36 protein-coding genes, 1 other RNA gene and 1 pseudogene are annotated in these 49,701 nt (G+C 36.1%); 35 read left to right on the forward strand and 3 right to left on the reverse strand.

The genetic code is table 11. The features are described 5' to 3' along the window. The 14 genes and pseudogenes from HHT355_RS00585 to HHT355_RS00650 all read left to right on the forward strand — a co-directional run. The coding region (locus tag HHT355_RS00585) for a CdaR family protein (protein ID WP_146039157.1) at positions 1–207 on the forward strand (207 nt) is incomplete at its 5' end. Positions 208–442: 235 nt separating this feature from the next. Next, complete coding sequence (locus HHT355_RS00590; protein WP_103201522.1) at positions 443–3,133, forward strand: YfhO family protein; 2,691 nt, start codon at positions 443–445, stop codon at positions 3,131–3,133. A 23-nt stretch (positions 3,134–3,156) separates the two neighbouring features. Then, entirely contained in the window at positions 3,157–4,083 is a 927-nt protein-coding gene (locus HHT355_RS00595) for a glycosyltransferase family 2 protein (RefSeq protein ID WP_103201523.1), read from the forward strand. A gap of 396 nt (positions 4,084–4,479) precedes the next feature. Further along, complete coding sequence (gene leuA / locus HHT355_RS00600) at positions 4,480–6,153, forward strand: 2-isopropylmalate synthase (RefSeq protein WP_103201524.1); 1,674 nt, start codon at positions 4,480–4,482, stop codon at positions 6,151–6,153. A gap of 1,091 nt (positions 6,154–7,244) precedes the next feature. After that, positions 7,245–7,667, forward strand: a complete 423-nt coding sequence (locus HHT355_RS00605; RefSeq protein WP_103201525.1) for a hypothetical protein — start codon at positions 7,245–7,247, stop codon at positions 7,665–7,667. A gap of 126 nt (positions 7,668–7,793) precedes the next feature. Then, positions 7,794–9,008 carry a hypothetical protein gene (locus HHT355_RS00610; RefSeq protein ID WP_103201526.1) on the forward strand — a complete coding sequence of 405 codons (1,215 nt, stop codon included), beginning with the start codon at positions 7,794–7,796 and terminating at the stop codon, positions 9,006–9,008. A 16-nt stretch (positions 9,009–9,024) separates the two neighbouring features. Next, entirely contained in the window at positions 9,025–9,915 is an 891-nt protein-coding gene (locus HHT355_RS00615) for an ATP-binding cassette domain-containing protein (protein ID WP_103201527.1), read from the forward strand. Continuing rightward, positions 9,896–12,280 (forward strand): hypothetical protein, encoded by a 2,385-nt coding sequence (locus HHT355_RS00620; protein ID WP_103201528.1) that lies wholly within the window; start codon positions 9,896–9,898, stop codon positions 12,278–12,280. The genes HHT355_RS00615 and HHT355_RS00620 overlap by 20 nt, the downstream gene beginning before the upstream one ends. Before the next feature lie 350 nt (positions 12,281–12,630). After that, positions 12,631–14,994 (forward strand): bifunctional glycosyltransferase/CDP-glycerol:glycerophosphate glycerophosphotransferase, encoded by a 2,364-nt coding sequence (locus HHT355_RS00625; RefSeq protein ID WP_103201529.1) that lies wholly within the window; start codon positions 12,631–12,633, stop codon positions 14,992–14,994. A 34-nt stretch (positions 14,995–15,028) separates the two neighbouring features. Beyond that, complete coding sequence (locus tag HHT355_RS00630; RefSeq protein WP_242967472.1) at positions 15,029–15,796, forward strand: ABC transporter permease; 768 nt, start codon at positions 15,029–15,031, stop codon at positions 15,794–15,796. Positions 15,797–15,819: 23 nt separating this feature from the next. After that, a pseudogene (locus HHT355_RS00635) lies at positions 15,820–16,560 on the forward strand (ABC transporter ATP-binding protein); the annotation flags it as partial. A gap of 459 nt (positions 16,561–17,019) precedes the next feature. Beyond that, positions 17,020–17,421 (forward strand): glycerol-3-phosphate cytidylyltransferase, encoded by a 402-nt coding sequence (tagD, locus tag HHT355_RS00640; protein ID WP_103201531.1) that lies wholly within the window; start codon positions 17,020–17,022, stop codon positions 17,419–17,421. A gap of 22 nt (positions 17,422–17,443) precedes the next feature. Beyond that, a complete protein-coding gene (locus tag HHT355_RS00645) occupies positions 17,444–18,616 on the forward strand; it encodes a CDP-glycerol glycerophosphotransferase family protein (RefSeq protein WP_103201532.1) in 1,173 nt (390 codons plus the stop codon). 39 nt (positions 18,617–18,655) lie between these two features. Continuing rightward, positions 18,656–19,792: a CDP-glycerol glycerophosphotransferase family protein gene (locus HHT355_RS00650; RefSeq protein ID WP_103201533.1), complete on the forward strand. Its 1,137-nt coding sequence runs from the start codon at positions 18,656–18,658 to the stop codon at positions 19,790–19,792. A 206-nt stretch (positions 19,793–19,998) separates the two neighbouring features. Here the strand turns inward: HHT355_RS00650 and HHT355_RS00655 are convergent, their stop codons facing one another. Next, positions 19,999–21,423, reverse strand: coding sequence for an undecaprenyl-phosphate glucose phosphotransferase (locus tag HHT355_RS00655; protein ID WP_103201534.1), 1,425 nt, complete (start codon positions 21,421–21,423; stop codon positions 19,999–20,001). 176 nt (positions 21,424–21,599) lie between these two features. Here HHT355_RS00655 and HHT355_RS00660 point away from each other — a divergent pair, with 176 nt between their 5' ends. The 18 genes from HHT355_RS00660 to HHT355_RS00745 all read left to right on the forward strand — a co-directional run bounded on the left by HHT355_RS00660 (position 21,600) and on the right by HHT355_RS00745 (position 41,878). Continuing rightward, positions 21,600–22,991 (forward strand): S1C family serine protease, encoded by a 1,392-nt coding sequence (locus HHT355_RS00660; RefSeq protein ID WP_103201535.1) that lies wholly within the window; start codon positions 21,600–21,602, stop codon positions 22,989–22,991. A gap of 207 nt (positions 22,992–23,198) precedes the next feature. Then, positions 23,199–24,626 carry an ATP-dependent Clp protease ATP-binding subunit ClpX gene (gene clpX / locus HHT355_RS00665; protein WP_103201536.1) on the forward strand — a complete coding sequence of 476 codons (1,428 nt, stop codon included), beginning with the start codon at positions 23,199–23,201 and terminating at the stop codon, positions 24,624–24,626. 261 nt (positions 24,627–24,887) lie between these two features. Further along, positions 24,888–25,556, forward strand: a complete 669-nt coding sequence (locus HHT355_RS00670; RefSeq protein WP_103201537.1) for a beta/alpha barrel domain-containing protein — start codon at positions 24,888–24,890, stop codon at positions 25,554–25,556. A 47-nt stretch (positions 25,557–25,603) separates the two neighbouring features. Next, entirely contained in the window at positions 25,604–25,855 is a 252-nt protein-coding gene (locus HHT355_RS00675; protein WP_103201538.1) for a hypothetical protein, read from the forward strand. 201 nt (positions 25,856–26,056) lie between these two features. After that, complete coding sequence (locus HHT355_RS00680) at positions 26,057–27,313, forward strand: ABC transporter substrate-binding protein (RefSeq protein WP_103201539.1); 1,257 nt, start codon at positions 26,057–26,059, stop codon at positions 27,311–27,313. 218 nt (positions 27,314–27,531) lie between these two features. Continuing rightward, positions 27,532–28,413, forward strand: a complete 882-nt coding sequence (locus HHT355_RS00685; RefSeq protein WP_103201540.1) for a branched-chain amino acid ABC transporter permease — start codon at positions 27,532–27,534, stop codon at positions 28,411–28,413. A 9-nt stretch (positions 28,414–28,422) separates the two neighbouring features. Continuing rightward, positions 28,423–29,499, forward strand: coding sequence for a branched-chain amino acid ABC transporter permease (locus HHT355_RS00690; protein ID WP_199179135.1), 1,077 nt, complete (start codon positions 28,423–28,425; stop codon positions 29,497–29,499). Position 29,500: 1 nt separating this feature from the next. Then, entirely contained in the window at positions 29,501–30,259 is a 759-nt protein-coding gene (locus tag HHT355_RS00695) for an ABC transporter ATP-binding protein (protein ID WP_103201542.1), read from the forward strand. Positions 30,260–30,474: 215 nt separating this feature from the next. Further along, positions 30,475–31,179 carry an ABC transporter ATP-binding protein gene (locus HHT355_RS00700; RefSeq protein WP_103201543.1) on the forward strand — a complete coding sequence of 235 codons (705 nt, stop codon included), beginning with the start codon at positions 30,475–30,477 and terminating at the stop codon, positions 31,177–31,179. Between the two features lie 99 nt (positions 31,180–31,278). Continuing rightward, positions 31,279–31,899, forward strand: coding sequence for a cytidylate kinase-like family protein (locus tag HHT355_RS00705; protein WP_103201544.1), 621 nt, complete (start codon positions 31,279–31,281; stop codon positions 31,897–31,899). Between the two features lie 46 nt (positions 31,900–31,945). Then, on the forward strand, positions 31,946–33,142 hold the full coding sequence (locus tag HHT355_RS00710) for a pyridoxal phosphate-dependent aminotransferase (RefSeq protein WP_103201545.1): 1,197 nt from the start codon (positions 31,946–31,948) through the stop codon (positions 33,140–33,142). Positions 33,143–33,153: 11 nt separating this feature from the next. Further along, positions 33,154–34,227 (forward strand): pyridoxal phosphate-dependent aminotransferase, encoded by a 1,074-nt coding sequence (locus HHT355_RS00715; protein WP_103201557.1) that lies wholly within the window; start codon positions 33,154–33,156, stop codon positions 34,225–34,227. Between the two features lie 83 nt (positions 34,228–34,310). After that, positions 34,311–34,970, forward strand: a complete 660-nt coding sequence (locus HHT355_RS00720) for an epoxyqueuosine reductase QueH (protein ID WP_103201546.1) — start codon at positions 34,311–34,313, stop codon at positions 34,968–34,970. A gap of 275 nt (positions 34,971–35,245) precedes the next feature. Then, positions 35,246–36,268 (forward strand): deoxyguanosinetriphosphate triphosphohydrolase, encoded by a 1,023-nt coding sequence (locus tag HHT355_RS00725; protein ID WP_103201547.1) that lies wholly within the window; start codon positions 35,246–35,248, stop codon positions 36,266–36,268. 25 nt (positions 36,269–36,293) lie between these two features. Further along, positions 36,294–38,072 carry a DNA primase gene (gene dnaG / locus HHT355_RS00730; protein ID WP_103201548.1) on the forward strand — a complete coding sequence of 593 codons (1,779 nt, stop codon included), beginning with the start codon at positions 36,294–36,296 and terminating at the stop codon, positions 38,070–38,072. 139 nt (positions 38,073–38,211) lie between these two features. Then, positions 38,212–39,309, forward strand: a complete 1,098-nt coding sequence (gene rpoD, locus HHT355_RS00735) for an RNA polymerase sigma factor RpoD (RefSeq protein ID WP_103201549.1) — start codon at positions 38,212–38,214, stop codon at positions 39,307–39,309. A gap of 179 nt (positions 39,310–39,488) precedes the next feature. Continuing rightward, entirely contained in the window at positions 39,489–40,214 is a 726-nt protein-coding gene (locus HHT355_RS00740) for a tRNA (adenine(22)-N(1))-methyltransferase (RefSeq protein WP_158245846.1), read from the forward strand. After that, on the forward strand, positions 40,211–41,878 hold the full coding sequence (locus HHT355_RS00745; RefSeq protein WP_103201551.1) for a nucleoside kinase: 1,668 nt from the start codon (positions 40,211–40,213) through the stop codon (positions 41,876–41,878). Before HHT355_RS00740 ends, HHT355_RS00745 begins: the two co-directional genes overlap by 4 nt. Positions 41,879–42,007: 129 nt before the next feature. Here HHT355_RS00745 and rnpB read toward each other — a convergent pair. Then, an RNA gene (gene rnpB, locus HHT355_RS00750) (RNase P RNA component class A) lies at positions 42,008–42,373 on the reverse strand. A 68-nt stretch (positions 42,374–42,441) separates the two neighbouring features. Then, on the reverse strand, positions 42,442–43,230 hold the full coding sequence (locus HHT355_RS00755) for a hypothetical protein (protein ID WP_103201552.1): 789 nt from the start codon (positions 43,228–43,230) through the stop codon (positions 42,442–42,444). A gap of 415 nt (positions 43,231–43,645) precedes the next feature. Here HHT355_RS00755 and HHT355_RS00760 point away from each other — a divergent pair, with 415 nt between their 5' ends. The 3 genes from HHT355_RS00760 (at position 43,646) to HHT355_RS00770 (ending at position 49,473) form a co-directional block, all read left to right on the forward strand. Then, complete coding sequence (locus tag HHT355_RS00760; protein ID WP_103201553.1) at positions 43,646–44,506, forward strand: cell wall hydrolase; 861 nt, start codon at positions 43,646–43,648, stop codon at positions 44,504–44,506. Positions 44,507–44,927: 421 nt separating this feature from the next. Continuing rightward, positions 44,928–46,418: a threonine synthase gene (gene thrC / locus HHT355_RS00765; RefSeq protein WP_103201554.1), complete on the forward strand. Its 1,491-nt coding sequence runs from the start codon at positions 44,928–44,930 to the stop codon at positions 46,416–46,418. Positions 46,419–46,845: 427 nt separating this feature from the next. Continuing rightward, a complete protein-coding gene (locus HHT355_RS00770) occupies positions 46,846–49,473 on the forward strand; it encodes an Ig-like domain-containing protein (RefSeq protein WP_103201555.1) in 2,628 nt (875 codons plus the stop codon). Positions 49,474–49,701 lie beyond the last annotated feature (228 nt).

Raw genomic sequence — 49,701 nt, forward strand, 5'->3', positions numbered from 1 at the left:
TATATTACTAAAGGACCGATCAAAGTATATGTCCAGGGGCCTGCCAGTGAAGTCGAATCTATAAACCGGAATAACTTAAAACCCTTTATAAACCTTTTAGGTTATTCCGCAGGTACATATTATCTGGATATTGAAGCTGATATATCAAAAAATATTAAACTTAACGACGAACCGAAAGTGTTACTGAATTTGATACCTGCGACTTAATATAAAAATTAACTTATAAAATACAATATTGTTTGTTCGCTTATTAAATCAAATAAGCAAATGAAATATTAAGTCTTCATATTGTTTATTTGCTTTTTATTATACATAAATTTTTTCATATAATGTGGGTATAATTAAATGTAAAATTATAGAAAATAATTATATAAATAAACAACATGAATTAAATAGGGATATTTAAAGAATATAAAAAATTAATAATTCAGGCAGAGGCATCATGGTTTATATGAATGGCGTAAAAGGCACAAAAAGAACAAATTTGACTAAATTTTATAAGAAATGCATTTGTTTAAGATATTCGGTCCTGTTTATTATATTATCGTTTATCACATTCCTGCCCTTTATTATTGAAGGGAAATCATTTGTATGGCAAATTGACGGTATAAGCCAGCATTATCCTATATTATGTTATTACGGGAAATTGCTTAGAGGTTTAATTTCGGGAAAAGGCTTTCCTATGGTTGATTTTAAACTGGGTCTGGGTTTTGATACAATTATGACCCTGCATTACTATGCGCTTGGAGACCCTGTTTCGCTACTTGCCGTTTTTATGACTCCGCAAAGTTCTGTTTTAATATACGGATTACTTGTGATATTGCGCTTATATCTTGCCGGATTGGCATTTTTGCTTTATGCAAAATTATGGAGCAAAAATGATTTTGCCATAATATCGGGAGCTTTAATTTATACTTTTTGCGGATACTCTTTGTATGCGGGGGTAAGGCATCCCTTCTTTTTAAATCCTATGATTTATTTGCCGTTACTTTTTATCGGTATAGAAAAGCTTTTAACTAAGAAAAAACAGGCAACGTTTATATTGGCTGTATTTTTATCGGCAATAAGTAATTTCTATTTCTTTTACATGCTTTCAATAATCGCAATAATATATTTTATAATCAGGTATTTTAATCTCAATAAGAAGTCAAAGCCTAAACTAATAAAAGGCTTTTTAACAACCGGTTTTTATACGGCAGGTTATTACCTAATCGGACTTGGAATGGCTGCAATTGTATTCTTACCTGTAGTATATGGTTTTTTGCAAAACGGCCGTGCGGAAAGCAGTCCGAAGATGCTGATAAGCATTTTTCATTACACTAAGGGCTATTATATTCGTTTATTGCAGGGGCTGTTTGCGACAGGAGTATCACCCGGTTATTGGGTAAACCTTACGTATTCTACGGTATTGGCAGCAAGCCTGGCAGTGGTGATGGCTTATAAAAAGTACCGTAAAATAAGAACTTTGCTAATTTTCGTATTTTTGGCCCTGTCAATACCTGCCTTTGGATTTATGATGAACGGTTTTGCATATATCACAAACAGGTGGGTTTTTGCCGTCAGTTTAGTAGCAGCTCTTGTTTTTGTGCTAACTTTTGAAGAATTGCTAATCAGAAATAAAAGAGTTACATTCTTTCTGATCATAGGAACAGCCGGCTATGGCCTGCTGGCGTTTGCATTTAGTTCCGGAAGTACGGTAAAATACGAATTTTTTATCTTACTTTTTGTATCGGCTGTGATTCTGCTGCTGCAATCAAATCGGTTGAACATAAGAAATGCAACTCGTGAACTTATACTTGCCTCTTTGGTTGTTTTTACTTTGGCTTTTCACGGACATGCCTATTATTCGCCGAAGTTTCACGGTTACGTAAACGAGTTTTTGACTAAGGATGAGGTATTAATAAATACAACAGAAGGCATGACCAAGTTGATTAATAATATTGAGGACGAGAACTTTTATCGTGTTGAAACTTACGGAGATAAAGTAAGAAACGAGGCCCTATGTGCAAACTTTAATGATGTATCGGCATATTTCAGCATCATGGACAAGAATGTTACAAACTATTATAAACAACTGGAATTATTGGATCAGCGCAATACTTACAGATTTGACAATCATGATAACCGCACCGTACTAAATGCCTTGTCCAATGTCAAATATTTTATTACAAACCAAAAATCAGCAGCTCCTTATGCTTATAAATTAATTACCGAAGAAGAGGGAGAGGACAAGTATTATCTTTTTGAAAATTTATTCTGGATACCCTTCGGATATACTTATGACTATTATATAACCGAAGAAGAGTATGCAGATCTTAATACCCTGGAAAAGCAAAATATAATGTTAAGTGCGGTAGTTCTTGAAAACCCACCGGAAGGGTTTCAGAAAATTGTGCCGGATTCCGGAATGGGGATAAAAAAGTTAAAAACAGAGATTACTTTTGATGAAAATATAGAAACAGATAATAACAAAATTAAAGTAAAAGAACCAGGTGCCGCCATAATTATAGATTTTGAATCAGAACCTAAATCAGAGGTTTACTTAAGGTTAAAAGATTTTAATATTAGCAGGCGGGCTGCAACGATGACAAACTTAAAAGTAAAAGCTGACGGTGATGCAGCAAAGATTGTAAATGTAAGAAGCCCCTATCATAATACTTATTTCAGGGACGATTACCTGATTAACACAGGTTACAGTAAACAAAGCAAAAGCCGAATTACAATCACCTTTTTGCAAAAAGGCACTTTCAGCTTTAACGGCATAGATATATATAATGTGGACATGAATTACTATAAGGAACGGATTAAGGAGTTGGGTAAAGTTACATTAAGCAACATGAAAATGGGAAATAACATTATTGAGGGAAATGTAAATTTAGACAGAGAAAAAATTATGGTTTTCAGCATTCCATACAGCAGAGGCTGGAGAGCATATGTTAACGGTAAAAGGGCTGATATCCTTCGGGCCAATACGATGCACATGGCTCTTATATTGGGTGAAGGGGAAAATCATATTTCTTTAAAATACAGAACACCGTTTTTATTGGAAGGAGCTATAATATCGTTTGCATCAACAGTTATATTTGCTTTCATTTTATTTGTTAACAGAAGAAGAGTAAAATTGCCGGCGTAAAAACGGCAAAAGGAGGATTTTAAATGGAGGTATTGTCTGTCGTAGTACCATGTTTTAATGAAGAAGAAGTTTTGCCTCTTTTTTATGATGAAATAGCAAAAGTGGCCGGAACATTAAATCAGTTACAGTTCGAATTTTTATTTGTCAATGACGGTTCTTCTGACGGCACTTTAGAAGTGATAAAAAAGTTCCGTAAAAAAGACGAAAGAGTTCACTATGTATCATTTTCAAGAAATTTTGGAAAAGAGGCAGCCATATATGCCGGCCTTAAGAAAGCTTCGGGAGATTATGTAGTTATTATGGATGCAGACCTCCAGGATCCGCCTTCTTTGATAGCTGAAATGTATAAAGCAGTAAAATATGAAGGATTTGATTGTGTGGCAACCAAACGCAGTACTAGAGAAGGAGAGCCCCCGGTCCGGTCCTTTTTTGCCAGATGCTTTTACCGCCTATTTAATAAAATATCAAAAATAGAAATAATGGACGGGGCAAGAGATTACAGATTCATGACACGGCAGGTTGTTGATGCCATTTTATCAATGACCGAATATAACCGCTTTTCCAAGGGAATATTCAGTTGGGTGGGTTTTAAGACAAAATGGCTTGAATATAGTAATATCCAGAGGGCGGCTGGAAAGACCAAATGGTCTTTTTGGAAGTTATTCTTATATTCTATAGAAGGTATTACTGCTTTCTCCACGGTCCCTTTGGCATTTGCGTCTGTTTTCGGGATTATATTTTGCTTTCTGGCATTTTTGATGATTATAGTTATAATAATCAAGACAGTAATCTGGGGGGATCCGACTTCCGGATGGCCGTCATTGGTTTGCATTATCTGTATGCTTAGCGGAGTTCAGATGCTGTGCATTGGTATACTGGGACAGTATCTGGCAAAGACGTATCTGGAATCAAAAAACAGGCCTGTGTATATTATAAAAGAAGAAGAATAAATGAATGATTACGCCGATATTTTCTGTCAAAATGTTTTATCAATTATTATTTATACAAAAAATTGTTGCCAAGTAAATTATTAGGTGATATAATTTAGGTCACTATATACAGTGGCCTTTTATATTTATACATAGCATACTTTTGGCCGGAATAACATAAGATAACATAATTAAAGAATAAAAAAGCAACAGAAAGGATTTGGTCATATGGGACTCGAGTAGATAGCAGCACATTGTTTATTGTTAAAATATACAGTGTGGTTTATCGACTCCGTAATTAATATAATTTTTTAATGCATTTTTATGTGACAGGATTGATTATATTATTTTAAACAAAACCCTGTCATAAAAATTGATTTTGCATAGGAAAAATTATATTAATTAGGGGGAATTGCTATGATGAATTATAAAAGATATAAAAAGAATCCGGTTGTTTACTATCCAGAAAGACAATGGCCAAATAATGAAATTAACAAGGCGCCTATATGGTGCAGCGTAGATTTAAGAGACGGAAATCAGGCTTTAATTGAACCGATGGTAGTGGAGGAAAAGATTGAATTTTTTAAATTGCTTGTTAAGCTTGGATTCAAAGAAATAGAAGTCGGTTTTCCGTCAGCATCCCAGATCGAATTTGATTTCTTAAGGCATTTGGTTGAGCGTAGGCTTATACCCGATGACGTAACAGTTCAGGTACTTGTCCAATGCAGAGAGCATTTAATTAAAAGAACTTTTGAAGCTTTGGAAGGTGTCCCAAAGGCTATAGTTCATATATATAATTCCACCTCTGTATTGCAGAGGGACGTTGTATTTAAAATGTCAAAAGAAGAGATAAAGCAGATAGCTATTAACGGTACAAAGCTTGTTAAAGAATATGCCAAGGATTTTGACGGAGAAATAATACTGGAATATTCCCCGGAAAGTTTTACCGGAACGGAGCTTGATTATGCACTGGAAGTGTGCAATGCGGTAATCGATACCTGGGGACCGACTCCGGAAAAGAAAATGATTATAAATCTTCCTGCTACTGTTGAAATGAATACGCCCAACGTTTATGCGGATCAGATTGAATGGATGAACAAGAATCTTAAAAACAGAGAAAGCGTAATACTTAGCATACATCCTCATAATGACCGGGGTACAGGCATTGCGGCTGCCGAACTTGCCCTTCTTGCGGGAGCCGAAAGGGTAGAAGGTACCTTGTTTGGCAACGGAGAAAGAACAGGCAATGTCGACATACTTACCATCGCATATAATATGTTCTCCCAAGGGATTGATCCCGAGTTGGAGTTATCCGATATAAATGAGATAATAGAAGTTTATGAAAGAGTAACTAAGATGAAAGTCCATGAAAGGCATCCTTACGCCGGTAAGCTGGTATTTACGGCATTTTCAGGTTCTCATCAGGATGCTATTAATAAAGGCATGCATGCTTTGATAGAAAGAAACAACCCGCATTGGGAAGTTCCTTATCTTCCTATAGATCCTTCCGATATCGGACGCAAATACGAGCCGATTGTCCGTATCAACAGCCAGTCCGGCAAGGGCGGCGTAGCATTTATTATGGAAACCTATTTCGGATTTAAACTTCCTAAAGGCATGCATAAAGAGTTTGCGGATATAATCCAGGCAATATCCGAAAAACAGGGCGAAGTTGCACCGGAGCAGATTATGGAAGAGTTTAAGAAGAATTATATTGAAAAGAAAGAACCGTTGCACTTTAGGAAATGTAAATTTGACGATCATACTGAAGAAGGATGCACACATGCAGTGGTTCATTACACCGATAATGGTATAGAAAAGTCCTTTGAAGCTACCGGTAACGGTCCGATTGATGCGGTTCAAAACGGTCTGCAGAAAGAACTTAACATCAACGTTAAGATATTGGATTACAGCGAGCATGCTTTAAGCGGTGGATCCGGAGCCCATGCGGCGGCTTATATACATATGCTGGATTTGAATACAGGCAAGGCAACTTATGGTGTCGGTGTAAGCTCCAATATTACCAGGGCTTCAATACGGGCAATATTTAGTGCGTTAAACCGTTTGGGAGTAAGAGACGATAATAAGTAGTACGACGAGGCTAATTTATATAAATACGGAGTACAGAAATAAATAAAGAGAGGTTGTCGCATAATTCTATTAAGGATATAGATATAACTTCACATACCGTTAAAAGAACATCGAACTAATTTTGTAGGCATAATCGGACACGAAAATTTGCCTGAACGCACAAAACGCGCAAATGTTCTTTTAACGGTGTATTACTGTTATATCTATATCCTATTAATTAATTTTTGCGTCAACCTCTTTTTATTTAGGTACTTTTAGCTATTACAGCATGTGATTTTTATGAGCCTGGCATTGGTGAAATCTATCGGATGAAAATCCCGCAGATACTAGGTAGCGGGAAGTTAATGCTGAATAACAATGGTGTCGCTGACAACCGAAAATCTGACAAGAGGTGTAAGATAATTACAAGTTTGTCCGTATTATATATAGGTATGATTTATACAAATATTATTGAAAAATCCACAACAGATGAACATTACAACATAATATGCTTTATATAATTATTAAACTAATCAAGGTGAATAGCGCCTTGGTTAAGCTATACAACCCCATAAATAAATATGGAGTAAGTAAATCTTAAAATGCTTGTTAAAATGATTACTAAAAAATAGAATAATGGGGAACAAATCTCCATATGAAGTTAGGAGGCGTACCGTTCATTGAAGAAAATCTTAAAAGTAATTATTTTATCAACCATATTACCGCTAATAATAATATTGGTTTTATGGTATATGGCAGCCCTGAAAGGGTTAAAACGTAAATTTGAATAACTACAGGAAATATTTTATTTAAAATGGTAGATGTCAAAGATAAAATTAAAGACTGGATTAGTGAATCGGAAAGAAAGATAAAAGAAGTAGATAAATTGATTAAAGGTCGAATCTTACCAATTTAACATTCTCAATGTAAAAAGAATAAAGCAAAATTTTGAATGCTTCTAGCATTGATTCCTTAATGGGAGGTTAGCAAACCAGAAAAAGTAAGATATAAGACCTGTTTGACGAAAATATGTCAAATATAGTATAATATATACATAAAAATACAACTAGTGTAGAAAAATATCATATTTAGGAAGTAAAGGAGGAAACCAAATGAAAAAAATTGCTGCTATTATATTAACTTTAAGCATGTTATGCTCTATTACCGGCTCTGCGAATGCAGGGACAAATACTACATATTCCAGTACAGCAAATGCAGCTGGGAAAGGAACTGTAACTCTTCCATCAGCCACATCCAGAACGGCATCTGCAACAACTTTTGCTTATCCAACAAATTCATATGGTGTAATTAATGGAGTGTTTGTGGAAGTAACCTTAAATTATGCATATGGTAATACATTAGAATCCATATCTGAATATGCAGGCAATGATAGTAATGAAACATCAGCAACAGTAACTGCACCTTATATGTACATTGTTGCTAAATCTGCATCCGGTTACCATGTTTATGGTGCATATAATTTACTAACATATCAAGGTGAATCTGCACAATGGACAAGTTATACAACTCCATAAATAAAGAAATTAATGTGGAGTTCGTAAATCCATATAGGATAAACATTAAAATAATTACATAATAATAAGTTAATATAGCGGGGGAGAAAATCCCCCATTCTTAAAAAGTTAGGGGCGTGTTTTTCATTGAAAAATACACTAAAAGTACTTACATTATTAATTATTTTTATATTAGAAATAATATTAGTTTCATCATGCTCATCAAAAATAATTAATGAGAACCGTTACATAGAGGGACAAGATTACCAGTTCTTTTATTATAGTGATACAAACGTAGGGCCCATGGCTGAAAGTGAAGAAGGTTATTATTTTTTTTGCGGTAACTATCTGTTTTTTGCAGATAAAGCAAGTATGCACCCGATACTAGTATGCAATAAACCGAATTGTCTGCATTATGAAGAAACCGATCCGACAAAGACACTTTATTGTAATGCCTTCTTTGAAAGGCCAAAATCACTGTTTTATTATAATAAATCTTTATACATATTTGTATCACGTATAACTACAGCTCATGAAAGTGAGTTTTTAAAGGTTTCACCAGACGGTACAAGAAGAAAATCTTTGTTTAAAATTGACGGTTCAATCAGCGCAGCCGCTTTGCATAGAGGGGTTGTGTATTATTCTAATCAGGTCTGGGACGCTAACGGACAAACTATTGTAAGTGTTAATTCCACTACATTAAAGGGAAAAAGCAAAGAAATATATAAAGAAAAATTTATCCATGGAAACATAGACGATATAATATGCTATGGAAACTATGTATTCTTTGACTCTTTTGACATTACTGAGAGCGGTATTTATAATAAAATGTTAAAGTATAATATTCAAACTGGAGAAACAGAAGCAATCTCTGACAATCAGAAAATGGTTTCTTTTGATATGCCGTCATTTATAAACAGTAAAATGTATTACAGAATAACAAAACTTAATCCTGATTTATCTCTTGATCATCAGGAAGCATTTATGGCTGATATTGACGGAAGTAACGTTAATAAAACTTTTGATTTAGGATTTCCGGTTGAGGTCAGATCCGATGGGCAGTATTTGTATTCCCGTGATATTGAGTGGAGTCCTTTTAGTAAACCTGCAGATGAGCAGGAACTTATCATATATACTTTTGAGGGTGAAGTTGTAGACAGGGTTCATACGGGTTCTTTCGGGGAGATTCAAAGCTTGATACCTGGCGGTAAAGATCATTTATTTTTGCAACAAGCAGATGGTGATTTTTTGAGAATATATTATGCCGAAAAGAGTAAAATCTCTACAGGGAATATGGAATGGAAGCTGTTGATTGAAACAGAACGTGAAAAAATGTACCCTTTGGTAGTTAGAACATCATAGAAAGTGGAGCTTAATTATGATGATATCGTTTGTTGATTTAACCAAAAAGTATAAAGATACCATAGCTTTAAGCAATTTTAGGGCTGAATTAACAGAGGGCGTATATGGTCTTCTTGGACCAAACGGAGCAGGAAAATCTACTTTAATGAATATTATCTCCGGGAATATTAAAGCTACATCAGGATCATGCTTGTGGAACGGAAAAGATATCACAGTCCTGGGGAAGGAGTTCTTTAATCTATTGGGCTATATGCCGCAACAGCAGAATTTATATCATAATTTCACAGCCAAGCAATTTTTATGGTATATGGCAGCCATGAAAGGCTTAAAACGTAAACAGGCAGCAGAAAAAATTGACTTTCTGTTGGAGCTGCTTCATCTAAAAGAGTATTCCCATAAGAAACTCGGTGAGTTCTCCGGAGGGATGAAACAAAGAATTCTGATTGCCCAATCTCTGCTTAATGACCCTCAAATACTTATTTTAGATGAACCGACAGTCGGACTTGATCCGATGGAAAGGGCAAGTATCCGCAATTTTATCAGCGAGATTTCGCAGAATAAAATAATAATATTTGCTACCCATGTAGTAAGCGATATAGAAAATATTGCAAAAGAAATTATATTTCTTAAAAAAGGCAAGTTAATCTTAAAAGATTCTCCTATAAATATTATAAAATCCATGTATTCAAAAGCTTGGCGGACATGCGTACCGGCAAAAGAACTTGAAAGAATCAGAAAGAATTATGTAGTTACAAATGTGGTAGCCAAAATGGATGGGACCCTTTGTGTAGACATAATGTCGGATTACTGTCCGCAAGATTATGAATGGACGGCTGCTGAACCAACCTTGGAAAGTGTATATTTATACTTATTTGATGAGGTTAGAAATGAGGATATTAGCAGGTGAACTAAAAAAGCATATATATAACAGGACGATATGGTTACTTTTGTTATCATTTATGGTTTTATCTGTTTTTATGTTTATTAACAAAGCTAAAACAACAATAAGCGGGATTGACAGCAAGCTCATAGAATACTATAAAGACATACCTACAGAAGATGCTATTATACTTGCACGCAACAAGGAAAAAAAGAATGATTTAATAATAGCGTATCATAATTACCGATCCCTTTATCAGGATGAAAAGTTAGCTTTGGAAGCTTTTTTAGAGTATGCTGACAGTTTTTACGGCGACCCCCTTTTAACGGAAGCTGTTTTAAATATGGAAAATGAGGTTGATGTATATAAGCTTTATGAGGAAAATCAACAACTATATTATTTGATAAATCAGCTTGAGTATATAAAGTCATATAATGAATTTATTTTGTCTATGGACCGGCGAACAAAAGATATGCTAAAATCCCCGCTTTTTAGATCAGATAAATCATATGCCTACCGCAATATTATAAAAACCCAATCAGATTTCGAAAAAATGAAGAACATTAAATTAATGATAGGTAACAATTCCGGTATACTGACATTTTCAAAGTTTATTTATGCGGATATTTTATTGATTACCTTTGTTTTTGTATTGTGTTATTATATTTTTTCTTCCGAACGGGAGCAAGGCCTGTTTAGGATACTTAAATCTACGGTTAACGGACATTTGCCTCTTATAATATCTAAACTTATATCATTATTTATGTTAACTATTTTAGGCTTTATAGTAATCTATGGGTTTGTTATATTTGCAGCTCATAAAATGTTGGGATTTGGAGACTTAACGAGATATATCCAATCTGTAAGTGAATTTCGGGATTGTACCCTTGCTCTTACGGTAGGAGAGTATCTTTTATGTTTTTTAAGCATAAAGCTGTCAGCAATTTTATTAATTGCACTTATTCTAGCTCTGTTTTTTCAGCTTAGTAATTCATTTACTTTGATATATTTATTGATTTTAGGTGTATCTTTTGTAGAGTATTCGCTTTATATATTTATACATCCGGCTTCGGTATTTAATCTTTTAAAATATATTAATATTTTTTCTTTCCTAAATACTTTTGATAATTTTAGGATTTATACAAACATAAACTTTTTTGGATATCCTTTGGACAGGAATTTAGTTATGATTGCATCAATAGTTATTGCTCATTTTGCGCTTGCAATAATAAATATAAAAATATTTAACCTCAAAATACAAGTCCTTACACTACCTCAGTTTATCGGCAATTTGATACATAGACGCAAGAAGTCATCCGGTTCGGTTAGCTTGTTCTATCATGAATTCTACAAAGTGTTTTTTACCGGAAAACGATTTTTAGTTATAATAGTATTGCTGATTATTTCATATTACTCGTTTGATAGGTCACCTTTATATGTCGAAAGGAAAACTTCAAGTTATCTGGCATTTATAAATAAGTATGAAGGTGAGCTCACAAACGAAAAAAGAAGCTTGATTCAGGAAGAAATAAATTATATTAAAAATATTCCGAATGAATTGTCTAAGTTATATACGGATTATGTAAACGGAAATATTACAAAAGAAGAATATCAGAAGGAGTTTAATTTGCTACAGTTTGAGCTTGAAAAAAATGTCGGTTTTACCCGTTTTGAAAATCAATTTAATTATTTGAATTCTTTGGATCATTCTTTAAAACCGGGAATTGTATCCGAGGTATCATCAGACTATTATTTCAATAACCCAAAAAGAGATTATATTTATGCTATATATGTAGTTTTACTTGTTATTGTCTGTGTAAGTTGTATATTTCCGATTGATTTGCAAAGCGGGATGGAGAATATTATACGCTGTACCTTTTTTGGAGAAAGGAAACTTTTTTACGTTAAAACACTTACAGCAACAATATTGTCAACTGTCATATTTATATGGATAAATTTTACCAAATATTTAAATCTTTTTGGTAAATACAAAATTTCGGACTTAAAACTGCCAGTTCAAAGTATTCAAAAATATGCCAATATAGAATATAAAATAAGCATTATAGGTTTAATCATTTTTGTCTCTATGTTAACCCTGATTGCTGTTGTTATGATGACTCAATTTATAATCTTAATGGCCCTTTTACTTAAAAAGCAATCACTGGTTATTATATGTTCATCGGTTATATTTCTGTTGCCTTTACTGCTTGGTTATGCAGGATTAGATACTATAAAATTTTTAAGTATCAGCAATGCGTTTCAGTTATATGAGACACTTGCAGATGATACCCTATCCTGGGCAAATGCCCTGTATTTTACGGCAGTAATTTTTATAACTATAGTCATAACTTTGATTAATAGAGTTATATATAACGGGGTCAGGCACCGGTAAATCAAGTCAAGGGATAATAAAGAGGCTTTAAGTTAATTAATAGGTATTCAGAAAGTTTACCTTTTAGAATGAAGCGTAAATTTATCGGGATTAACAGGGCGGTAAATATGAAAGTTTAAATGAAATATATATATTTATAAAAAGGATCTCCAAAAAGAGATTCTTTTTTTATTTTGCGCGGCCTGTTATAGACTAATAAAAAAAATCGAGGAAAAAATATTAATAATCAATATTAAGAATGACAAAGCTGACAGAAAAACCCGGTATCCTTGACTCATTATAAAGCTAAGTGCTATAATCATTATTGTATGTTACCAGATGAAACTATCCAATACAATCGGAGGAAGGCGATGAAAGTCAGTATAATCATACCCTATCATAAAGGTGAAGCATATTTAAGGGATTGCCTTGACAGTTTGGCTGAGCAAACTTATCGTGATTTGGAGGTAATTGTTGTCAGTGACCATGCACCCCAAAAAGATTTGGAATGTATTTCGGAATATAAAGACTTGATTCCTATAAAGTTATACCATTTGGATGACAATAAAACCGGTGTGGCTGCAGCAAGAAATATGGGCCTTGATGTGGCTACAGGTGATTATATATATTTTTTGGACAGTGACGATTATCTTTATGAAAACACAATTGAGGAATTGGTAAACGGGGCTCTTGAAAAAGATGATGATATTGTTTACGGCAAGAAAAAGCCTACATGGTTTAAAAGAAGTATATATTTTATGAGATTGCAGGAACAGCAGGAAGCACAGGACCAGGAATTGGAAAGTGAAGAAAACGAACTGGAAGATCCTGAGTTAATGATGGAAGGAGATCAGAATGACAGTGACAAAGGTGAAGGATATGAAATTTTAAAGCAGGATAAGGAATATTTAGATAAGCTGGTTAAATCTGAGGAGTATATAAATGAGGATGAGCTTACGGAAGAAGAAAGACAGCTTCTGAAAGAAGCCAGAATCAGGATTGCCTATCGGATACTGGTAAGTAAAAGGAAAGGCGTTAGGAACATTTCCGTACTAAATATTCTTTTTAAGAGAAGCTTTATAGAAGAAAACAGGATAAGATTTCCGGAAAACCTGAAATATTTTTCGGATACTCCGTTTTTGATGGAAGCATTATCAAAAACCGAAAGAATTAAAAAGAAATTTACGGCATTATATGTTAAAAGAAAGCATAACGATGCCATTAATTTTCCTTCACTATCTCAGATAAAGGACCCCAACCGTTTTTATGAATTTATAGATGCTTATTATGAAACAGAGAAGCGGATACCTAAAAATTCCGATTTAATGATCAGATTCGAACATAAATATATCACATATTATGCAAAACTTTATGCTCCAAGACTTAAAAGAAGCAAAAACGACATATGGCGTAAAGACAACTTTATTATAATGAGCAAGCTTGTAAGCGGGATGAATCATGAGGTTATAAAAAGCCTAAGAGGTTATAAGCGCCGTATAATAAAAGCTTTGATTAAACAGGATATTAACAAATCTTTACGCATAGTAAAAATGCATTTGGGTTACAGAAAACTAAAAAAGATTTTACGCAGTAAGAAGGAACTGGGAAAGTTTTTATATATTCATGTATTCCTGAAAAAACCCATGATGCAAAACTGGATACTGTTTGAAAGCTTTTTCGGAAAAAATTATTCGGACAGTCCGAAATATATATACGAATACATTTCTGCAAATATGCCGGGTAAATATAAATGTATTTGGATTATTGACAAAAAGGGGACCAAGATTCCTTTCAGGCATAAGAAAATTAAGCGTTTTAGTCTGAGATACTATTACTATCTTGCCCGTTGCGGATATATGGTATTTAACAGCAGGCAGCCGGTATGGATGGTTAAAAGGGAAGGGAACGTATTTTTACAGACCTGGCACGGTACTCCCTTAAAGAAACTGGTGTTTGATATCGAGGATATAAATTCTGCTTCCCCTAAATATAAACAGCAGGTATACAAGCAGTCCAGAGCATGGGATTACCTGATAGCTGCCAATGCGTTCAGCAGTGAAACATTCAAACGGTGCTTTATGTTTGACAATACCATTCTGGAGACAGGATATCCGAGAAACGATATTCTTCATTCTCCGAATAAGGACCAGATTGCAGCCATTATAAAAAACAGGCTTAATATACCGAAAGACAAGAAAGTAATACTCTATGCTCCTACATGGAGAGACGATGAGTTTTACGATAAAGGGAAATACAAATTTGAACTTAAGCTTGATCTGGATTTAATGAAGCAGGAATTGGGTGATGAATACGTAGTATTGCTGCGTACACACTATTTTATAGCAGACTCCATAGATGTCCAACATTTTAAAGGTTTTGCATACAACGTAAGCAAGTATGATGATATATCCGAGCTTTACCTGATATCCGATATATTAATTACGGATTATTCATCGGTATTTTTCGATTATGCCAATTTAAAAAGGCCTATGCTGTTCTTTACTTATGATTTGGAGAAATACAGGGATGTCCTTCGTGGATTTTATATTGACATTGAAAAAGAAGTACCCGGGCCTTTGTTATTTACTACCGAAGAAGTGGTTGACAGCATAAAGAACATCGATTTAATTGAACAAAAATATAAATCAAGGTATGAAGAATTTTATGACAGATTTTGTGGCTGGGAAGATGGACAAGCCGCAAAGAAAGTGGTAGAATCGGTATTCAGGGATTAAAATGTTAAAATATTAGCAAACGGTGGCGATTGAATTGAGCAGTGCAATAAAAAACTTTAATAAGTATAAATATTTGTTAATGGAACTTACAAAAAAGAATATTAAGTTGAAATACAGACGATCCTATCTTGGAATATTATGGACACTTTTAGAGCCGATTCTAACGACTATTGTATTAACCATTGTTTTTATAAATTTCCGTGGGAAGTCGGATCATACATTTCCGATATATATTTTGACAGGAAGGCTTTTATATTCATTCTTTTCCCATGCAACAAAGCAAGCTATGAAATCAATACGCAGCAACAGCGGTATGATTAAAAAGGTATATGTACCTAAGTACATTTATCCTCTATCCAATATTTTATCTTCATATGTTATTTTTGCCATATCACTGTTAGTGCTGCTTGGTGCCATGTTTATATTTAAAGTATATCCGACTAAGTATATATTGTACTCTTTTATCCCGTTAACCTTAATTTTTATACTTAGCCTAGGATTCGGTATGATCTTGGCAACACTGGCCGTATTTTTCAGGGATATGGAATATTTGTGGGATGTTACTCTTATGCTGATTATGTATACAGCCGCCATATTCTACGATGCAGCAAAAATTAAAGACCAGTGGGTATTTTATTGTAATCCTATTTACCACATAATTGTCAATTTCAGAAACTGTATTTATGGGCATCCGATTGATATGCTGGCTTTAAAAATTTCTATGGCTTATAGCTTTGCGGCATTAATTATAGGAATAATATTGTTTTACCGTAAACAGGATAAATTTATATTGTATATCTAGTAATTTAATTTTAATAATCGGATATGGAGGAAACCGTGGGTAAGGAAGTTGTAAAGGTTGAAAATGTCAGTATGAAATTCAACCTTATGGAAAATAAAGTTGATAATTTGAAAGAATATGTTATAAAACTGATAAAAAATGAATTAAGATACCAGGAATTTTGGGCATTAAAGGATATATCCTTTACGGTTAATAAAGGAGACCGACTTGGTATTCTCGGTTTGAACGGTGCAGGTAAAAGTACTCTTCTTAAAATTATTGCGGGAGTTCTGAAAGCTACTGAAGGAAAAGTTACCGTAAAAGGAAAGATTGCTCCGCTTTTGGAACTGGGGGCCGGTTTTGACCCTCAATATACCGGTGCGGAGAATATTTACCTGTATGGAGCCGTATTGGGATATCCTAAAGATTTTATTCGGGAAAAATACGATGAAATAGTGGAATTTTCCGAACTGGGTGAATTTATTCATGTTCCGGTAAAAAATTATTCTTCCGGTATGAAAGCAAGATTGGGATTTGCCATAGCGACAATAGTTGAACCCGATATCCTTATTCTTGATGAAGTCCTTTCCGTAGGCGATGCCAAGTTCAGAAAAAAGAGCGAGAAGCGGATAATGGATATGTTCGATAAAGGAGCCACTGTCCTTTTTGTATCCCATACCATTGAGCAGGTTATGGCAATTTGCAACCGGGCGATTATTTTGGATAACGGAAGTCTGGTAGCCTGCGGGCCTGCAGAGGAAGTATGTAAAATTTACGAAGAAAAGTTTATAGAAAGAGAATCCGGGGTTATGAAACCCAGAAAGGAAAAGGACGGTAAGGCAAAGAAAAAGAAGAAAAAGAAAACCGTTAATGTTGAGATTAGTGATGAAATTGGCATAGACCCGGAAAAAAAGATAAGCAAGGATAACGATAAAAAGTCAGATGAAGTATATATTATAGCTGAAAATAAGTCAGATGTATTATCAGAATTTATGACGGAAAATGCATCGGAAAATACCGAAAATAAATCGGAAGGTATAGCAGAAACTGTACCAAACAGTATATCAGATAATATAACAAATAATATATCAGATAATAATTGATATAAAATTGGTAATATAGCAGAATATACATTGATTTAGCTTATGAAGCAATTTATAATGATATTAAAATTAATGGTATAACTGTTGCATCCATTATACAGACAAAGGAGGGACATTCTCCATTACGGAGAATTAAAAATAATGAAGAAGGTAATAACTTACGGAACATATGATTTACTGCATGTAGGGCATATTAATTTGTTAAGAAGAGCCAAAGCCTTAGGCGATTATCTGATTGTGGCTCTGTCAACAGATGAGTTTAATGCGATTAAGAATAAGAAAGCGTATTACAGCTATGAAGACCGTAAAATTATTCTTGAATCAATCCGTTATGTAGACGAGGTTATTCCTGAAAGAAACTGGGAGCAAAAAATTCAGGATATTCTTGACCATAAAGTGGATGTGTTTGTTATGGGCGATGACTGGCAAGGCAAATTTGATTTCCTGAAAGATTATTGTGAAGTTGTATACCTACCGAGAACGGAAGGAATATCCACAACAAAAATAAAGGAAGACTTATATAATAAAAAACTTACCAAATAAATGAAAGGTAAGGTTATTCGGTATGGCGTTAATAAAACAGATGGTATTGGCTTTTTATAAAGTACTTACAAGGATTCTCCCTATAAATAAAAAAATTATACTTTTTGAGAGCAATTTGGGCAGAAATTATACAGGGAACCCTAAGGCAATTTATGAAGAAATGATTCGCAGGGGACTGGATAAAAAATACCGCTGTTATTTTATACTGGAGGATATGCAGACTGAAATACCGGGAGCGGCTAAAAAGATTAAAAGAAACCGGTTCCGGTATTTTTTTTATTTTGCTATAGCCGGTACCTGGATAAGCGATTCCAGATTTCCAAAGTACATCATTAAAAGAAAAGGATGTACCTATATACAGACTTGGCACGGGACACCTTTAAAGAAGCTGGCTTTGGATATGGATGCTGTATATATGGCAGGAGAAACCGATATTAATGAGTATAAAAAGAATTTTTATGAAAATGCTCAAACATGGGATTACCTCATTTCTCAGAATTCATATTCAACACAGATATTTAAAAGGGCTTTTGGCTTTAATAAAGAAATACTTGAAATAGGTTATCCCAGAAATGATATTCTTTTTCATAAAAATAATAAAAACGATATAGAAAAATTAAAAGAAATGCTTGGTCTTCCAAAAGACAAGAGGATAATTTTATATGCACCCACCTGGAGGGATAATGAGTTTTATGGCAACGGAAGATATAAATTCAACCCCAGGATTGACTTTTCCCTGCTTATGAAGGAGCTAAAAGAAGATACCGTAATGATAGTAAAATATCATTATTTGGTCATGGATCAGATTGATTGGTCACCCTACCGAGGTTTTATATATACTTATGACATGAGTTATGATATTTCCATGTTATATCTGGTTTCCGATATGCTTATAACGGATTATTCATCGGTTATGTTTGATTACAGCATATTAAAACGGCCTATGCTGTTTTACTGCTATGACCTTGAAGAATACAAGAACACCTTAAGAGGATTTTATTTTGACTTTATTAATGATGCACCGGGTCCAGTGGTGGAAACAACGGAAGAATTAATAAAAGCCGTAAAAGTATATGATTATGATTTATATAAAGAAAAGTATGAGGCTTTTTGCAGGAAATTTAATCATGCTGATGATGGAAAGGCGTCTAAAAAAGTTGTTGATCTTATTTTAAAAACCGCGCCTTTAAAGTAATTTCTTGAATATTGGGAATAAGAAAGTCGTGGGATTATTATGGTAAAGACTGTAGGATACATTTTATTTGCGCTTGTTTACTACATATGCAGGCTCTTTCCCGTTCAAAACAGAAGGGTTTTTTGCATTATGACCCATGATGACGGTGCTTGCAGCAATGTTAGGCTTATTGAAAAGGAAATGGAAAAATTAAATAAAGGTTTCCGGTTTGACAGGGTTACAAAAAGAGATGTGGAAGCCGTAAAAAATTTAAGTCATGTATTAAATTTTTTCTTCATAAAACCTTATCAATTGGCCAGGGCTAAGATTATTTTAATGGATAATGTTTTTCTTCCCATGGCTTATTTCAGGGTAAAAAAGAATGTAAAAGTAGTGCAGCTTTGGCATGGAACCGGTACAATCAAGAAGTTCGGCCAGGATGTAAATACCGGAAGGTTAAAAGTGCTGGAAGCAAGGGCTAACAGAAACATAACCCATCTTATTGTGAATAATAAGAGTACGGCAAAACTTTATTCCAAAGTGTTCGGGGTAGGTATTGACAGGGTGTATCCGACAGGCCTTCCAAAGACAGATGATATTCTCTATCGTTTATGGAAGACCGAAAGGTCGGGAGTAAACAGCGATAAAAGTTATATATACGACAAATATAATATTCCGCCTGATAGAAAACTTATATTATATGCACCGACTTTTAGGGATGACAATTTAAGTTCAGATATGACTTTATATCAGGTAAAAGAGTTGGCAGAACAACTTCCGAAAGATTTTGCCCTTGGACTTAGATTGCATCCATATGTTGCCCGTCTGGCAGCAAAAAGTGACTTGAAGAATGTTTATGATTTTTCATACGAAAAAGACTTGCACTCCCTTATTATGGCTGCCGATGTTTTGGTTACAGATTATTCATCCATAATTTTTGAATACTGCATTACACAAAAACCGATGATTTTCTTTGCCTACGATTTGGAGAAATTCTCAGATAAAGGCCGGGGCTTTTATGAGGATTATAAAAGCTATGTGCCGGGGCCTGTAGCAGAAACAGCCCCGGAAGTCATTGATATTATAAGAGAAGAAAAATACCAGATTGATAAAATCAGAAAATTTAATGCCGAAAACTTCCCTTACCTTGACGGGATGGCAACCAAGAGAATTATTAAGCTGATACTGGACAAATAAAAAATCTGCGTAAAACCTAAAGACTGCGATATGCAAAGGCATTTGCAATAAGCATATCATACATGGTCTTCAGGTATACGCAGATTTTATTATATCTTAATATATCATTTTAATGTACGATAATTAGTATACCGATATATAATTCTAAATACTTGCAATCAATAAGCTAATGCTTATATACTTATATACTTAAATTAATATCATTATTAATAAGCATTTTTATTTATAAATCCTTTAAAGATAGTTAGAAACATGATTTTAAAATCAAAACCCAGAGACCAGTTTTCTATATAATACAAATCATGTTCTATCCTCTTGGTTATTGACGTATCCCCTCTGTAACCGTTTATCTGAGCCCAGCCGGTAAGTCCGGGCGGAACCTGATGCTTTATCATATATCTGGGTATAACTTCTTTGAATTTTTCCACGAACTGAGGGCGTTCAGGCCTTGGGCCGACTATGCTCATTTCGCCTTTTAATATATTAAAAAGCTGTGGAAGTTCATCGAGGCTTGTCCGCCTTAAAAATTTACCGATACCGGTTACTCTCGGGTCATTGGGTTTGGTCCAGCCTTTTGCCTCTTCTTCTTCTGTCTGTATTCTCATGGTCCTGAATTTATACATTTTGAAAGTCTTATTATGTTTACCTACTCTCACCTGAGAGAAGATAACAGGGCCTTTTGAAGTCAGCTTAATTAAAAGGGCTATAATCAGCATTGGGATTGCGCATATTATTATGCCTATTAATGATCCGACTATGTCAACAATTCTTTTGGTTATCCAGTTGAAAGTATTGCTTAAAGGTACATTTCTGATATTAATAACAGGAAGTCCATACAAATCCTCCGTATACGGCTTAGTTGGGAAAAAGCTATAGTAGTCAGGTATAAATTTGGTATGAACCCCGGATTTTTCACAGGTGGCAACTACTTTCTCCAGATGTTCATATTCCTTAAGATTTAATGTAATAGCTATTTCGTCAAGATTCATTTTGGTTAGATATTCGTCAAGCTGATTAAGTTTCCCTATGACCGGCACTTTTTTATACCTGGTGCCTATTTCCATGGTATCATCCAAAATACCGTGTATATAATATCCCCATTGGGGGTTGGCAAATATGCGGTCAATATAGGCTTCGGCAGCACGGCTGTAGCCTACCAAAATAACATGCTTAAGATTGTAACCTTTCCTTCGCACAACTTTTAAACCGTAGGCGATGGACATCCTGACCGCCGTACACAGGAGTATATTAATTACAGTAAATATACCGAGAAAGTATCTGGAGATATTGAATTCTTTCCTTAAATATAAATAAAAGAGGTAAAATGCCATTCCAAAAAAGTTTGAGTAAGTTATATGAAAGAATTCTGTCCATTTTTTCTTTACCCGTTTAGGAGTATATAGTTTAGCCTGATTATATATTATAAGATATAGCGGCAGAATAATGTAAAGACATTTGCGAATATATACATATAAAGGATAATAGGTACCCTTTTCTACTTTAAACAGGCTTAGCTTAGTAAGGACACTGTAAAACCTGAAATAATATGAAATCAAAAACGAGACTACAATTATAGTGGCATCTATTAATATATGGAGCCTATTTAGCGTTTTTTGATTGTCCTTAATCACAACTTAACCCTCCCTAGGTTAAAATGTTTGTTTTTGGTTATATATGAGCCTATTTATTATAATACATTAATAAGTCTATTTGAACAATATGATTTTTACAGAAACAGTATTTCTTCACATTCTTTACACAAAATGATGTTATATTAACTAAAAAGGAACAGGAAAGGAGCAGATGTATGGATTTCTATAACCAAAACGGTGATTACGATAACCCAAATAAAATAGATAATGAAGAAAATAATAATAGTCAGGATAATAAACCTGAATACAGTTTTTGGGCTGAGAATATGTCATCTTCGACAGGTACCGGGTATAATTATTACCATCATATACCCCGATATGAAGAAAAACCGCAAAAGAAAAAAGGTGCAAAAAAAGTTTTTGGCTTTTTGGCAAAAGCGCTATTGTTCGGAATACTGGCCGGGGCTACATTTATAGGAGTCCAGTTCCTTTACTATAAACTTAACCCCAATGCTTTTCAAAATCATGAAAGTTATATTATCGGATCGGCCGACGGCAATGTACGCACAAAACTTAAAGTAGCAAGTACGGACCTTGGGAAGGTAAATTCGGTTCCGGAATCGTCAGTTATGAAAGTGGCCGAAGAAACATTGCCGTCAATAGTATCTATTACCAGTGTATCTACTAGCACCAACTGGTTTGGTATTGAGATTCCGAGCGGGGGAAGCGGTTCGGGTATAATTGTCGGTAAAGATGAGAAAGAACTTCTTATAGCTACAAACAATCATGTTGTAGACGGAACAGACAAGATAACGGTAACATTCATAGACGATACAGAGGCCAATGCGGTAATAAAAGGAACAGATGCTACCGCAGACCTGGCAGTTCTGACAGTTGATTTATCTGAACTGGAAAAAAGTACTCTTGATGCAATTAAGGTTGCCAAGCTGGGTAATTCTGATGATGTTAAAGTCGGTGAAATGGCAATAGCAATAGGCAATGCTATGGGATACGGACAATCTATTACGGTCGGATATATCAGCGCAAAGGACAGGAAAGTAGAGATTTCAGACAATTACAGTTATAAAACTATGGTACTGCTTCAGACAGACGCGGCCATAAACCCCGGCAACAGCGGAGGAGCTTTGCTGAATGTAAATGGTGAAGTAATAGGCATAAATACGGTTAAGTTTGCCGATTACAAGGTTGAAGGTATGGGGTATGCAATTCCTATATCAAAAGCTATTCCTATTATAAATGAGCTTATGAGCCGGGAGATTCTGGCTCCGGAAGAACAAGGTTTTCTTGGAGTTACTACTACGGACGTAACGGAAGACGTTTCAGAAAGATTCAGGATACCTGTAGGGGTATATATAACAAGTGTAGTAAAAGGAAGCCCTGCTGAAAAAGCTGGATTGAAAGAAGGAGACGTCATAAAATATATAAATGACATAGAGATTACGTCAGCCGTTCAGCTGAAAGAACTGGTTTCAAGTATCCGAGCAGGCACTGAGGTTGAAATTAAATACATGCGTCATATAGACGGAGGGTATAAGGAACAGACCGTTAAGACAATCCTTGGGTCAAGAAGCGAAATAAATAACTGACATTAGAATTATTAAATTTCGTATTTGGGTTTCCATAGGACTGACTTGTTTAGCAGGCAGTAAGATATGGAAACCCTTATGTTATATAAAATCAAAGAAATATTATTGTATGAAAAAAATATATACGTTATACTATATAAAAATAATTATGTATATCTTGATTATTTTAAATAAATGACATTTATACAGAAAGGGTCGAAAGATAAGATGAGCAGCAATAAGGACAATTTTAATGATAAAATCAATAATATAGAAAATAATAACGATAAAAAAGATAATAACAATAATGATGAGGAAGTATGCTATATATGCAAAAGGCCTGCAAGTGTTGCAGGTAAGATTCTGCATATTCCGAACTATATACATATATGTGCGGACTGTATGCAGAAAACCTTTGATTTAATCAATAACAACGATAATCCATATTTTAACATGATAGGTTTTCCTCCTGTTATGCTCGGGGTATCGGACATAAGCAATATCGGTAAGGCAAGCAACCCGAAAGAAAAAACCGATGAAGACTTAAAGGAAGAAACCGCTGCTTTTGACAGAAGCAAGATTCCTGCCCCGCATATAATCAAGGCAAAGCTGGACGAATATATTGTCGGACAGGAACATGCCAAAAAAGTCATATCGGTTGCGGTATACAACCATTACAAAAGAATAAGCAAAGGGGCACCTAAAGACGTTGAAATAGAAAAATCCAATATGCTTATGATAGGTCCGACCGGATGCGGAAAAACTTATTTGGTTAAAACCCTGGCAAAACTACTGGATGTTCCTTTAGCCATAGCCGATGCCACATCCTTAACTGAAGCCGGATATATAGGTGATGACGTAGAAAGTGTCATCTCAAAATTGCTGGCGGCTGCGGGCAATGACGTAAAAAAGGCCGAGAGGGGAATAGTATTTATAGACGAGATCGACAAAATCGCAAAAAAACGCAATACAAACGGACGGGACGTAAGCGGCGAATCCGTTCAGCAGGGGCTTCTTAAACTGCTTGAAGGAAGCAATGTTGAAGTACCGGTTGGAGCATCATCAAAAAATGCAATGGTACCTCTTAAGACAGTTAATACCGAGAATATTTTGTTTATTTGTGGAGGAGCATTTCCGGATCTGGAAAAAATAATTAAGGCAAGACTTAATAAACAAAGTTCAATCGGTTTTACGGCCGATCTTAAGGATAAATACGATGATGATGCAAATATCTTGCAGAAAGTAACTTTGGATGACCTAAGAGAATACGGAATGATACCGGAATTCCTGGGCAGACTCCCGATTTTATGTACTTTTGAAGGCATTACCAGAGAAATGATGATAAAGGTATTAAAAGAGCCAAGAAATGCTATTATCAAGCAATATCAAAGCCTGCTTGCTATGGATGAGGTGGAATTAAGTTTTGAGCCGGAGGCATTGGAAGCTATATCGGAAAAAGCTTTGGAGAAGAAAACAGGGGCCAGAGCCTTGAGGGCTATTTTGGAAGAGATAATGCTTGATATCATGTACGAAATCCCGAAGGATGACAATATTGGACGGGTAATAATAACAAAAGATTTTATTGAAGGCAAAGGTGTTCCGGTTATAGAGATGAGAAGGGTTTCAGATCAGAAGCGTATAGCATCATGTAACTGATATTTTGTCAATATAGGGCGAAAATATTTGAATCTTCATGCTTGTCATGGAAATTTACTTTATAATATAATTTAGCTGTAAGAGGATGTATTTTATTTCTGCTTTCTAAGCAATTAAAAATTTGGTATAAATGGCACAATACTGATGCATAACTTTTATTAAAATGCTTGCAGGCAGGAAGAGCTTGCAAGCTTTTAGAGATTAACGGGAAATTTGAATTGAAACCAATAAAAATTTTTTTAAAAGAATTGGAGGAATGCTATGGATAACAGACAGGCCCCTGAAATCGACGGTGTATTAAGAAAACATATGATCAGAGTACCGAAAGAAATAGATGCAGCCATCGGAATAAGAATTTTCGGTAAACTAATCCGATCCATTGTTTTTTCCACAGATGTAGCTATCATACGTAACTGCAATGCCAATGCAGTCATTGCCGTATATCCGTTTACACCACAGCCGATTATTTCACATTCAATAATAACTTGTTCCGATGTTCCTGTATTTTGTGGTGTTGGAGGCGGGACAACCACAGGACACCGAGTGGTTAACCTGGCTGAGCACGCTGAATTTCAGGGGGCTGCAGGGGTAGTATTAAATGCACCGACTCCGAATGAAACCATAAAAATGCTTAAAGAACGCATAGACATTCCTATAATTATTACTGTGGTGTCAGACAGGACCGATATTCAAAGCCGCTTAGACAGCGGGGTATCCATATTAAATGTATCGGCAGCTTCAAAGACACCTGAGATAGTAAGAAAAATAAGAAGAGATTTCCCTAATGTGCCTATTATAGCAACAGGCGGCCCTACGCCTGAAACTATTATGGAAACCATAGAAGCAGGTGCCAATGCAATCACTTATACTCCCCCGACTAATGCCGAAATTTTTAAAGCCCTAATGAATAAATACAGGGCAGAATTTTAATATAATTAACCAAACATAAAAAAAGGCCGATAACGGGGAGGTTTAGTATGTTTAAATGGGATAGATTATTGAGAATGAAAAAAGAAAAGAGCATTTACTTAAAAAATCTTGATGAAGATTTGCATGACTTTGATTGGCAGAAGGAATTGGCAGATAAGGCTGATCAGAAAGATAAGAACGGTGAAGAGAATGAAATAGTTGAGATAGAAATTCTTCCAGCGAAAATCATATGTCCGGATTGCGGAGGCATTACTTTGGAGGGCTTGGATTTTTGCGACAAGTGCGGAGGCGAACTCTAAATTTATATTATTCTAAATATTTGTTGACAAATCAAATATTCAAGGTTATTATAGAGTCTATAAAATAAGACGTTCGAAATGTAAGACAGAAAAATCTGTCAAATCATAGGGAACGTCTTATTTATACAATTAACAGGTCAACGAATTAATACGTTAAAGCGGCATATTGTTCTAGACCTAAAACAAGTGGGAGGGATTTATATGAAAAAGAGAATGTTAAGTCTTTTGTTGGTATTAAGCATTGTGATTGTTGGTTTGGCAGCTTGCGGCAAAAAAGACGATACATCAGGATCTAATGATAGCGGCAAGCAGCAAAGTGAGCAGACTCAAGATAAGGGAGAAGCCCAGGATAAGGAAGAAACTCAGGATGATGCTCAAAATGATTCGGATGTAAAGAAATTCTACATAGGAGGAATTGGGCCTATAACAGGTCCTGCAGCGGTTTACGGACAACATGTTAAAAACGCTGCGGAAATTGCAGTTAAGGAGATAAATGAGGCAGGCGGAATTAACGGGGCACTTATTGAGTTCAGGTTTGAAGATGATGAACATGACCCTGAAAAATCCGTAAATGCTTATAATACTCTGAAAGACTGGGGTATGCAGATTCTTATGGGTACAGTAACCTCCAACCCCAGCAATGCTGTAAAAGAGGAAACTTATAGAGACAATATGTTCATGCTTACTCCTTCGGCTTCAGCTCCCGAAGTAGTTCAGTATGACAACGCATTCCAGGTTTGCTTTACAGATCCTAACCAGGGTATCGCATCTGCTCAGTATATTGCAGAACATAATTTGGCTTCCAAGGTAGCCGTAATTTATAACAGTTCCGACGTTTATTCCACAGGTATTTATGAAAAATTTGCAGCGGAAGCTAAAAATCATTCATTTGAAATTGTTGCAGCCGAAGCGTTTACGGATGACAGCAATTCCGATTTTAATGTACAGTTAAATAAGGCAAAGGCTGCCGGTGCGGAACTGGTATTCCTTCCTATTTATTATGAAGAAGCTACTTTGATTTTAACTCAGGCAAATGCCATGGATTATAAACCGATTTTCTTCGGATGCGATGGCCTTGACGGAATTCTCGGTGTTGAAAACTTTGACGCATCCCTGGCAGAAGACGTTATGCTTCTGACACCTTTTGCGGCCGACGCTCAGGATGAAAAAACACAGAATTTTGTTAAGAAATTTGAAGAATTGCATGGTGTTACTCCTAACCAATTTGCAGCAGATGCTTATGATGCTATCTATATCATCAAAGCTGCTATTGAAGAGAGCGGAGTGACCCCTGATATGAGCGTATCAGAGATTTGCGAAGGCTTAAAAGCGGCTATGACTAAGATTACATTTGACGGACTTACCGGTGCAGGCATGACCTGGACAGCATCCGGTGAAGTTAACAAGCAACCTATGGCAGTAGTAATTAAAGAAGGAAAATATGTTTCAGTTGATTAATGTGTTGCAAAAAATTTAAAATCGAATCTTAAACAAAATATAGGATACGGAAACATACAGACGGATCTAAAAATCCTGCTGTATGTTTCTTGTATTCATAGACCTTTTAGCAATATATGGATTAAATATGATAATATGTTGTAACATATTTTTTGCTGTGTTAAAATAATGTAACTAATATTAAAAATGCATGTTTTGCATGCTTAACGGGGGTAAAGATGAATTTTCTAACACATTTGTTAAACGGAATAAGCCTGGGAAGTGTATATTCTATTATTGCTCTGGGCTATACAATGGTATACGGAATAGCAAAAATGATAAACTTTGCCCATGGCGATGTAATCATGGTAGGCGGCTTTATTATATTTACTCTTATGAGTACTTTAGGACTTAATCCTTTCTTTTCTGTATTAGCTGCTATGATTGTCTGTACTTTACTGGGAATGACGATTGAACGGATTGCGTATAAACCCCTTCGAAAGGCCCCTTCATTGGCAGTTTTGATTACAGCTATAGGTGTAAGTTATCTTCTTCAAAATCTGGCACTTCTTATTTACGGAGCCGAATCAAAATCATTTACGTCGGTTATTCCGGTTAAAGCATTGTCATTATTTGACGGCAGACTTAGCATATCCGGTGAAACTTTGGTTACAATCCCGCTTTGCATCGTAATTATGATTGGACTTAATTTTTTTATAAAGAAATCCAAAACCGGCCGCGGTATGATTGCGGTATCGGAAGATAAAGAAGCAGCGGTTTTAATGGGTGTGAATGTAAATAAAACCATAGCGATTACATTTGCGATCGGATCTGCTATTGCTGCGATTGGAAGTGCTTTGATGTTTTCGGCGTATCACAATCTTTCACCCACCTCGGGGGCCATGCCGGGTATAAAGGCATTTGTTGCCGCAGTCTTTGGAGGAATTGGTTCAATTCCCGGTGCCATGATCGGCGGAATTTTGCTTGGTGTAATTGAGATATTAAGCCGTGCATATATTTCCACACAGCTGGGAGATGCCATAGTATTTCTGATACTTATTGTTGTGCTTCTGGTGAAGCCGACCGGAATTCTTGGCAGAAAGATTCAAGAGAAAGTGTAGGTGGGTGCAATGAAATCAAAAATGCTGAAAATAAACAAATCTGCCCGTTCTTCCATCATAACCGTTGGTATGATTTTGATAGCATATATTATATGTCAGGCTTTGATTGTAACGGGCAATATGTCAAACCTTCTTCAAAATTTGTTAGTTTCTATGTGCTATTATGCTATTATGGCAGTATCCTTAAATTTGACCGTTGGATTCCTCGGACAACTAAGCCTCGGGCATGCAGGTTTTATGTGTCTGGGTGCCTTTGCCGGAGCAATTTTTTCAAAATGCACCGTAAATGCAATTCAAAATACATTTATCCGCTTTACTCTGGCGATTCTTTTAGGGGCAGTGGTAGCGGGACTCTTTGGAATATTTATCGGTACGGTTGTTTTAAGGTTAAGAGGAGACTATCTGGCAATTGTAACTTTGGCATTCGGTGAAATAATAAAGAATGTTCTTAATGTTCTATATATAGGCTATGACAGTAAAGGTATTCATTTATCGATGAAAGATGCCATATCTCTGAATCTGGAAGATGGAGGCATTGTTCTTGTTAAGGGAGCTCAAGGTATCTCCGGTACACCAAGAGATGCAACCTTTACCGTAAGTGTAATTTTACTTTTAATAACATACTTAATTATAGTAAATTTGGTAAATTCCCGTTCAGGACGGGCTATAATGGCCATAAGGGATAACAGCATTGCTGCAGAGTCTGTGGGTATTAATATTACAAAATATAAAATACTTGCCTTTTCTATATCTGCCGCTTTGGCAGGGATCGCAGGAGTTTTGTATTCACACAACATAGCTACTGTTCAATCTTCTAAGTTCGGCTATAATCTGTCTATTATGATACTGGTTTTTGTAGTGCTTGGCGGCATGGGAAACTTGCGCGGTTCGATTATTTCTGCGGTATTGCTGACTTTACTTCCCGAATATTTGCGTTTCTTAAGAGACTATCGTATGCTGATTTATTCCATTGTACTTATTGTTATGATGTTGTATAACTGGGCACCGGCATGTGTGGCATGGCGTAATAAATTATCTTCCAACTTGGCCGCAATGCTAAAGAAATCAAAGAAGGAGGAGCTGTAATATGGAAATGCTGAAAGTTAAAAATTTAAGTATCTCCTTTGGAGGTTTGCATGCGGTCGATTCGTTCAGCATCACTGTTAATAAAGGGGAATTATACGGGCTTATAGGGCCAAACGGTGCCGGCAAAACAACGGTTTTTAACCTTCTTACCGGTGTATATAAACCGGATATGGGCCAGATTATTTTGGACGGCAAGAATATAACGGGGCTCAGTCCTGTTGAAATAAATAAGGCCGGAATTGCAAGAACGTTTCAAAACATAAGATTATTTAAGAACTTGTCAGTACTTGATAATGTAAAAATCGGCCTTCATAATAATTACAATTATTCTACGATTTCAGGAATATTTAGACTGCCTTCATATTTTAGAACCGAAAAGCGCATGAATGAAAAAGCCTATGAGATTCTGGAAGTATTCGGACTTGATAAAGAAGCCGACATTCTTTCGGCAAATCTACCTTACGGAAAACAAAGAAAACTTGAAATAGCAAGAGCTCTGGCAACAAATCCCAAGCTGCTTTTGCTGGATGAGCCTGCAGCCGGTATGAACCCGGCTGAGACTGAGGAGCTTATGGAAACGATTACCATTATAAGGAAGAAGTATGATCTTACAATACTTCTGATTGAGCATGACATGAAACTGGTAGCCGGAATCTGTGAGAAGATATTTGTTCTTAATTTCGGTACGGAACTGGCCAACGGACTTCCCCAGGATGTGTTAAATAATCCTGAAGTAATTAAGGCATATTTGGGTGAATAAAATTCGTAAACTCAACGAAAAACGAAATCGGAATATTTATTGTCTGTATTTAAGGCTATTTTGCAGATGTTAAAATATTTTCATTTATTATAAGCAGAATCGATTTCTTATTAAGAAAATATTCTTCATATTTAAAAAGAAGAAAATTTTTCTTAAAAAGAAAATTCTTCCGGTAGCAAATATAAATCCTTAATAAAATAAAGGAGAATTATCGAATGTTAGAAGTTAAAAATTTGCAGGTTTATTATGGTGTCATTCAGGCAATCAAAGGAGTTTCTTTCAGAGTAGAAGAAGGAGAAATAATTGCTTTAATAGGTGCCAACGGTGCGGGTAAGACCACGATTTTACAGACAATCTCAGGATTAATAGCCGCAAAACAGGGTGAAATTTTATACGGTGGAGTTGACCTTCAAAAGATACATCCCCATAAAATTGTAGCCATGGGTATAGCTCATGTACCGGAAGGCAGGAGGGTTTTTTCACAGCTTACCGTATATGAAAATCTTTTGATGGGAGCTTATACAAGAACCAATAAAGATGAGATTGAAGAAACCTTGGAACAGGTTTTTACAAGATTCCCCAGACTGAAAGAACGAAAAAATCAGATGGCCGGTACCTTAAGCGGCGGAGAACAACAGATGCTGGCTATGGGACGGGCTCTTATGTCAAAACCCAAAATAATATTAATGGATGAGCCTTCTATGGGCTTGTCACCCATTCTTGTAGAAGAGGTATTTGATATAATTAAAAGCATAAACAAGAGCGGCACTACGGTTCTTTTGGTTGAACAGAATGCAAAGAAAGCCTTATCTATTGCTAACCGTGCATATGTACTTGAAACCGGTAATATTGTTTTAGAGGGCGACGCAAAAGAACTGATGAATAACGAATCGGTAAAAAAAGCATATTTGGGTGAATAAATTACCGGCATTTAAAAATATAAATAAATAGATTTCAACATAAAAAGGCATCGCCAACTGTAATTAGGGGCTAAGCCGACTATTGGGAAGGTGAAATGTATGAAAAAGTTTGTTATTACTGTTGCCAGAGGATACGGCAGCGGGGGAAGAACCATCGGCAGGATGCTGGCCGAGGAATTGGGGATTTCATTCTATGACCGTGAATTACTAAGGCTTGCTTCGGATGACAGCGGTATAAACGAGGAGCTGTTTGCAAAAGCTGACGAACAGCTTAAAAAGAGCCTGCTTTTTAAAATAGCAAAGAAAGCTTATAAAGGAGAACTAATTCCTCCCGACAGCGATGATTTTGTTTCCAACGAAAATTTATTTAACTATCAGGCAAAGATAATTAAAGAACTTGCACAACAGGAATCTTGTGTGATAGTCGGAAGGGCAGCAGATTATATTCTGAAAGATTTTAACAATGTGGTTAAGGTGTTTGTCCATGCACCCCTTGATGACTGCATAAAGACTCTTAAAGAAATGACCGGAAAATCTGAAAAAGAGCTGGAAAAGCAGATTATTTCTATAGATAAACGCAGGGCCGAGTATTATAAATATTTTACCGGAAGAAACTGGAATGATGCCAGAAATTACGATTTGTGCCTAAACAGCAGCCAGTTGGGCTTCAGAAAATGTGTGGATATAGTAAAGGCTTATCTGGATATTCGCTTCCGGTAAATTTGGATTTGGCCGGATATAACTATTTATAGAAAGAAGGAATACTATGATTTCGGAAAAGATGATCGGCTTTGTCAAAAACAGTTCTATAATTCGGGCTATGTTTGAAGAGGGAAAACGGCTTGACGAAATTTACGGCGCCGAAAATGTATATGATTTCAGCCTGGGAAATCCGAGTGTCGAGCCGCCGTTAAATATAAAGGAGGCATTGATAAGCGTACTGAACGAAGAAGAGCCAAATCTTGTTCACGGCTATATGAACAATTCCGGTTATATTGATGTACGGGAAAAGATAGCATTATCGCTCAATAAAAAATTTAATACAAATCTTAGCCATGAAAATATTGTAATGACTGTCGGAGCTGCAGGAGGTCTAAATGTAATTTTAAAATCCCTGCTAAATCCCGGGGACGAAGTTGTTACGTTTGCCCCTTTTTTCGGTGAATACCGCAATTATGTAAGCAACTATGACGGCATATTGGTAGTAGTACCTCCAAACTGCGAAACATTTCAACCTAATCTCAATGAATTTGAAAAAAGGATAACAGGTAAAACAAAGGCAGTTATTGTAAATTCGCCCAATAATCCCACCGGAGTTGTATATTCGGAAGACACGATCCGAAAACTTGCTGAAATCCTTAATAAAAAGCAGCAGGAATATAATACATCAATTTATCTTATATCCGACGAACCGTACAGGGAACTGGTTTATGACAATACGGAAGTTCCTTATCTTACAAAATATTATAAAAATACTATTGTTGTGTATTCATACAGTAAATCGCTGTCGCTTCCGGGTGAAAGAATAGGATATCTGGTTATACCTTCCGAAACAGACGACTATGAAGACTTGGTTGCTGCTGCCAATGTGGCTACGCGCATTTTAGGATTTGTCAATGCCCCGTCACTTATCCAAAGAGCCGTTGCAAGATGCCTTGATGTCCAGGTAGATGTGGAAGTATATAACCGGAACAGGGAACTGCTTTATAACAGTCTTATGTCGTATGGCTACGAATGTGTAAAGCCGCAGGGAGCTTTTTATCTCTTTGTAAAAGCCCTGGAAGAGGACGACAAAAAATTTGCTCAGGCGGCAAAGAAATATAACATATTAATTGTTCCTGGTTCATCTTTTGATTGTCCGGGGTATGTAAGGATTGCATATTGCGTGGATTATGATATGATCAAACGTTCCTTGCCGGGCTTTAAAAATCTGGCCAGGGATTATGGGAGGTTAAAAGATTGAGCGAAGAGAATGTGAGAGCTTGGGAGAAGTATATCCGGCGGGTAAAACCTTATGTCCCGGGAGAACAGACTAAGGATAAATCGGTTATTAAGCTTAACACCAACGAGAATCCTTTTCCTCCGGCTCCGGGAGTATTGGAAGCACTAAAAAACATGGATGCGGACAACCTTCGTATGTATCCGGATCCTTCAATCGGGCTTCTTGTCGAAGAACTGGCCAAGTTCTATGGAGTGGATAAAGAGGAAGTATTTGTGGGGGTAGGTTCGGACGATGTTTTGGCCATGGCCTTTATGACCTTTTTTAATTCAGAAAAACCGATTCTTTTTCCGGATATTACTTATACTTTCTACCCGGTCTGGTGTGATTTGTACCGGATACCTTATGAAACACAGGCAGTTGATTCACATTTTCGCATAGTAAAAGAGGATTATTATAAGGATAACGGAGGCGTAGTTATAGCCAATCCCAATGCCCCTACATCCATATATGAAGATATTTCAACCATTGAAGATATAGTCATACATAATCCCGATTCAGTAGTGATTGTCGATGAAGCTTATATAGACTTTGCTAAAGAATCGGCCATACCTTTGACGAAAAAATATGATAATCTCCTTGTTGTACAGACATTCTCAAAGTCCAGGGCAATGGCCGGAATGAGAATAGGCTTTGCAATCGGAAGTAAAAGACTTATTAAGGCTTTAAATGACGTAAAATATTCCTTTAATTCATATACTTTAAGCCAGGCTGCCATTCTGGCGGGAGTGGAAGCGGTTAAAGACGGTGATTATTTCAGGGATTCAATTGAAAAAGTTATAAAAATACGGGAGGATGCTGCCGAAAAATTTAAAGAACTAGGATTTAGCTTCCCTAAATCAAGTACCAACTTTTTGTTTGTAACCCATGAATTTATTCCGGCAAAAGAGCTGTTTAATGCTTTAAGAGAAAATAAGATTCTTGTCCGCTATTTTGATCTTCCGAGAATCAATAACTATTTAAGAATTTCAATCGGAACTAAAGAACAGATGGATATACTGTTTGGCTTTTTACGAAAATATATAAATAAGAAGAAAAATATTAAATGATTTTTTGAAATATTAATATTGATAACAGAATTTCAGTTAACCGTATACTTAATCCGATAATCGTTAAATTATAGGAGCAGATTATGAATTACCAGCTGGAACTTGATAAAATAATAAACAACCTAAAAAATGAAGAGCCATACAATCCTCCGAAACTTCTGATACACAGTTGTTGTGCACCCTGCAGCAGTTATGTACTGGAATATTTGTCTGAATATTTTGCTATAACCGTTTTTTATTATAATCCCAATATATACCCGGAGGACGAATATGTAAGAAGGGTAAAAGAACAGGAAAAGCTGATTTCATCTATGCCTCTGAAATATCCTGTATTATTTATGGAAGGAAAATATGAGCCTGAAAAATACTATAATTATGTAAGGGGGCATGAAAATGACCCCGAAGGCGGTGAAAGATGTTTCATATGTTACCGATTAAGGCTTGAGGAGGCTGCCAAAATTGCCAAGGAAGGCGGTTTTGATTATTTTACAACTACTCTTACCATAAGCCCGCTTAAAAATGCAGCCAAGCTCAATGAAATCGGACAGGAAGTTGCAGCTAAGTATGGTGTTTCCTTTTTGCCTTCCGATTTCAAAAAGAGAGGCGGTTATCAGCGGTCTATAACTTTATCAAAGGAATACGGCTTGTACCGTCAGGATTATTGCGGATGTGTTTATTCAAAAAGGCAAAGGGAAGCTGAAGCTTTAAAAAAGAAAGAAGAAGCGGCAGAGAAATCCGAATAAACTTAAGAATGTAATGTTTTGGTAATAATTATACATGATAAGTGCACACATAGTGTTTTAAAAGCATTATGTGTTTTTTTATGTTTATTTGTTCGTCAAAACGGATGTTTAGATATACGTTCTAATAATGGAATTTATGAATTTTATATAAATTTATAAATTAAAAAAGGAAATAGTAAGTCTTTGTAGAATATTAGTATTACAGGTGACTTTCCGGGTGATATCCAAAAGCACAAGAAGGGTTGGTATGTTTTTTTGATAGTAAGGAGGCTGTTATGGATAACAACTTAACTATCAGACAGAAGCTCGAACTTAGGGAACATGAAATTTTAAGCCCATATGCGGCATTTTCAGACCAGTCTCAAGGGAGGGATTACGAGGAAGAACAATGCGATATCCGGCCTGTTTATCAAAGAGACAGAGACAGGATACTGCATTCCAAGGCTTTCAGAAGACTTAAGCACAAGACACAGGTTTTTCTTGCACCTGAAGGAGATCATTACAGGACCAGATTAACTCATACCCTGGAGGTTTCCCAGATATCAAGGACCATTGCCAAAGCCCTAAGGTTGAACGAGGACTTGACCGAAGCTATTGCTTTAGGACATGATTTGGGACATACCCCCTTTGGCCATGCAGGGGAGAGGGCGCTAAACAGGGTTTGCCCGGGAGGCTTTAAACATTATCTCCAAAGTATCCGTGTTGTAGAATTACTTGAAAATCACGGAAAAGGCCTTAATCTTACCAAGGAGGTAAGAGATGGCATAAGAAATCACCAAATGTCTACTATGCCTTCCACATTGGAAGGGAAGGTAGTAAGGTTAAGCGATAAAATTGCTTATGTACATCATGATACGGATGATGCCATAAGAGGAGGTATTATAAAAGAAGAGGATATTCCTAAGGAGTATAAAGAAATTCTGGGTGATACCCTGGTTAAAAGGTTAAATACAATTATAAATGACATTATAACCAACAGTGACGGCAAGAATGACATTATAATGTCTCCGGAAGTAGAAAAAGCTTTATTCGGGTTAAGAGAATTTTTATTTTCAAATGTATATCTGAATAAAAAGGCCAAAAGCCAGGAAGAACAGGCAGAACGGCTTGTCGAAACTTTATTCCTGTACTATATGGATAATCCGGAGTTATTGCCGCAAGAATATTTCTCGCGGATAGAAAAGTATAATGAGCCTACTTATCAGGTGGTATGTGATTATGTTGCAGGCATGACGGATCGTTATGCGGTCGCTAAATTTAAGCAACTCATGATCCCATCAGCTTGGAGTGTGTATTGATGCTAAACAGATGGGAGGATTTTAAATGTATTATCCCGATGAAATAGTGGAAGAAGTCCGATTGAGAAATGATATTGTAGACGTAATAGGTTCGTACATAAAGCTGAAAAAAACAGGTAGCAATTATATGGGACTCTGCCCTTTCCACAATGAAAAAACGCCTTCATTCAGTGTCAGCCAGTCAAAGCAGATGTATTATTGCTTCGGATGCGGTGTAGGGGGAAATGTTTTTACTTTCATTATGGAATATGAGAACTTTACTTTTGTGGAGGCATTAAAATACCTGGCAGAAAGGGCAGGAATTAAGCTGCCTGAACAGGAATTTTCCGAGAGGGAAAAACGTCAGGCGGATTTAAAAAACCGCCTGATGGAAATTAACAAAGAAGCTGCCAGATACTATTACTTTCAGTTGAGATCTGAAAGGGGACAAGCTGCCAGACAGTATTTGGCCGAAAGAGGATTAAGCGAGGATACAATTAAAGCCTTTGGACTGGGATATGCCAACCGTTTCAGTGATGACCTTTATATGTATTTAAAGAAACTTGGATATGAAGATGAACTGCTTAAGCAGTCCGGCCTTATATCATTTGATGAGGTACGGGGCGGGCATGATAAGTTTTGGGACAGGATTATGTTTCCCATAATGGACGTAGGTAACAGAGTAGTCGGATTCGGCGGACGGGTTATGGGTAACGGCAACCCCAAATACCTAAATTCTCCGGAAACAGTTATTTTTGACAAGAGCAGGATTTTATACGGCCTAAACATAGCCCGCAGGTCCCGGGAATCGTATTTTCTTATATGTGAAGGATATATGGATGTTATCGCTTTACATCAGGCTGGTTTTACCAATGCGGTCGGGACCCTGGGGACTGCATTTACTGAACATCACGCCGGCTTAATCAAGAGATATACTCAGGAAGTCATACTTACCTTTGACAGTGATAAAGCCGGGATACAAGCGGCCCTCCGCGCAATCCAGATATTGAGGGATTACGGGTTAAGCGTCAAGGTATTGGACATGCATCCCTATAAAGATCCCGATGAATTTATAAAGGCCCTGGGAGCGGAGGAGTACAAAAAGAGAATAGATAACGCAAAAAACAGCTTTTTCTTCGAAATTGATGTGCTTAAAGGCGGATATGATATGGATGATCCCGAAGAAAAGCTAAAATTCTTTAACGAAGTAGCAAAAAAGCTCTTGTCCATTGCCGATGACCTGGAAAGAAATTTCTATCTTGATGCCGTGGCTAAAACATATAAAATAGATGCTGTCCTTTTACATAGGTTGGTCGCAAGATTAGGAACCAGGGCTGAAAATATTCCGGTAGAAAGAAAACCGGTTGAGGCCAGGGCAAAGGAAAAAAACAGCGGTACGGACGGCATAGAAAAAATACAAAAACTTCTTATCACATGGATTTCCGAAGATCCGGAAATTTATTATAAAATAAAAAGTATTATAAAGCCCGAGGATTTTTCTGACGGAATTTATGCTCAGGTTGTAAAACTGGTTTTTGATGAGTATGAAAAAGGCAATAAAGTTGAACCGGCAAAAATAATCGGCTATTTTGAAGATGCAAGGATGCAGTCGGAAGCTGCAGCTCTTTTTAACGCCCAACTGCTTGGTGAGATAAAAGAAGCTGAAAGACAAAAAGCCCTGTTTGACACAATATACAGATTGAAGGAAGACAGTTTGGACAAGCAAAGCCTTAAAGCTATTGAAAAAAATGATACTGCACTTTTGCAGGATATAATAAGGCAAAAAGCGGATCTTAAGAAAAGTATTGCAACAGCTTTGAAGTAGGTATGCAAGCCTATAATACGGTTATATTTGGACAGCCTTAACTGTTTATATGGCGTGAATTTATGGCTGTTAGCATAAATTGCATATTTAATTGAATGCTGGTTAGAATATAAACATGTTAGAAAAGGAAGGATAATCTATGGATGAAAATATCGTTAAATTTACAGAAAGATTAAAGGAACTGCTGGCATATGCAGAAAAGAAGAAGAATGTTCTTGAATATCAGGAAGTAAATGATTTTTTTGCAGATATGGAATTAGACCCGCAGAAAATTGAAAAAATTTATGACTACCTGGAAAAGCATAATGTGGACGTTCTTCGGTTTTCTGATGCCGATGATGATGATATTATTCCGGATGATGGGGATATCGATGCGGAAGCATTGGATCTATCTATTCCGGAAGGTATTAACATAGAAGATCCGGTCCGTATGTATCTGAAAGAAATAGGTAAGGTTCCTTTGCTTACAGCAGAAGAGGAAAATGAACTGGCCAGAAGGATGGAAGAAGGAGATGAATCGGCCAAAAAAAGGCTTGCCGAAGCAAATCTCAGGCTGGTGGTCAGCATAGCAAAAAGATATGTCGGCCGAGGAATGTTGTTTCTGGACCTTATTCAGGAAGGAAATTTGGGACTTATCAAAGCAGTGGAGAAATTCGACTATCGCAAGGGCTTTAAATTCAGTACCTACGCCACCTGGTGGATCAGGCAGGCTATCACAAGGGCTATTGCCGATCAGGCCAGAACCATCCGTATACCGGTTTATATGGTAGAAACAATAAATAAACTGACCAGGGTTCAAAGACAGCTGTTGCAGGAACTCGGACGGGAACCGACCCCCGAAGAGATATCCGAAGTGATGAATATTTCAGTTGACAGGGTAAGAGAAATACAGAAGATTTCTCAAGAGCCGGTCTCTCTTGAAACACCTATCGGTGAAGAAGAAGACAGCCACCTTGGAGACTTTATTCAGGATGATAATGTACCGGTACCTGCTGATGCGGCGGCTTTCACTTTGCTGAAGGAACAATTGGTTGAAGTTCTCGGAACGTTAACCGAAAGAGAACAAAAGGTGCTTAGGTTAAGATTCGGTTTGGATGACGGAAGAGCCAGGACTTTAGAAGAAGTCGGTAAGGAATTTAATGTTACAAGAGAAAGAATCCGTCAGATTGAAGCAAAGGCTTTAAGGAAACTCAGGCATCCCAGCAGGAGCCGGAAACTTAAAGATTATCTGGAGTAAAATAGGATTTTGAAGGGAGACTTTAAAACCTAAGAATTTAGGTTTTTAGTCTCCTTTTATATCTGAGAATTAATCATTTACTTACATATTTTAATGATGTTTAAGGCAAATTAAGAACTATGGTATAATGCGTCATTATATGGTAATATATTATAAATATGTTAATGGGGATGGAAAATATGCAGCTTTCAAAAAGACTACAGGCAGTAGCATCGATGGTAACGTCCGGCAATCGGGTTGCCGATATCGGGTGCGATCATGCATATACGTCAATATACTTGGTAAAAAACATGATTTCTCCTTATGTGATAGCTATGGATGTAAATCAGGGGCCTATCGACAAAGCAAGGGAGAATATAGAAAAGTATGGGGTAGCGGATAAGATTGCGATAAGGAAATCGGACGGATTGGAAAAATTACAGGCAGGAGAGGTTGACACAATACTTATTGCCGGTATGGGCGGAAGACTAATGATTAGAATTTTAACAGGCAACATGAGAGCTCTTTCCTCTGTGAGCGAACTGGTCCTGCAGCCTCAGTCTGAAATTCATCTTGTAAGAAAAGCTTTGAAGGATTTGGGATTTTTAATTATAAAAGAGAGTATGCTCAAAGAAGACGGGAAGTTTTATGTTATTTTAAAGGCAAGAACGGCTTCTTCTAACCTTAATGACAGAGATTATCAGCTTACAAAGCCGGAACATTTTTATTACGGAAGACTGCTTCTTGAGGAAAAAAATCCGGTATTATTCGAATATTTGCAGTCAGAAAAGCAGATGTATAAGAAAATTTATAATGAATTAATCGCATTGCCTACTAAGCAATCTATAGAAAGGCAAAATGAACTTGTTGAACTGATATCTGTTATCGACAATGCAGTAAACTACTATAAGGAGGGAAGACAGTGAGCAGTAAAACGGTAAAAGTAAAAGTAAATGATAATGTTAAAGAGTTCCCCGAAAATACCCTGTTGCTTAATATAGCGGCAGAATATCAAAGTGAATATGGAAACGATATAATTCTTGCTTTTGTCAATAATAAGCTGATGGAGTTATTTAAACCGATTGTTGAAGATTGCACGATTCGCTTTGTTACCACTGCCGAGGATGCAGGGCACAAGACATATATCAGAGGCATGATTTTAGTGCTGCTTAAGGCTTTTTACGCCGAATTTGGCGGTGAAAATATAGAAAAAGTTTCTGTGGAGTATTCTCTGGGAAATAGTTTATATTTTGATTATGAAGGGAAAGTACCGTTAACAGAAGAACGGATTAAAGCAGTTAAAGAACGGATGCATGAAATTGTAAGAAAAGACCTGCCGTTTATCAAAAGAAGTATTGATACCGACGATGCTATAGAATTGTTTTCCAAGTACGGAATGCATGACAAGGAGAAACTGTTCAGATACCGTCGCACATCAAAGACAAATATATATAATCTTGACGGATTTGAAGACTACTTTTACGGGTATATGCCTCCCAGTACAGGTATGCTTAAATATTTTGACCTACAATTGTATGAAGAAGGCTTTGTACTTATACTTCCCAGCATGAAAAAGCCTACCATTGTAGAACCTTTTGTGCCAAGGAAAAAATTATATATTACACTGAGGGAATCAAATGAATGGGCAAAAATGATGGAAGTTGACAATGTGGGGGCCCTTAATGATTTAATAGCCCAGGGCAAGTTCAATGAACTGGTTTTGGTCCAGGAAGCCCTTCAGGAAAAGAAAATAAGTGAAATAGCCGATGCAATTAAAAAAGAAAAAGACAAAAGATTTATAATGATTGCGGGTCCTTCTTCGTCAGGTAAAACCACCTTTTCACACAGGCTTACTATACAGCTTAGAGCCCATGGATTAAAACCGTATCCGATAGCAGTAGATAATTATTTTGTTGAGAGGGAAAAGACACCCAGGGATGAAAACGGTAATTTTAATTTTGAAAGCTTACATGCTATAGATCTGGAACAGTTTAATAAGGATATGGCAGATTTGATGAACGGAAAGACTGTTGAATTGCCGGTATTTAATTTTATAACCGGCAGGAGGGAATATAAAGGCAACTATGTGAACATAGGCAAGGACGGAATATTGGTTATAGAAGGAATCCACGGTTTAAATGACGAATTGTCTTATTCACTGCCAAGGGAAAGAAAGTTTAAAATATATATCAGTGCTCTGACACAGCTTAACATTGATGAGCATAACAGAATACCCACCACCGACGGAAGACTGCTTCGCAGAATGGTAAGGGACGCAAGAACGAGAGGGGCATCAGCACAAACTACCATATCCATGTGGCCGTCAGTAAGAAGAGGAGAAGAAGAATATATATTCCCTTTCCAGGAAGAGGCTGACATAATGTTTAACTCTGCCCTCATCTATGAGCTTGCGGTATTAAAAGTTTATGCCGAGCCCTTATTGTTTGGCGTGGATAGAAACAGCGAAGAGTATGTAGAAGCAAAGAGATTGCTGAAATTTCTTGACTATTTTATCGGGGCACCGGCTGATGCGGTACCTAACAATTCTATCCTAAAAGAATTTGTAGGAGGAAGCTGTTTCAAGGTATAACAGTTATAAGTAAAATTCTTTATCAATAAAATTAATTTATATTTTTATCTAAATTATTTAGTATCATTAAATAAAAAAAACCTTAAAAATATAAAAAATGCCTTAAAGCAAAAAGCTTTAAAGCACAATAATATGAGTAGCACTGTAAGCCGGGTTCTGTCGCGGATGGTCATCTGTCTGGACTGTATGTCGCCATACAGCTCCGGCAACCGCTTTCGCCTGTTGCCGCGCGGCCAACCCGAAAGCACGGCGGGCCACCGTATCGCTTTCTGTTAGGCCTTGCTTCGGGTGGGGTTTACATCTGCCCCTTCCGTTACCGGAAGGGCGGTGGTCTCTTAAACCACCTTTCCATCCTTACCGATGCAAAATGCCTCGGCGGTTTATTTCTGTTGCACTAGCCTTGGAGTCGCCTCCACCGGACGTTATCCGGCACCCTGCCCTATGAAGCCCGGACTTTCCTCACCTTATAAAAGGCGCGACCATCTGTGCTACTCATTGTAAATATTCTAGCACGTAAATAATTAAAAGTAAATAAAAAACCGTTTCCAGCTCTTATCTAGGTATTAAATCTGTAATTCCAAAATTTTTCTTGATATTCTTATGCGCTGGTATGTGGCAGCGTAAGTTATCTCGTCCATGCCCTCAATATAATTTTGAGGGTAATTCTTGTTTAATCCCTTGTTTTTTAATATATTTACCGCTTTATTATAGGCAATAGCCGCTTCTTCTTCTGTAGAATATCTTCCTATTATATAATATCCGTTTATATTAATTTTAGCCTGGTAAAGAGGCTTATTTTTATTGAAACACTTTGATACACCGTGATATCGGTTGATAATTTCAATATTTGAATAGCGAAAGTCGGTATTGTCACCGTTTATAAACAGAAAATCTTTTCCCGAAACAGCATAGTTTTTGATACCATAGCGGTTAAGCAGTCCTGTCTGCATCCCGTATTCGGAGACAAACAATCGGCCTCCCCGTTTTAAAATCTTATGTCTCGCATAGTAGAATAAATCATCGACATCAAATTTTAACACCAAATCATGATCAATATAATAAAGAAAATAATGTTTTTTTAAATATATGGGATTTTTAAAGTAAATTCCGTTATCCCTTAAATTTATCAATACAACCCATTTTTCAAAGGAAAGATGGCAGTTTTTTGGGTAATCTTCTATATGCCATTTGCTTGAATCGGATAAAACTTCCCGGGCCAACAGATATGCTTCATGGGCATCGTTTTCAGAAGGAAAACTCCCCAGACTTATGTGTTTTCCCATATGGGTAATGGAAGCCCTGTAGTACAATTCATGGTTTTTCTTTCTGGTACAGTAGACTCCGGGTAACATCCAAACCTCCGTGACTGAAAATGGTAGTTCTAATATAAATATAACAGATTGAATTAATTATCGCAATTGGTACATTTTCTATTTGTGTAGAATGTAAAAAATATACTTAATTTTTGTACTATTTCGGTAGAATATGAATAATTTTCCACGTATTTACATAAAATATTTAATATATTTTTAATAATTTGTTAAAAATTACTTGTTAAAAGTTAATAAATAATAAATTGAAATAAAATAGAAAGTTGTTCAAAATAACTATTATATACAAAATATGTAAGCACTATATAGTAGTAACTAACGAAATTTTCGATTTCTTATTGACACTGAATTTTATCAAACATATAATGCAGCTTAGCATTAGAGATAATGCCAATTTATGGTAATAATAAGATAAAGGAGAAAGAGGATAACTGTTATGACTATCATAAATACATTTCTTCAAAGGAAAAAGCTGCGAGAAAATGCTCATGGCATATACATGGTATTTGCAGCTTATGCTTTGTCAGTCCTTTTGCTGGTTATCGGATCTGATGCTTTATATAACATCAAATCCAGGGCAGACGGTGTTAAAGCATCTTCCAATGAAGAAAATCAAGCAATTGAATTTATTAATTCAAATGAAACTATAATTTTAGAGGAGGATAATTACCGGGTAGAATACAGAACCGATTACCTGCAAAAATACCATCAAAGTTACAGACAAAAAAATGAAGAGAAATACACAAAGGTTTTATCGGACGATACCAACTGGCTTCTTGGTTTAGCTATGAATGATGAAGAATATGACCGTCTGCTTAATCACATGAAAAACCATGAAATTTTAAACCCGGAAGATGAGCAGACCATCGAAAGCTTTTCGGTTGAAACAGACATAAATACACCTGCAATCTCGGTTACTGAGGAAGAGGTGACAATGCTTGAAAGAATAGTCGAAGCCGAAGCAACCGGTGAAGACATTATCGGCAAAATACTGGTCGCCAATGTCGTTTTAAACCGTTTGGCAGACGAAAATTTCCCCGATACGATAAAAGAAGTAATATTCCAAAAGGTAGGAGATGATTATCAGTTTTCTCCCGTCGCGGATAAAAGGTATTGGAAAGTTAAAGTTTCAAAAGAAACAAAAGAAGCCGTTCAAAGAGCTTTAAACGGTGAAGATTATTCTCAGGGTGCTTTATATTTTATGTCAAGAAAACTTGCCAAAAAAAGCAGCATAAAATGGTTTGACAATAATTTAAAGTGGCTCTTTAAGCACGGCTCTCATGAATTTTACAAATAGCTTGAGAAGCAATTTAAGGTTATAGTAAATTAAAAAATAATTACAGTACTGGAAACTGAAAACAAGATATGATATAATCCGCCCTAAAAGGGCGGATTATTTTCGTTTCTAAAAGACAGATTAACTGACCGGGCTTATAAGGTGGGATATTACAATCCCTAAAATACAGAACTTTTCTTGAACTAAAAAAAGAAAGAATATTTTTAAATTTATAATGTGTTGCTATTGTAATCTTACTTATTGAATAATTATCTTTTTAAAAGGTCTTATTAATTTAACTGTATACGGTAATTATATTGTACTAATAATCGAAAATTTTTAAGTGATAATAATTTTAATTAAAATGGCGGTTTTATTTGCCGGGGCAGGCAAATCTATCCGTCTTAAAGCAATAAATCATCAATAAAGGGGACTTTGGATTATGAATCTGATGTATCACAGTACAAGAAACAAAAGTATAAAAGTAACCGCATCCCAGGCAATTCTTCAGGGATTGTCACCGGACGGAGGCTTGTTTGTTCCTGAAACAATACCACAATTATCAAAGTCTGTCGAAGAGTTGGCAGGGATGAATTATCGTGAACTTGCTTATGAAGTCTTAAGTAAATTCTTAACCGATTACAGCGAAGAGGAATTAAAGGATTGCATAAATAAGGCGTATGACGATAAATTTGATACGCCGGAAATAGCCCCGCTTAAAAAGGTAGGCAAAATGAACTATCTTGAACTCTTTCATGGTGCGACAATAGCATTTAAGGACATGGCCCTTTCAATATTACCTCACTTGCTCACAAAAGCAGCCAGGAAGAATAATATAAATGATGATATTGTAATCCTTACGGCAACATCAGGGGATACGGGTAAAGCTGCTTTGGCCGGTTTTGCCGATGTTAAAGGGACAAAGATTATTGTTTTTTATCCCAAGGACGGTGTAAGCAGGGTACAGGAAAAGCAAATGGTCACACAAAAAGGCGACAATACCTATGTTATAGGTATAAAGGGTAATTTTGACGATGCACAGACAGGGGTAAAAAAGATATTTAACGACACCGATTTAAAAGAAAAAATGGAGAAGGCGGGTTACCGTTTCTCATCGGCCAATTCCATTAATATAGGCCGTTTGGTTCCTCAGATCGTGTATTACATTTATGCTTATATGGAAATTTACAAAAGAAATGAATTAAAAAGCGGGGAAAAGATCAATTTTGTTGTTCCTACGGGGAATTTCGGAAATATCCTTGCGGCTTATTATGCAAAAAAAATGGGCCTTCCTATAGATAAACTGATTTGTGCTTCCAATGACAACAAAGTACTTTATGACTTTTTCAGTACGGGAGTATATGACCGAAACAGGGAATTCTTCCTGACAATTTCGCCTTCAATGGACATTTTGGTTTCAAGTAATTTGGAACGCTTGATTTATCATATATCAGGCGAGGATACACAAAAGACCGCAGAATTGATGCAGGCACTGAATAACGGCGGAAGATATGAAATATCAACCGATATGAGAACTAATCTGAAGGATTTCTGCGGTGGTTATGCAACAATTGAGGAAACTAAAAAGGCAATTTATGAAGTATATAAAGAAACAGGTTATGTTATGGATACACATACGGCTGTGGCTGCGGCCGTGTATGAAAAATATTTTAAAAATGACATAGACCCGGCAATGACGGTAATAGTGTCTACAGCCAGCCCTTATAAGTTTTCTGAAAGTGTGCTGGAAGCTTTAGGAATAGAAAACATACCTGAGGATGATTATGAACAGGCCAAACTGCTTAGAGAAGTTTCTAAAGTGCCTATACCGGGTGCCGTGGAAGAGCTGAATAACGCGAAGATAAGGCATACAAGGGTGTGTAAAGTGGGCGAAATGAAAGCCCAGGTGGAGAATATTTTAAAAATAATCTAATTATGACAAATGCCTGACATAAATTTGACACATACACAGTGCATTATATAGACATAGTCAAGAGCGCAGGAACCTTATGGTAAATCCCGTGCCGGCAGATAAAGTCACATCCTATTCTAAACTGCTTTGGGATATGCCTTAAGGGGAATGTAAAGAGGGGTAATCCCTGAAGTCGATTTGACTACAATATAATCATCTGACTCGGATTATAACGGTAAAGGGACCGGGTTAAACTGGTAAAATATCCAATATCAGAGAGAAAAGACTTGACCTTTAATACCTTTATTGTTATAATCATCTTGTTGTTGGAATGATTATATTGATGCGTTACTTTGCTGAATTTACGTGGGTTGTAGACTTTGTGAATCAGTAAGGCAACGCAAAAATATAATATCAAAATCATATATTTTAAGGAGGAAGTAAGAATATGAAGACAAAGTTCTTTAAGAAGTTGTCTTTCGTTCTTGCTGTAGCAATGGTACTTTCAGTACTGTATCCTGCTGCAGGAGCTTTCGCTGCTAAGAAGCCGAAACTCAATGCTACAAGCAAGTATCTGCATCTTGATGTAGAAGGCAAGAACGAGTATGACTTCAACATCTCCAACAAACAAAAAGGTTGGAAATATGATTGGGAATCTGCTGACGAAGATGTTGTAGTTGTTGACAACAAGGGTGTAGTTACTGCAACCGGCGTTGGCAAAACAAAAGTTACTGTTTATATCACCGACAAAGACGGTGAGGAAGTTGCTAAGCTTTCCGCAAAAGTAACCGTAAGAGACAACATCAAAGAAGTTAAGATCTCTAACCCTCCTGAGGGTAAGCTTGAAGTTGGTCAGGAATATGACTTCAACAGAAGCTTTGTAACCGTTTCAGGAAGCACAAAGAAGACTTCTGCCATCACCAGATGGACAGTAGAGCCTTCAGATACTGCTACAATCGATGACAAAGGCGTATTCAAGGCTACTAAGGCTGGTAAATATACTATCACTGCTCGTTCATTCCAGTCCAAAGAGAAATATGAGTACTGGTTATCAGACAACGAGGCTTACAAAGATTATGTATTGGCTACTGACAGTGTAGAGGTAACAGTAGCTGCTTCCATGGTAGAGGCTAAGCAATATGATTTGTCTAAAGTAAACGTATTATTTACTTCACCTATGACTGAAGAAGAAGTAAAGAATAATATCTATGTTCACTATATGATTGGTGATGTTGCTGTCAAAGAACAAGAAATTAAGTCTGTTAAAATATCAGATGATGGTATGACCGCAACAGTTGAAATTTATGATACTTTTGTTCCTAAAGTAACATATAAAGTTACTTATACTGATATGGAGCCTGTTAGCTTTATAGCAGCTACAGCAAATCCAGAAGATGTCAAAGGTATTGATATTACAACATCAAAAGTTACGGTATTTGAGCCTACTCGCATTAAATACAATCTTATTAATGAAAATGGCGTAATTATTAACCAGCCTGTTGATGTTAATAATTTAGGTGTTAGAGTGACTTTTGAATCCTCTAATGAATTAACATCTTTATATAATGATGAGTTAACTATCTTTAATAAAGGTGATGTAACTACTGTTAAAGCTACTTATCATACTTACGAATGGGTAGATGGTCAAGAGATAGTTTATACAGATACTCAAGCCATCGTTGGCGTAGAAGAAGCTGATGTACTTCCTAAGGGTATATTAGCATGGACTATTGTTAAGCATGGTGAGACTCCTAAATATGATAAAGTTAATCACTTTATTGCTGCAGAAGATAACGATCGTGTATTAAATGTAAAAATTGAGTTATCTGATGGAAGCAAAATAAGTAGTCATGATGACAATTTAATTAAGTTAACATCTTCAGATTCATCAGTTCTCTTCGTGGATGAGACAGGATATTTAGTTCCTGTTAAAGAAGGAAAAGTAAGAGTGACTGTTGAATATGATAATAAGTATGTTGGATCCTTTGAAGTTACTGTAAGTGCCAAGAGAAAAGCGGCTAGAATGGTTGTAGAAGATGCTGTATATTCATTATCAAATTATGATGAGCATCCTTCATGGTCAGATAAAGTTACTGTAAATGCTTATTTAAAAGATCAATATGGTTATGATTTTGAATATGAGCCTGATTTAAGGATTAGAGCTTTATCTCAAAAAGCAATAGACCGTGATGGAAAAGAAGAAAAGGTTATTGGTGGTAATAGCTACACATTTGATCCTAAAGGTGAAGCAGAAGGTAGATATCAATATTTAGTTTATGATGCTGCATATCCTACAATCACTGCTCAAGTAACATTTGATGTTAAGGCACCTAACAGTGAGGCAGTAACTTGGAAGGTCGAAATTAGTGGTGCATATAAAGATGGTAAGATTGATACAGTTGTAAAGGCTCCAGAAGATGCAAATAAGAAATTTAGTATTCAGTTAATGGGTTATGCCAAGAATGGTGTAAAGGTAGGTCCTGAAGATTTATCTGAATACAATGTAACTATAAAAGATAATAAGGGTAAAGAACTTAAGGATAAGGCACCTGAAGCAATAACAGATGATAATTCAATCTATAATGCAACATATAATGCAACATGGACTGCAGCGACAGGAAGTGCAATAAGTACAAAGATCGAAAATGCAACATGGACTGCAGCGACAGGAAGTGCAATAGGTACAAAGATCGAAAAGCTTGAAAATGGTCAGTATACAGTTGAAATTATTGATAAAAATAAGACTGTGAAAGGTCGCGCTGTATTTACAGTTGTAGATACTCAGAAACTTCCTGAGCTTGAAATTAAAGGATTTAGATCTGCAAATACAGATGGAGATCAGGCGTTTGCTGATGCGTTTACAGTTAAACTTAATGGTTCAGCTGTAAGTGCTGAAAGGTTAGCTCCTCAATTCAAGAGAACTCAGGTACCTACAAGAGCATACGCAGATAAAGTATTAGTAACTGAGTATATTAAAGATGCTGATGGAAATGAAACAACCTTATACATTGTTCATGAATTGAAGGTAGGATACTATATTACAGTTCCTGTAGATTTTGCTAGTTATGTTGATTAAAAGTTATACTCAGTAAAAAAAGCTGTCAGACTAAGAAAAAATGATGGCTTATGAAACTACAAAACCCAGGCTTGAAAAACCTGGGTTTTGTGTTAAAAGGCTCTTTGTCAAGTGTTGGGGTATGATGTATTTGAAACATGCTAAATTACTTGGCTTAGAGCCTTTTTAACATTTATATCTAAAACACCTATTTTTGAGCATGACAAATAAACCTCGTGCCAGTCATAT

The sequence above is a fragment of the Herbinix hemicellulosilytica genome (assembly GCF_002904165.1).
In the GTDB taxonomy this organism is placed as follows: domain Bacteria; phylum Bacillota; class Clostridia; order Lachnospirales; family Lachnospiraceae; genus Mobilitalea; species Mobilitalea hemicellulosilytica.

Excerpts from the sequence above, each read along its gene's own strand:
- HHT355_RS00590 (WP_103201522.1), top strand. The coding sequence starts at position 443 with ATGGTTTATATGAATGGCGTAAAAGGCACAAAAAGAACAAATTTGACT.
- HHT355_RS00595 (WP_103201523.1), top strand. The coding sequence starts at position 3,157 with ATGGAGGTATTGTCTGTCGTAGTACCATGTTTTAATGAAGAAGAAGTT.
- leuA (WP_103201524.1), top strand. The coding sequence starts at position 4,480 with ATGATGAATTATAAAAGATATAAAAAGAATCCGGTTGTTTACTATCCA.
- HHT355_RS00605 (WP_103201525.1), top strand. The coding sequence starts at position 7,245 with ATGAAAAAAATTGCTGCTATTATATTAACTTTAAGCATGTTATGCTCT.
- HHT355_RS00615 (WP_103201527.1), top strand. The coding sequence starts at position 9,025 with ATGATGATATCGTTTGTTGATTTAACCAAAAAGTATAAAGATACCATA.
- HHT355_RS00620 (WP_103201528.1), top strand. The coding sequence starts at position 9,896 with ATGAGGATATTAGCAGGTGAACTAAAAAAGCATATATATAACAGGACG.
- HHT355_RS00625 (WP_103201529.1), top strand. The coding sequence starts at position 12,631 with ATGAAAGTCAGTATAATCATACCCTATCATAAAGGTGAAGCATATTTA.
- tagD (WP_103201531.1), top strand. The coding sequence starts at position 17,020 with ATGAAGAAGGTAATAACTTACGGAACATATGATTTACTGCATGTAGGG.
- HHT355_RS00645 (WP_103201532.1), top strand. The coding sequence starts at position 17,444 with ATGGCGTTAATAAAACAGATGGTATTGGCTTTTTATAAAGTACTTACA.
- HHT355_RS00650 (WP_103201533.1), top strand. The coding sequence starts at position 18,656 with ATGGTAAAGACTGTAGGATACATTTTATTTGCGCTTGTTTACTACATA.
- HHT355_RS00660 (WP_103201535.1), top strand. The coding sequence starts at position 21,600 with ATGGATTTCTATAACCAAAACGGTGATTACGATAACCCAAATAAAATA.
- clpX (WP_103201536.1), top strand. The coding sequence starts at position 23,199 with ATGAGCAGCAATAAGGACAATTTTAATGATAAAATCAATAATATAGAA.
- HHT355_RS00670 (WP_103201537.1), top strand. The coding sequence starts at position 24,888 with ATGGATAACAGACAGGCCCCTGAAATCGACGGTGTATTAAGAAAACAT.
- HHT355_RS00675 (WP_103201538.1), top strand. The coding sequence starts at position 25,604 with ATGTTTAAATGGGATAGATTATTGAGAATGAAAAAAGAAAAGAGCATT.
- HHT355_RS00680 (WP_103201539.1), top strand. The coding sequence starts at position 26,057 with ATGAAAAAGAGAATGTTAAGTCTTTTGTTGGTATTAAGCATTGTGATT.
- HHT355_RS00685 (WP_103201540.1), top strand. The coding sequence starts at position 27,532 with ATGAATTTTCTAACACATTTGTTAAACGGAATAAGCCTGGGAAGTGTA.
- HHT355_RS00690 (WP_199179135.1), top strand. The coding sequence starts at position 28,423 with ATGAAATCAAAAATGCTGAAAATAAACAAATCTGCCCGTTCTTCCATC.
- HHT355_RS00695 (WP_103201542.1), top strand. The coding sequence starts at position 29,501 with ATGGAAATGCTGAAAGTTAAAAATTTAAGTATCTCCTTTGGAGGTTTG.
- HHT355_RS00700 (WP_103201543.1), top strand. The coding sequence starts at position 30,475 with ATGTTAGAAGTTAAAAATTTGCAGGTTTATTATGGTGTCATTCAGGCA.
- HHT355_RS00705 (WP_103201544.1), top strand. The coding sequence starts at position 31,279 with ATGAAAAAGTTTGTTATTACTGTTGCCAGAGGATACGGCAGCGGGGGA.
- HHT355_RS00710 (WP_103201545.1), top strand. The coding sequence starts at position 31,946 with ATGATTTCGGAAAAGATGATCGGCTTTGTCAAAAACAGTTCTATAATT.
- HHT355_RS00720 (WP_103201546.1), top strand. The coding sequence starts at position 34,311 with ATGAATTACCAGCTGGAACTTGATAAAATAATAAACAACCTAAAAAAT.
- HHT355_RS00725 (WP_103201547.1), top strand. The coding sequence starts at position 35,246 with ATGGATAACAACTTAACTATCAGACAGAAGCTCGAACTTAGGGAACAT.
- dnaG (WP_103201548.1), top strand. The coding sequence starts at position 36,294 with ATGTATTATCCCGATGAAATAGTGGAAGAAGTCCGATTGAGAAATGAT.
- rpoD (WP_103201549.1), top strand. The coding sequence starts at position 38,212 with ATGGATGAAAATATCGTTAAATTTACAGAAAGATTAAAGGAACTGCTG.
- HHT355_RS00740 (WP_158245846.1), top strand. The coding sequence starts at position 39,489 with ATGCAGCTTTCAAAAAGACTACAGGCAGTAGCATCGATGGTAACGTCC.
- HHT355_RS00755 (WP_103201552.1), bottom strand. The coding sequence starts at position 43,230 with ATGTTACCCGGAGTCTACTGTACCAGAAAGAAAAACCATGAATTGTAC.
- HHT355_RS00760 (WP_103201553.1), top strand. The coding sequence starts at position 43,646 with ATGACTATCATAAATACATTTCTTCAAAGGAAAAAGCTGCGAGAAAAT.
- thrC (WP_103201554.1), top strand. The coding sequence starts at position 44,928 with ATGAATCTGATGTATCACAGTACAAGAAACAAAAGTATAAAAGTAACC.
- HHT355_RS00770 (WP_103201555.1), top strand. The coding sequence starts at position 46,846 with ATGAAGACAAAGTTCTTTAAGAAGTTGTCTTTCGTTCTTGCTGTAGCA.